Here is a 57217-nt window from a genome sequence, read left to right on the forward strand (position 1 = left end):
TCCAGTTTCTTGTGGCGGGGGTACCCCCATCTGGTGATGAAGGTGCCAGATATGGGGCACCTGCTGATGCTACTGCAGGATGTACATCACCGAGGTGCTTGAGAGCGAGATGTTGTTGGTGGGCACGAAGTGCATGGTGATGCGAAAGGTATAGGTCACTTTCGTTTGGACAGGGTTGCCGACGGCGTCGGTGCCGTTCGGGTAGGTTGTGTCGACGACCATGGCTCCGCCAGCCAGATTGGGCCAGCCCAGATTCGAGACGTAGGTGTTGACCTTGGCGGCTGTCGTCTCGCAGGAGACGCCGGCCGAGGTCTGGCAGGAAGCTCCACGAACGATGGCGTAGCGGGTGCCTTCGCGAGCGGACTCCGAGATCATGTCGTAGGAGTAGAAGAGCAGGCAGAGCTCGAGGAAGCAGAAGAGCAGGCCGCAGAGGGTTGGCAGGGTGAGCGCGAACTCGATGAGAGCGCTGCCGTCTTCCGAGTGTTGGCCGGGGGAAAGGACTCTTTGCAGATACCCGAGGACGTTCATTGCTCCACCTCCGCGACCGAGGAGCTGGTGATGGGAAACGAAGTCGGGAGACCTGGGCAGTGAATGGGTGGCGTGATCGTGATGCTGGTCGTGACCTGGACGAACTGGATGGGGTGATTGGTACCACCGGCGCAGGCTGACGTGGCGTTCGCCTGCGCGTTTGTGCCGGTGTATTGGGTTCCGGTGATGTTGTTGGAACAGGCGTAATACACAAGAGGGGTCACGGCAAGGCGGGTGCCGAAGTCGGAGGCATCCGCTTGCGCGGCCGTGACAATGCCCGATGTGTTGGAAGCGAAGGTGGAGCTTTGCATGGCGTAGGCCGTGCCGACACGGGCCGCGTTTGAGATCTCGATGGAGTCGTAGACCATGAGTCCGATCTCGGCAGTGCCGAGCAAGAGTGGGACCCCAAGGATGGCAACGAGGACCACCAGTTCAACGAGGGCATTGCCGCTTTCGTTCCGGAGGAGCCGGGCCGGGTGGGAGTTCCTTTGGGTGATCTGAGGTGGATCGGTCCGAGAGCTCATTGCACAAGCTTCGGAGAGGCACCGTAGCTCAAACTACCTTCGTTCGTGGTCGCACTGGCGGTCAGCGATCCGCCACCGTTCATCGTGAGCGAACTTGCGACGAGGCCGCCCTTAAAGGTGGAACTGCTGCCGTTCCCGAGGGAGACCGCTGCGGAAGGCGCGTAGATCGCTCCATTCATGTAGGCTGAGGCACCTCCTTGAATGGACATGGCGGCGGTGTCGGTGGCGTCCTGATCGATGACGATTCCGTTGTAGTTGCCGACGGTGGGAGCGGTGCCGCCGCCGTTTTCGGCGTTGCCTCCGGCTACGAGGTTGATGTTCGCGCCGTTATCGATGACCAGATTGGCGGTACCGGTGAGATAGAAGAAGACGCCGTTGCCGCCGAGGTTGGACTGGCTTCCGGAGCCGCTGAGGAAGTGCAGGCTGCCGGTGGTGATGACGTAGGTTCCAGGGTTGAGGGTCGGGAGAGACCCGTTGGCGCCGATCGTGAGGGACTTATAGCAGATGACTCCACTGGCGCTGGAGGGACCGGCTGTGAAGGAGGAGCTGCTGCCGCCGGGATCGGAGAGACAGCTTGCAGGGGAATAGGTGGGTGCCGTGGGCATGGTGGGATTGCACTGGCTGGAGATGGGCTGAACGATGGTCATCGAGGAGGAGATGCTTCCGCCGTTATTGACATTGGAGCCGCTCGTCCAGCTTGACGAGACGAGACCGAGGGTGAGACCGCTGAGGACGGAACCGCCGACCACGCCGACGGCGTCTGAGGAGTTGGAGTCATCGACGACGCCGCATCCGGAGGCATTGAGGCTTGCGCCGTTGCTCATGTTGAGAGTCTCGCCGTTGGTGCCTTCGAGGCAGACGCAGGTCTGGCTGGTCTTATTGCCGCCGGCGATCGCGGTCGCGGAGACGGTCATGTTGGCGAATTTGCTGGAGAAGGCTCCGAGGAAGACGGTTGAGACGGGCTTTGAGACGGTGGCCTGAACGTAGGCGGAGCCGGTGAAGTCTCCGCTCTGGGGAGCGTTTGTGAGCGTGACCGTGGCGGGATTCTTCGCAAGTGTGGTGTCGAAGCCATTGAGCTTCGCCATCGCATTGGCTGCGGCTTGTTCATTGGAGGAGACGTTGTAGGCCATCTCTTCGGCAGCGGCGTAGGCGGCTGCGTCGGCGGCAGATTGTGCCATGCGCTTTTGACGGAAGAGATTTCCCACGTCGAGGGCGAATGCAAAGAAGCCAATGGCGACTAGGCCCATAAAAGCGGCGACCAGCACCAGCGCCTGACCATCCTCTTCCTTGAGGAGCCTCAACTTTGTCCCCTTTCCATTCCTTGAAGATGGCGTCCTTCGAAGGGGCGCTCGATCTAACAAGACCGCTCTTGAAACTCCTGGGAAAAGAGAGTCCGATCTGATTGTAGGTTCAGCGCTTTATCCAGGCACTACAACTATGGTGCGAGACACTGGCGGCGGGTATGTATCTCCAAGACAGTTTGCCGAAGGTCGACTACGGATTAGGCGGCATCCACAGACAAAAGTTCCCTTCGCGAACGATCGCGAGTGGAACGTGCAACAAGGCGCGAAGCAGATCCTCCGCTTCGCGAAGGATGACAAGCCTAGTGGGCTGGCTTGGGGTTAGGCTTCGATGAGGGTTTCGGCTTGGAGAATGTGGGGTGCGTGACCGTAGCGCTTTTGTACGTACTCGTCAAGGATGACCTGGAACTCTTCTACGATGCGGTCGCCCTTCAGAGTTGTGAACAACTTTCCATCAACGTAGACCGGGGCCTTGGGTTCTTCGAAGGTACCGGGGAGCGAGATGCCGATATTGGCGTGCTTGGATTCGCCGGGGCCGTTGACGATGCAGCCCATGACGGCGAGCTTGAGCTCTTCGACGCCAGGGTACTGCTGTTTCCACTCGGGCATAGAGGCGACGAGGTAAGACTGAATACGCTCCGCCAACTCTTGAAAATATGTGGAGGTGGTGCGGCCACAGCCGGGGCAGCTTGTGACCTGGGGCATGAAGCTGCGGATGCCGAGGGACTGTAGGATCTGCTGGCCGCAACGGACTTCTTCGGAGCGGTCGCCGCCGGGGGTGGGAGTGAGGCTGACGCGGATGGTGTCGCCGATGCCGGCGAGCAGGAGCGGGGAGAGACCGGCGGTGCTGGCGACGATTCCCTTCATGCCCATACCGGCTTCGGTCAGGCCAAGGTGCAGGGCGTGGTCGGTGCGGCGGGCAAGCTCGGTGTAGACGTCGACCAGGTCGCGAACGCCCGAAACCTTGGCGGAGAGGATGATCTGGTCGCGGCGAAGGCCGTAGCGCTCGGCGGCGGCCGCGTTGTCGAGGGCGGAGACGACCATGGCTTCCATCATGACGTCGCGGGCGGGCAGCGGGTCAGAGAGCTTGGAGTTGTCGTCCATCATCTTGGTAAGGAGGGCCTGATCGAGCGAGCCCCAGTTGACGCCGATGCGGACAGGCTTCTGGTGCTTGACCGCGACTTCGACCATGGTGCGGAAGTTGTCGTCGTCCTTGCGGCCGATGGAGCAATTGCCCGGGTTGATGCGGTACTTGGCGAGTGCTTCGGCGGTGGCTGGGTATTTGGTGAGAAGCTGGTGGCCGTTGTAGTGGAAGTCGCCGATGATGGGAGTGTTCCAACCCTTTTTCTGGATGCCTTCGACGATGTACGGGACAGCCTTCGCCGCGTCATCGTTGTTCACCGTGACTCGGACAAGCTCGGAGCCAGCGCGCGCGAGCGCGGCGATCTGCTGGATAGAGGACTCGATGTCGGCGGTGTCGGTGTTGGTCATCGACTGGACGACGACGGGAGCGGAGGAGCCGGTGAGGATGCCGCCTATGTTGACTGTTGGTGTTTGTCTGCGGTGAATAGGCGGCATAATTTGGCTCTTGCTCCACTCGTAAGTTTACCACCGGGCAGGCAAGAATCAGAGCTTCGAGGCACACTCGCAGGATTTGCAGAAGGTGTGATTGAGGCGATGGGCGGCGATCATGAGGCCGCTGCCGCAGAAGGTGATAGCTACTTCGACGGCGTGGGAGGGGAGACTGTTACCAAACCAGGCGGCTCCGCCGATGCAGGAGAGTCCGAGCGACATCATGAGGAGCACGGACCGCCGGCGGTGCTTGCGGAAGCCGATGAACAAGGCGGTAACTCCGAAGAGAGCGACCAGAAGGGCGAGGCTGCGGTGCGCTCTCTCTTCAGCTGAAAGGAAGTGCGCGAAGACTGCCGAGAAGGAGATCAGAACAGGCGTGAGAAGGCAATGGACGACGCAGAGCGCAGATGTCCATACGCCGAATCTGTCTGCCCATTGGCGGGAGCCTGCGAGTGAAGGGGTGAAGTCTGAACGCATCTCTTCGGGTTATGGGTTGTCGATCTGGGGTGGCAAACGCAGATTCCCTGCAGGAACGACAAACAATCTCAGAACGAAGTTAGCCGACTTGTTTGGATTGGTGCTTGAGGACGGCTGAGACGTTTTCTTCGACCCAGTTGGTGAGTGTGCGGACATGGAGGGCGGCTTGTGTGCCGAAGGGGGTGAGCGAGTACTCGACCTTCGGGGGAATGGTGGGGTAGACGGTGCGAGAGAGGAGGCCGTCGGCTTCGAGGGTCTGGAGGGTCTGGGCTAGCATCTTTTCGCTGACGCCGCCGATGGTGCGGGCGAGTTCCGAAAAGCGGTGGGTGCCGTCTAGCAGAACGAGGAGGATGAGGGTTCCCCAGCGGGAGGTGACGTGGTCGAGGACGATGCGGGAGGGGCAGCTTGCATCGTATACATTGCCCCTGCGGCGACGCTGGCGGGCGGCGAGGACTCTCGATCCGGTTTCCATGTAAGTAGCTTACATCAAGGTACGTACTTACGAAAAGTTAGCTCGTGGAGTAGAGTTCTTCCTGTGGCCGCGCATGCGGCTGGATGTTGAGAAGGAATCGAGGAGATTGACGATGATCGTAGTGACGGGAGCAACGGGGAAACTGGGAAGTCTCGTGGTAAAGGCGCTGCTGGAGAGGGTTCCGGCAAGTGAGATTGTGGCGGGTGCGCGGAGCGTGGAGAAGGCTGCCGATTTGAAGGCTCTGGGCGTGGAGGTTCGCGAAGCGGACTATGCCCGGCCTGAGACACTGGCCGCGGCGTTTGCCGGAGCGGAGAAGGTGTTGTTGATCAGCAGCAATGTGTTGGGCGAGGAGCGGGTGGCGCAGCATAAGGCGGCTATCAACGCGGCGGTGAAGGCTGGCGTGAAGTTGATCGCGTACACGAGCGTGCTGGGTGCGGACACGTCCAAGCTGATTGTGGCGAAGGACCACCTCGCGACGGAGAAAGCGATCGCTGCGTCGGGGCTGAAGTATGTGTTTCTGCGGAACGGATGGTATCTGGAGAACTACACGGAGAACCTGGGGCCGGCGCTGGCGCATGGGGCGATTCTCGGCTCGGCGAAGGATGGACGGTTCTCGGCGGCGGCCCGGGCGGACTATGCGGCCGCTGCGGCAGTGGTGTTGACCGAGGTCGCGCATGCGAACAAGGTCTATGAGTTGGCCGGGGATTCTTCGTTCAGCCTGAGCGAACTGGCGGCGGAGGTGTCGGAGGCGTCAAGCAAAACGGTGGTGTACAAGGACCTGCCGGAAGAGGCGTATGCCGGAGCGTTGATCGGGTTCGGGCTGCCTGCGCCGATCGCTGAGATGCTGGCACAGGCGGATATTTGTGCGGCAGAAGGAGAGTTGGAGAGTGAGTCGCGGGAGTTAAGTGGGCTGCTGGGAAGACCGACGACTTCGTTGGCCGATGCGGTGGCTGCGGCGGTGAAGTAACGGCGGGCGCTGAAAGACCAGAGCGCGATACACTGGAGACACACCGAAGTTGCGTCATGGAATCTGTGCGGCGCTTGCGGTGTGTCCCACTTTTTTTCAAGTGGCCCGGTAGCTCAGTTGCATAGAGCAGCGCACTCCTAACGCGAAGGTCGCAGGTTGGACTCCTGCCCGGGCCACCAGACCCCCCTAAACGAAATCCAGAAAATCCGCTGGTGCCACGCGCGCGCCGGGAAACACGCGCTCCATATCTTTCGATCCGAGGGTTTTATAGGCTGCCTCGCCCAGTACGCGGCGGAAGTCGGTTGTGACGGCTAGATCGCGGCCCTCATTCAACTGGCCGTCAGATAGTCCCGGCCACTTGCCGTAGACCTTACCGCCCTTTACCTGGCCGCCGAGCACGAACATCACGTTGGCGTGCCCGTGGTCGGTGCCGCCGGTGCCATTCTGGCGGGCGGTGCGGCCAAACTCTGACATGGTGACTAGCGTGATGTTCTGCGCGTCTGCTCCCATGTCCATCCAGAAGGCTGAGATGGCTTCGGAGAACTCTTTCAACCGGCCTGCGAGCTGCCCGGTTGCGGCTCCCTGGTTCTGGTGGGTGTCCCAGCCGCCAATATCGGAAAAGGCCGCTTCGACGCCGAGGTTCGCCTTCATCAACTGGGCAATCTGCTTCATGCTGTTGCCGAAGCCGCCATTGGGATAGACGACTCCTGCCGCTGGCTGATACTTTGCCGGGTCGGCGGACTTGAGCATCTTTACCGCCTCGAAGGTCTCCTGGCCGGTGCCGTGGAGGACGGCGTCGGTGCTTTCGTCGTACATGGCTTGGAATGCGTTCGATAGGGCGCTGGTCTGCTGGCCTTTGCCGGCGACAGAAAAGTTGGCGACGTTCGCCACGGCGACCGCTGGAACTTTGCCGGCGAGCGCCCGGGGAACCTGGGTGCCCAGGGCTACCGCGCGGAACGGGGAAGGCTTGCCCGACAATTTCTCGTCGCCCAGGGCGCGGTTGAGCCAGCCGTCTTCGGTCGACTTGATGCCGGGGGTGCCGCTCTCCATGAAGTCCTGGGCATCGAAGTGCGAGCGCGACGGATCCGTCGATCCTGCGGCATGAATTACCGCCAGATGCCCCTGGTCATAGAGCGGCTTGAAGGACGCCAGCGCGGGATGCAGGCCAAAGAAGCCGTCCAGGTCCAGAACTTCGTTCTGTTTGATCGCGATCGACGGCCGCATCGAGTAGTAGTTCTTCTCGCGGTATGGCACGACGACATTTAGTCCATCCGCCGCTCCGCGCTGAAAGAGAACCACCAGCTTCTTCTTGTTTGCAGCAGCTGTGGTCACCTCCGCCATCACGCTGCGGTGCAGGAAGGCGGGAATCACGGAGGTGCCGATAAGGGCGAGCGCCCCGTCCTTCATAAACCCGCGCCGCGAAACCGTGCGCCTGGCCAGATCTCGCCCGCGCAGGTCACAGCCCCAATCGCTCGAATCGCTCAAAATCGCCATGGCAGACTCCACATCGCAGCAGGCTTGGACCGAACGCCCGCAGCATCTCTACTCAGTCAAACGCCGATCTGCGGGTTAAGTTGCACTAAAACGCTGCCAGCTCCGCAATCGCTTTATAGACATCATCCGCCTGTGGCAGAATCACATCCTCCAAGGCGGGCTGATAGGCCACAAAGGTGTCCATTGCGGCTACACGGCGGACGGGAGCGTCGAGGTCGTGGAAGAGCTCTTCGCCGATCCGGGCCGCGATCTCTGCGCCGTAACCCCAGCTCTGCATGTCCTCGTGGGCGACGATTACGCGGTTTGTTTTCTTCACGGACTCGGCGATCGTCTCCCAATCGTAGGGGCTGAGTGTTCGCAGGTCGATCAGCTCGACGCTGATGCCCTTTTCGCGCTCGATCTTTACCGCAGCCTGCAGCGCCCTTGGAACAACCGCTCCGTAGGTGACGACCGTGAGGTCTTTTCCGGGCTTCACGATCTTTGCTTTGCCGAACGGGATCGCGTACTCCGGGCCGGGATACATCGCGCGGCCGAAGGTCTCGCGGTAGAGGCGCTTGTGTTCGAGGAAGAGGACGGGGTCGTCGCAGCGGATGGCGGTCCGCAGCAGGCCGACGGCGTCGAGGGCGTTCGAGGGCATGACGACTCGCACGCCGGGAGTGTGGGTGAAGATGCTCTCGCCGGACTGGGAGTGGTAGATGGAGCCGCCGGTAAGATAGCCGCCGATGGGTACGCGGATCAGGACCGGGCAGCTGTACTCGCCGTTTGAGCGCCAACGGATCACGGAGAGTTCGTTCCGCATCTGGTGGACGGCAGGCCAGATGTAGTCGAAGAACTGGATCTCAACGACGGGCTTCATGCCGCGGACGGCCATGCCGATCGCGCGGCCAACGATGTTGGCCTCGGCCAGGGGGGAGTTCCAGCAGCGGTCGTTGCCGAACTCGTTCTGGAGGCCGGAGGTGAGCTTGAAGACGCCGCCCTTACCCTTGATCTTCCCTGCCCGGAGCGCCGCGTCGCGGGTCGCGTCGGCGACGTCTTCGCCGAAGACAACGATGCGCTCGTCGCGTCGCATCTCGTCCTTGAGGCAGGCGTTGATGAGGTCGGCCATGGTGCGTTCGGCGTCGTCGGGGGTGCGCTGGGGCTCGGTTGCGAAGCGCCCGTCGGTGACGCTCAGGTCTTCGGAGTAGACATGCTTTTCAATCGCTTCGCGGGTTGCGACCGGCAGCGGGGCGCGGACGGCGCGGTCTGCCGCGCGCTGGACTTCTTCGTCCACCTGGCGCTCGAGGCGGTCGATCTCGGCTTCATTGAGGATGCCCTCGCGTAGAAGGTACATCTGCATCCGGGCGATCGGGTCCTTCAGCGAGTCGGCTTCGACCTCTTCGGCGGAGCGGTACTGGCGCTCATCGTCCGAGAGCGAGTGGGAGTACGGACGCACCACGTGGCCATGCACCAGCGCGGGGCCGTGGCCTGCGCGGCAGTAGGCGACTGCCTCCACCATCGCTTTGTAGCTGGCGATGGCGTCGGTGCCGTCGATCTCCGCGAAGTGGAAGTTGGGGAAGTTCGCGACCAGCTTCGAGATGTTTCCGCCGGGGGTGTTGGCCTCTACGGGCGTGGAGATGGCGTAGCCGTTGTCTTCGACGACGAAGACGATGGGCAGTCTGGCGTTTGAGGCAGTGTTCAGCGACTCCCAGAACTCGCCCTGGCTGGTGGAGCCTTCGCCGATGGAGACGTAGACGACCTCGTCGGCTTCGAACTTAACCTCTTTGAACTGCCGGTAGTCGATGCCTGAGGAGATGGCTGGCTTCGCTAGGGCTTCGGGATGATTGCGGAAGTAGCGGCCTGCTTCGGCGCAGCCTACCGCGTGAAGGCACTGGGTCGCCGTGGCGGAGGATTGCGTCACGATATTCAGCTTCTTGATGCCCCAGTGCGAGGGCATCTGGCGGCCGCCGCTGGCGGGGTCGTCGGCGGCTCCGACAGCCTGGAGGAGTTGCTCTTCGACGGTATTGCCGAGGGTGAGGCAGATGGCGCGGTCGCGATAGTAGGGGAAAAACCAGTCGTAGCCTGGCTTCATCGCCATTCCGGCGGCGACCAGCAGGGCTTCGTGCCCCGCGCAGGAGATCTGGAAGAAGATCTTCTGCTGCCGCTTGAGGACGATCTCGCGGTCGTCGGTCCGGCGTGAGAGGTACATGAGCCGGTAGAACTCAATCAATTGTTCGCGATCTAACAGGGTATCGTCCGCTTCCTGCACAGACGTGGACGAGCCGTTAAGGCTCGGTAAAGTTTTGCGACCCATGCCATTTTCCTCAGAGCGATTGACGATCCGAACCACACCCGATTGTACCGATTTCTTCGTGGATTCACACTTTGCCACAGGGTCCATTCGGGGGCTCGCCGAAAAAGACGGAGACAGGACGAAAAGCGTACCTCAGCGGCTAAAGCCGCATTGCAAGTAAATTGATTTCGGCATGGCTGACGCCGTGCCCTTAAGCAAAACCTCGTATTTCAACGAGCTTCCAGGGCGGGCAAATCGGCCGGGTATTTCAACAAGCTCCTGGAGGGCAAATCGGCCCCTGTTGAGCGGCAACAACGTTGTGGCAAAGCAAAAGGATGGCTGCAGGAGCTGCGCAACCATCCCTTGGATGATACCGACAGCGGAGAGGCTTATCCGTGGCGGAGTTTGTGCGCGACTTTCAGTCCGAAGCGCACCGGGACGATCGCCTTCGCCTTGAGGCCATCGAGCTGCAGATTCTTGGTCGGAGGGGTCGGATGCAATCCGGCCTTGCGCTCGAAGTAATTGAAGGCGCGGGTGAGGCCGATCTGCTTGTCAAGGGCTGTCTCATAGACCAGGCTGTAGGAGATCGAGCGAACCGCGCGCGTCTGAACCCAGTGCGGAGAGTTCTGCGGCTGGTGGAATCCGACTCCGGCCTTCAGCGGGAAGAAATGATCCTGATCTGGGTTCAGCTTGGACATGTCCAACTGGCCGATGCTGACCCGGCCACGGGAGTAGAACTCTTCGAGCTCCGGTTCTGTGACCTGATCGGGCGGGTAGGCGTGGTAGTCCTTGTCTCCTTCAATCTGCGCGAAGAACGCAACTTCAGGGTCGAAGTGAAGCGCCGTCGTCGCGGCAGCAGAGGTGATGAAGACGCTCGACTGGATCCTGCGAATCGGCTGGTTGCCGAGTCCGCCCGGCAGTGCGCGAAGCTGCTGAATGAGGCTGTTCATCAGGGTCCGGAAACGTACGTCGTAGTTCTCCGGCCGCTTCAGCAGGATGCGGGTAGGCTTCTCATCGAGCCTGCGGATCGCCTCAACCGGCCTCAGCACGATCTGCTCGGTATCAAAGAACGCGGCATCTGCCTTGGGGCTGGTGCCGGTCACGAAGTAGTCGTTCGCGGAGGCGGTGGTGTAGCGATCCGCCAGGTCGCAGATGGCCTCGAACTGGAAGAGATCGAGCTTGTGCAGGTTGTGCTGGAAACCGAAGGGCGTGTTGTTGTACAGGGCCGAGTAAGAAGCTGGGTCAATCTCCAGGCGAGCATCGTTCGATGTGAGCGTCTCTACCGAAGGTAGAGCGGATGTCGACTGGGAGGGCTTAGAGAGTTCGGACAGGACGTGAGCGGCCAAGACAACCTCCGGCAAGCGCGTATGCGGATTTCTACAATATGGTTGCAAGTTAGCAGACCCTGCGTGCCAGATCACTCAATAAGGCCATCGACACAGGACGAGAGTAACCAGGTTTGGAGGTTACGGTAATCGGCAAGTTTTCGCTTTCGCAGACGGGAGAATTGCCCGTCCGAGCGGCGAAAACTATGGTTTCGCGACTCTATAACCGAACGCGACTTCGGGAAATAACGCGTACCCGAAGAGTGAGTGGCTGCTTATCGCTTCCCCTGGTCCTTCATCTTGTGCGCAAGCTGCTCAATCTGCTCCGCTTTGCGCACAACATCGAGCGACAGGATGTTTTTGTTCGTCTTGTCGACCGCCGCTTTGAGTTCGTTGGCCATGGTTACCAGGCGCTGCGCCTCGTCATCCAGAAGTTTCTGCTTCAGAGTCCGGCTGTCTTCTTTCGCGGGGTCACTTTCAGCGGCAGCCTGTGGCTGAGCCTGGGTTTGGGTTTGGGGCTGGGCCGGAGGTGCGTTCCGCTGCTGGCCCCACCCGAGAGAGGTCGCCATCAGTACCACCGCTGCTATAGCTCCCCCAGTTCCCCGCATTGCAATTTCCCTCTTGTCGAACCGTACCGGCGTTATGGGTCTAATTCCTCATCTTGTTCTTCACGCTGCGTGCCAGCTTCTCAATCTCGTCCATCTGGCGCAGCATCTCGGGTGTCAGATTTTCGCTCCCGGAGCTCGCGATCAATGCCTTGAGTTGGTTGGTCAGCGTAAGCAGGCGCTCCGTATCGCCAACCAGACGCCGCTGGCGCTCGGTATTCTGCATCCGGGCGTAGCTTTCCGGCAGGTGCGCCTCCATGTCGTCGTCCAGAGGGTTTCGCGCTGACCGGTTGGACCCGGATCCCAAGGTCGAAGAGCTACCCGCCCCCGTCTGCATCTGTCCCCACCCCACGGGTCGCGCAGGAGACAGAATCGCCAGCAGCGCCGCAGTTGTCAGGATCGCGCTATATTGACGACTCTGTCGTCTTTTGGTCACGACTTGCTCCAATCCCGCATCCGGGCGTCTTCGGCGAAACTCGCATCCAAATAGACTTGGGCGATGGGTGCCGATGCGCATCCGCGTGGGTGTTGCCTGGTCCGCATCTGTACTGCTTCAACCCTGCCGTACCGACGGCCAATACTTATAGAAAGAGTTAGGGAAATCATGCTCCCAGCCATCCTCCTTATGCAAGCAGCTTCGCCAGCCAGCGCGGCGATTCACGAAGAGCGGACCCTTGAGGGACTCGAGCGCGGCTGGCACAACGAGATCCTGGACTTCGTCCAGTTCGATCTCCCGCGGCTGTTCGTCGTACTGCTGATCGCCTTTGTCCTGATGCGGCTGGTGAAATTCTTCGTCAACCGGATGCTTCGGCTTGCCGACCGGCAGGTGGGCAACACGCAGCGCGCGTCGCAGCTTCGCACCATGGCTGCCGTCCTGCGGGCGACATCCTACAGCATCATCGGATTCATTGTCCTGCTGCATGTGCTGTCGGTGTTTAACATCAACCTGACGCCTCTGCTGGCCTCCGCGGGCGTGCTGGGTGTGGGTATTGGTCTCGGGGCGCAGTCCATTTTTAAGGACATGATCAACGGGATTCTGATTCTGGTGGAAGACCAGTTCAACGTGGGCGATGTGGTGAAGATTGCCGCGCTGAGCGGAACGGTGGAAGATATGAGCCTGCGCCGGACGTCTCTTCGGGATGGCGACGGTACGCTGCATATTATTCCCAACAGCCAGATCGCGACCGTCTCGAACCTGTCGCGAGACTTCTCCGTGGGGGCGATCAATTTGAACGTCGACGCCAGCGCTGATCCGGATAAGGTGCTGCGGGTGTTGCGGCGTGTCGCGATGGAGGTGCGGAACGATGTGGCCTTCAAACAGGTGGTGATTGCAGACCCGGATGTTCCGGGACTCGACCAGATCAAGGGCCGCGAGGTGGTCTATCCGATTACGATCAAGTGCCGCGCGAACCAGCAGTGGGGCGTGCTACGGGAGATTCGGAGGAAGATTATCAAGTCTTTTGAGAGCGAGGGGATTCCGCTGGGGACCGATCCGGCGAACATGCTGATTATGCAGCACGCGGATCCGACGGCTCCGCCGGCGCAGCAGCCGCTGGTTGGTTCGTAGGCACGCGACGCAGGCTAGATCGCGGTAGAGAGGGCCGCGATCAGCCCGTCTGCGTCGCTCACTGGTGGAAGACAGCTTGTTCCCGTGCAGACCAGGGCGAAGCTACTCGCTGTGAAAGGAAGATTCGGGATGGTCTCAGCGAGTGCGGGCGGAAGTGACGCTAGCTGATCGGGGCGAAGCCTGATCACAGCCTTGTTGACGACGAAGCGTGCCTGCGCTACGCCTTCAAGCTCATCGGCCAACGCATCTTCGCCGATGATGCAAATCTGAATGGGCGGCTGGATCATGCGTTGGAGAGCAAGAGCATAGCCAGCCGCGTAGAGGCCGAGATGCTCGACCATGCCGGCGAAGCTTTCGAGCGTGAGCTTGGCTTTCTTTTCGTAATCTTTGCTGCCGTTGAGTGCGGCCATCCGCAGAAGTAGAGATGCGGCGACGGGATTACCTGCGGGCGTGGGGGAGTCCTGTAGCGGCTTGCGGCGGGTGCCGAGGACGCCGAGGCGATGCTCTCCTTGGGGCAGAGATTCGGTATCGAAGAAGCCGTTGCCTTGCGTGTCGTAGAAACGAGCGACAGTACTGGCGGCGATCTGTTCGGCGGCGGCGTAGTACTTCAGCTCGCCGTTGGTCTCCCAGGCGTCGAGCGCGGCGTGGCCGATGAAGACGTAGTCTTCAAGGCCGCCAGCTAGGCGGGATGCGCGAGCGAGACCGTCGGCGTAGGCGACGACGTGTGCCATCGATCCGTCGCTGCTCCAGGCTGAATCGAGTACGCGGTCGAGCGACTTCAGCGCGAAGGCTCGTGCCTCCGGGATGCGGAGAACGCGCGATGCCTCGAGGTACGACGAGATGCACATGCCGTTCCAGGCGGTGTAGATCGTCTTGTCGATGAAGGGCGTTGGGCGCGACAGTCGCGCTGCATAGAGCCTGCGCTTGGCGCTTGCAAGCAGTTGTGCCGCTTCAGGCTCGGTGACGCGTGCAGACTTCGCTACCGTAGCGAGAGGCTGGAGGATCTGCAGGACGTTCTTCTGCGGGTTGTGGTGCATGTCACCGAGCTCACCGATATCGAACCACGGCGCGGCGATGGCGAGCTCTTCCCTGCTCAGGACTGCAGCGGCTTCTGCGCGTGTCCAGGTGAAGTAGTCGCCGTCATCGTCGAGCGAGAAGTCGGCGTCCTGCGAGGCGTAGAAGCCGCCACGGTCCTGATCGCTGAGCCACTCGTCGATCCACTGCATCGTCTCGAAGGCGACGCGGGCGCACTCGGTGGCTCCGAAGCTCTGGTAAGCATGGACATAGTTTTTCAGCAGCTCGCTGTTGTCGTAGGCCATCTTCTCGAAGTGCGGAACGACCCAGCGTTCATCGACGCTGTAGCGATGGAAGCCTCCGGCGAGGTGATCATAGATGCCGCCTTTGGCCATCTTCTCGAGCGTGATCAGCGCGGCGTCTCTTGTTCCGGCGATGGCGTTCGTGCGCGATGCGGCATCGAGGAGCATGTCGATCGCGCCGGGGTGGGGAAACTTGGGCTGGCCGCCGAAGCCGCCGTTGCGGGCATCGAACTGCTTCAACGTCGCTGCGATCAGCTTGGCGTGCAGCTCTGCGCCGGGGTTTGGAGCAGCCTCATTGAAGGTTTCGTTTTCTTCGATGGCGACCATGACGCTTTCGGCGGACTCGTCCACTTCGTTGCGGCGCTTCTGGAAGGCCTCGGCCATGGTCAGGAGCACGCGCTGCATCGAGGGGCGGCCGTGCTGGTCTTTCGGAGGGAAGTAGGTGCCACCGAAGTAGGGCAAGCCTTGCGGCGTGAGAAAGGCCGTGAGCGGCCAGCCGCCCTGTCCGCTGATGGAGGCGACGGCAGCCTGATAACGAGTGTCCACATCGGGGCGCTCGTCGCGGTCCACCTTGACGGCAATGTAGTGGTCGTTGATGATGCGGGCGGTCAGGGGATCTTCGTAGCTCTCGCGATCCATGACGTGGCACCAGTGACACCATACTGCGCCGATGTCGAGGAGGATGGGCTTGTCTTCGGCCTGGGCTCTCGCGAATGCTTCGGGGCCCCACTCCTGCCAGTCGACGGGTTGGTGCATCGCGGACCTTAGATACGCTGAGGCCGCTTTGGCCAGGCCGTTCACCTGCTCACTGCTCATTCCATCTCCACTTCGATTGCTCTCTTTATGCTACGACGCGACGAAGGGCGGCAGTCGTGGCGGGAAAAGGGAAAGCGTACCTCAAGGGCTAAAGCCCGGTTGTGAATAAGGCACTTACGGCAGGGCTGAAGCCGTGCCCTTAAGCAAGGCCGGATATTCAACGATTTCCGAAAATCAAAGACGGCAGCATACGGATAACCCATCGACCGGGAAGCTCAAATGGCAGCGAGAAGGCCCGGACCGAGGTCCGGGCCTTCCTGGGGTCTTCCGATGATTGAGTCTTACTGCGGAGGCGGCGGCGGAGTTGCTGAGATCGGCTTCGGAGCTTCAGGAGCCTTCGGGGCCGTCAGGCCTGGGATCACCGGTGCCTGGGTGACGGTGCCGCTTGCCGCGGACTCGATGCTGATGCCATAGTGGTCGAGGGTGGTCGAGAGCAGCTGCTGCAGGGCTGCGCGGTCCTTCGCATAGGCGGCGGTCGCTGAGAGTAGGTTGTTTTCGGCGGTCGCCAGGTTACGCCCCTGCTGCAGAACGTTCGCAGTGGTCGAAGCGCCTAGCTTGTACTTCTTGGTCTCGGCGTCCAAGCTCTGGTTCGCGTAGTCGTGAGCGGCTTGCGCGGCGCTCACCTGGGCACGGTCGTTGGTCAACGCATACTGCGCGTTGATGACCTGGATGCGAATCTGCGTGTAAATCTGCTGCAGGCGCATCTGCGACTGGCGGTACTCCATCTGCGAGCGGGCCTGGTCGGCCTGGGCAGTGCGGTTGCGCAGCGGGATGGTGATGTTTACACCAACGCCCTTATCCGGAGCGCTGCTGTTGAAGAGGTCCTTAAGCACGGTCCCGTAACCTACCGATGGGAAGCTGCCGGCGTCATACGCCTTACCTGTGTTGAAGTTGATCGCGCTGGGATTTTGAGCGCCGCCAAGTCCGCTGGCTCCGTAGAAGGCATACGCATCGACCGTGGGCAGGAGGCCGTTCTTCTCCGCCTTGATGGTGATCTCGTTGTTCTTCATGTTGAGGATCGCCTGCTCGATCTGCGGATTGTTCACGTAAGCCTGCTTGACCAGGTCTTCAACCGGGGTGTCTTCTTCCGGCAGGCGGTCGAGGCCGACGCGGTCGGTTGGGATGACAGGCGCGGCCGAGAGCGCAGGATCGTTCAGGGTGCGAGCGATGGCCTGCTTCATGATGAGCTGCTGATACTCAAGGTTCGTCTGCGAGACGATGAGGGCCTGCTTGTCGCTGGCGACGGTGCTGTCGGAGTTCACGACGTCGAGCGGAGCCAGGGTGCCGATCTCAAGCTGCTTGCGGTTGTCCGAGGTGAGTTGGGTGGACTGGGCTAGCGCGCGCTCTTTGGCCTGCTCGTCCTCATAGGCGCTGACCAAGCCCCAATAGATGTTCTCCACCTGGTTGACGGTGTAGAGGACCTGCTGACGGAAAGCGGAGTCAGTAATGCGGCGGTCGTTCTTCGCCTGCAGGATGAAGCGTCCGTTGACGCCCCAGCCGAAGCCCTGCAGCAGGTGCTGGGTCGCAGTCGCGCGAAAGCTGGTGGTGATGTCAGGGCTGTAGTCGGAGAAAGGGTTATCGGTGGTGACGCGCGAGTTGTTAAAGGTCACGCCCAGCTGGGTGCCGGTCAGGAAGCCCTGTGTGTAGCCGAAGTTGTAGGTCGAGGTGTTGGTCTTCAGCGAGGTGAGACCGCCGCTGAACAGTGTGTTCGACTGCGGCTGGTTGACCGTCTCGTACTCGAGCTGGCTGGTCACGACGGGGTCAAGATTCTCGGGTAGAGGGCCGCCGCCGTTGGTGCTGAGGACGAGGCCCGAAGCTCCTGTGCCGCCGCCGCCGGCGGAGCTCGACGTGCCGCCTGGGCCGCCGCCGCCGGTGATGGTGGAGGTCGTGCCTCCAAGGGTGTTCGCGACGATGCCGGTGGAGACGCCGCGCAGCGTGGAGCCGGCGCGGGCGCGGAGGAGGTCGGTGTCCGCGATGTCGAGGTTGATGCGGGCGATGGCGATGTCGTAGTTGTTCTCGAGCGCGAGCGCGATGGCGTCCGACAGGCTGAGATAGATCTTGCCATCCTTCAGCAGCGAATCAAGCTGCGAGGAGTTCGCAAGCCGCGGCATGGGAACTGTGATCGCCGTATACGGAGCGATCGGGTTCGTGAAGTGGCTCTTCGGCTTGGTGTAGTCGCGGGCCGTGCTGCGAAGGAACAAGGGCTCGGTGAGCTTGGGCTCGGGAGCCTGAGGCAGACCCTCAGCTGTAATCCCGGCGGAGGAGGAACTCGCTGGCGGGGTGGCAGGCGGAGTCGCCTGCTGGGTGAAGCCCTGCTGCGGTGTCGAACCCATCAACACCAGACCGATCGTCGCTGCCGCTTTCAAATCAATACGTTTCAATTGCGCTCTCCAACTTTCTTTCGCCGAACGAATTCGCCCGGAACCCGCGGCGGTAACGACTCAAACTAGAAGCCTGCGGCCCTGGGAGCCAGTTCCGTAACTCAAGACAAAGATTCATCCTGCGACGCCTCTGGTGGTGATCCGCCTTCGCGGCTGGGCGTGTTTCGATACAAACTTAGGCAGTGCTTTGTAGATGCTTGGCCGCGTATCCGCGACTCCAAAATTGAGATGTTTGACCAGCTTGGTGACAGTACGCAAGGGAATCCGGCTTCGTTCCGTGAGAGGAGATTCTTTCCAATTAACTGGGATTTGCCTCGCGAGGAAGTATACCAAGCGCGATCCGTAAACGCTTCTGAAAGAACGGTATCCCGGCGGGGATCGATCTGCGCCGAGGGGCCGGAGGGTACACTGCTGGAATGGTGAAGCGTCCTCCCCTCGCCGTCCTTGCTGTCGTCGCTGGAGTTTATTTCGCAGTCGGATCTGGCGGAGCGTCGATGGCGCAGACATCAGCTGAGCAGCAAAGGACGATTCCTCCGGCAGAGAATCTTCCGTCGCTGGGATTGAATGCGCCAGCGTTGCGGGGCGGCAACCGGTACTCCAACTGCGCCAATACTCCGGTAAATGAGGCGGCCTGCCATCTGGACACGGTGGTCTTCGACCAGCCGGCGGGGGCGGATGGAAAGATCTCTCAGGCGGGGCACCGGATCGACGTCAGCGCCTTCGGGCCAGGGTTGAGCCTGGGAAATATGGGCGGATGGAGGGTGGACAAGGTCGATGTGGAGTTCCTGAACGTGGCGAACCGGGGGATATCGCAGGCCCACAGCCTCTTCCTGTACAAGCATGCTGCGGGCGACACGATGGGGAGCTACAACTATGTCTATTCGGATGGTGGATCGACCGCGCTTTCGGACGAGAGCATCAAGGGTGACGCGCTCGATATGGGCGAGACGACGGGGTACTTTCATGGCATGATCGCTGCGACGAGCGGGACGAGCGATACGGTACCTGGGCTGAAGTTCATCTCCGGGAACAACTGGACGACGGATGGAGCGCCGCTGCTGGACATAACGCAGGGTAAGGTCTCAGGGCATATCGCCGGTGCGGGGCCGGCGGTGGCCGGAAGTACGCTGGGCATCCTTAAGGTGGATAACGAGATTCCGCTGAGCACTGCGTGGGGTGTCTGCGAGAGCGAGATTCCTAACAATCATCTTGTGCAGAAGACTGCGCCGTTTACCTGCAATGTCAGGCTGCGGGCGGGGAGCTTCACTGCGAGTGGGACGGTCTGCGTGAGCGGGCCAAACTATCCTGAGCAGGCGCGGATCACTGCTGCCTCGGCCGCAAGCGGCGACCATCAGAGCATCACGATTGAGGCGCGCAATCCGAACAGCGCAGGGGCGAACATCTTCCAGGGCGGAGTCTGCGGGCAGTACATCAGCTTCGACGCCAACTTTGCTCTTACGGGCTATCGAACCTCCTACTATGCCTTCGGAGCGGTCGATCCGCACCAACTGATCTACGGATACAACTTCAAGGGGCAGGTGATCGCCGACCTGCCGATGGCGAGTGAGGCGGAGCGGTTCGGCGTGGAGGGGCGCGACGGCTATCACCTTTATCCTGGCTGCGAAGTGATCATCAATCGGTCGTTGAAGGCCGATCCGGTGTGCGAGGTGAACGAGGTTCCGTGGGCGGTGGGCGATCTGGTTGAAGCGCCGCATAATGCCGTCGTGAATACGGTGGGGCGGTTTACGGATCTGACCCAGAACACTCCTGCGAATGGATCGCTCAGCTCTGGCGACCTACTGGAGATTCACGGGATGGGAGCGGTGGGCAACAACTTTATCGCTCACCGGACGGTGAACCTGAACGACTACAAGATCTTCGACCGGTTTGGCGGGATGCTGGGAGCTCCGGAGATGCACCGGGTCGAGGGCTACTTCAGCACCGGGTTTTCGTTCGGGGATGCTCCGGGCGCCTTGATTCGGATCTATGGCAACCCCGATCACTCGAATGACCCGATGACGCTGTTCGCTCTGCCGGGAGGGGAGATTACCTGGAATCCGGCTACTTCTACCCTCCGAGTTCCGCGGATCGAGGCGCGGAATCTCGGGGATAGTTCAGCCGGTGCGGCGGCTGCGCTGCGTGGAAGGAGCGACATGATTGGCGGATCGCCTTTGGCGCTTGGCTCGTGCGCCACCGGCATCGTCAGCATTCCTGGTGCGTCGCGGAGTATGGTTCCGGTGTCCGTGGCCGAGACAACTGGGGCTCCGGGGTTCAACGCGCAGGGTGGATTCCAGGTGAGCGCGCAGGTGACCGCGCCGGGGCAGGTGACGGTGAGCGTCTGCGCGGTGATCGCGGGCACCCCAAAAGCATCTCAGTACATCGTTGCCCTGGAATAGGCCATCTAATCAATGACACATTGGAAACTTACTCTTAGCTACGACGGCACGCCTTACAGCGGCTGGCAGGTGCAGCCTACCCTCCCAACAGTGCAAGGGCGTCTGGCGTCGGCAATCCAGCACGTAACCGGTGAGGTGGTTCTGCCTCAGGGTTCTGGACGGACCGATGCCGGGGTGCATGCGCTGGGGCAGGTGGCAAGTTTCTCGCTGACTGTACCGATTCCTGCGGAGAATCTGCGGCGCGCTCTGAATCGGGCGCTGCCGCCGAGCATTCGGGTGCTCTCGGTCGAGGAGGTGCAGCCGGAGTTTCACGCGCGGCACAGCGCCGCGGGCAAGACCTATGAGTACCGGATCTTTCCGCGAGTCCCTGATGGGGTGGACGACCGAATCTGCTCGCCCATGATCGCTCCCTTTGTATGGGACTGCCCTTGGAAGCTCGACCTTGGACTACTGCAGGCGGCGGCAGGCAGCGTAGTTGGCGAGCATGACTTCACGAGCTTCGCTGCGAGCGACCCGGACCTTGCGACGCGCAGCCAGGCGGACGCTGAGTCTCTGGAGCCGCACTCAGAGCAGCGATCGAATGTCCGGCGGATCGAGCGTTCCGGCTGGGAGGAGCGCGACGGCCTGTACGTGTATACCGTCAGGGGTTCCGGCTTCCTGCACCACATGGTGCGGAATCTCGTCGGGACGTTTGTCGACATCGGGGCGGAGAGGCTACCGGTTGACGCCATTTCGGGCATCTTGGCGGCGCTTGACCGTTCGGCGGCTGGGCCTACCGCCCCCGCGCGCGGACTTTTTCTGGTAGAGGTTGAGTATTGATGCACCTCTCCACGTCCCATCTCGCGCCGGCTTCGGCGAACCAGCGAATCGCACGGCTGGCGACGCTCACGGCCGTGCATCGGGCGTTTCATTGGCTGCACCTGCATCAGCCGCAGCTTCGAATGTGGCAGTTGGAGATGCTTGCGATTCCGGCGCCGACCTTTGAAGAGGCGGCGCGGGCGGCATGGTTTGAGGAACGCTTTCGGGCGCTTGGATTGAGCAATGTGCATCTCGACGACGCAGGGAATGTTTTAGGAGAGATTAGGGCGCCTGAAGCGAGCTCGGGCCCCTGCGTTCTCTTGTCCGCGCATCTCGACACGGTGTTTCCTGCTGAACTTGTGGGGAAGGATTATGCGGCGCTGCTGATTGAAGACGGGTCGCGGATATTCTGTCCGGGCGTGTGTGACAACGCCGCTGGGTTGACCGGGCTGCTGGCCATCGCCGCGGCACTGCGGTATGCAAGTATCGCGCCGCCAGTGCCTCTGCTGTTCGCGGCGAATGTTGGCGAAGAGGGTCAGGGCGATCTGTTGGGGATGCGCCATATCTTTCATCATGGGGCGTACCGTGGACGGATCGCCGCGGCGATTGCGCTCGAGGGCGCTGGCTCTACTTCAGTGGTGACGAAGGCGTTGGCGAGCCGGAGGTTCCGATTGACGATCCACGGACCGGGTGGGCACTCGTGGACGGATGCAGGACGGCCGAACCCGATCTTCGTCATGGGGCGTGCGCTTTCGCGTGTGGATGATCTGGTTCTTCCTCCGACTCCACGAACGACGGTGAACGTGGGTCACATTATGGGCGGGACGTCGGTGAACTCGATCCCAGAGAGTGCGACCGCGCTGATCGATCTGCGTTCGACGAGTGCCGACCGTCTGCGCGACACGGAGGCGGCGATCCGCGTCGCCTTTGAAGAGACTGTGGTGATCGCTTGTGCTAAAGAGCTGCGGCTGGAGATTGAAGTGATTGGCGATCGGCCCGGCGGCGCGCTAAACGAGAACGATCCGCTGCTGGGCACGATCCGCGCGGTGGATCGACACCTGACGCTGCGGACCGAACAACGGCTGGGGTCGACCGACGCCAATATTCCTTTATCGATGGGGATTCCGGCGGTAGCGATCGGGGCTGGCGGCAAGGGCGGGGGCATTCACACGCTGCAGGAGTGGTACGACCCTACGGGACGTGAGACGGCGCTGCGGCGCGTGCTGTTAACGGTGCTAGACACTCTGGATCTGGCAACTGGGTCAGAGACGGAGCCGGCCGCTTGATGCCGCCGCCTTTGTAAAGTGTCGCGGGTCCTTCGCTTCGCTCAGAAGGACGACAGGAGCTAAAAACAGCAAAAAGGCGCTCCCTGACAGGAGCGCCTTTTCGGTAGCGGAGTACGCGTTGACTACGGGATGTAGTAACGGAAGCCGGTGAAGACCATGTTGTTGGTGGCCTTCGGGTTGACGGCGGTTCCGGTGGAGCTCAGACCGGTCCAGGCTTCGCGGGTCAGGTAGCTGTAGACCATCGAGTACTGGATGCGTCCCTTGGTGGGTGAGCTAAAGATGCGGTAGGTAAATCCGGCCGAGCCTTCGAGTACAGCGCGGGTGTGGCCCGTGCAGCTGCTGGTGCTGGGCGAATAACCGTTCGTCGCCGAGGGTGAAGTTTCGGTAGAGCAGGCGGTGTCCTTTTCACCCTGGATCGGAGCGTAGCCCACGTAGACCGGAGTGGTAGGAGCCGCTGCCGTGAAGCCGGTATAGACGGTGCGCTGGAGGTACTCACCACCGGCGTAGCCGAAGACGTCGAGTTTCTTGGAGGGGTGCGTCTCGATGGAGAACAGGCCCTGCGAGTTGCGTAGCGGCTCAAGCGTTCCGTTGGGCTTGACGGTCACGTCGCCGAGGTTCGAGGTGCCGTAACGGCCGGTACCCGTACCCTGGAGGATGTGAACTCCGAGATCGGCATACTTGGTCGCCGAGACACGGGCGTTGGCGAAGAAGCCGCCGCCGATGACGGTGTCGTTGGTGGCGCTGCCGGAGGGAACAGCGGTCGCGGTCGCGGTGGTAGCGAAAGCCAGCGTCGGGTAGTAACGATCACGGAAGAAGCGGGCGAGGCCGCCGACTTCGAAGTGACCGAACTTGGGATCAACGCTGTACTTCACGATGACGTCCGGAGCGACGTTGTTGGAGTAGTTCTGGGCGGTGCTGCCGTTGCCGGTGGAGTTGTAGAGACCACCGGTGTTACCGGCGCTGCCGAAGAAGAAGTTCGACGGAGCGTTGGTGGTACCGGCGAGTACGATCTGCGACTCTTCAACGCCGAGGGCGACGTTGTGGATCTTCGCGAAGTTGTAAGCGAAGCGGGCAGCGTACTGACGAGTGAAGGTGAAGCCTACGTGGTACTGAGGGTCGATGGTCTGGGGCAGATTCTCTGCTCCGGGAGCTTCGACGATGCCCTTCTTGACTTCAGTAGCAAGCGACCACATCTGACCGGCCTGGAAGGTGAAGCCGGTGTTGGTGGCTGCCATGGCCCAGGCTTCGCGCTGACGGGCGGTGTAGCTGTTGGTCTGGTTATCGTTCGAGGTGGTACCGGCGGAGAGGAAGTCGAACTCGTAGTAGCCACCCATCTTACCCCAGGAGGTAGGAGCGGTTACGGCCACAGCGAGACGGGACTGGCGGCCGGTCGCGTTGAACTCGCTGGTGAACGCCTGTGCGCTGTTCATGTAAGGCGTCGAGTTGAAGGGGGTGTTAATGTCGGAGTTGATGGCGCGGGTGCGGTACACGGTTTCGGCCGCGAGGAAGCCACCTGGCTGGATCAGGATGCCCTTGTAGTGAACTGCGGTGGGCGACTCGATCTTCTCGGTCAGGTCCTTCTTAGTGTCGCTGATGGTGAGCGCGAGACCGGTGTTGGAGTTCTTGAGGTCGGTGACGGTGCCCTGGAGGCTGGCGACGGCGTCGGCGTTGGCCTGGACGGAAGCGCCTACGCTCTGGGCCTGGGTGGTGGCAGCGGCAGCCGTAGCCTGGGCATCACTTGCAGACTGCTGAGCGGCTGCGAGGGCGGCATCCTTGGCCGCGCTCTGCGACTTCAGGTTGTCGATCTCTGCCTGCTGGTTCTGCATCTGCTCACGGAGTTCGCGAATCTGACGTTCGGTCGCGGTCTCTTTAGGAGCCTTCGCCACGGCCTTCTTCTTCTTTGCCGTGGTGGAGGTGTGAGTCGGGGTTGTGGTCTGCGCCGGAACGCGTATGGCGGAAAGCACCATAATCGCTGCCAGTGTCACCTGTAGTTGCTTGGTCATGGAACCTCTCATAATCATGTTCAGAAGATGGCCCACAGGCACGATCGAGCCACCTTGGGGGTCTGTTCATCGCTGTTTTCGCAATGTTCTGTGTGACCATCATCCCAAGGTTGCGTTACAGGACTGCGAATTTCGGTCACAAATGGGATGAATTGGGGCATTCGCGTGCGATCTTCGGTAACCTTTGGACCGCGTTATCGCTTACGCGGACGAGGAGACAGAGCGATCGCTCTCCGGACTGCTGTCCAAGAGCGACGCGATTGATTTACCGTTCTTGTCATGCCAAGGATGAATGCCGGGAGCCCAAAGGGGCCCTTCTCTTCAATACTTATCGCACTTACGAAACGCCGGATGGCGCTGCTGTGGATCGGTGCGCTGGCAGGCGCCTCGCCGATGTGGTCGCAGAGTATGGGGCTGCACCTGATCCCTATGCCGGTATCCGTGTCGAATATCTCTTCGCAGTCGCTGAGTGCGGGGATTCAGATTACGTGCTCGGCGCCGTGTGCGGCTGAGGACGAGTTCGCGATTGCGGACTTGAAGGCGAGTCTGGCGGAGCACGGCGTCACGGTGAATGAGACGGCGGCAGTGCATGTGCTGGTGACGCGGTTTGGACCACCGATATCGAAGGCGATCTATCAGGATTCACTGCCGACTGAGGAACGGATGGCGCATGGCGATTCGCCGATCGAGTTTCCGGAGCCGATGAAGGCCGAGGGATACGTCATCATTCCTGACGGCAAGGGACTGGCGGTGACGGCGGAGAGCGCCGAGGGCATCTTTTACGCGCTGCAGACGGTGAAGCAGATGGTCGATGCCGCTCCGGGGCGAGCGGCGGTACTACATACGGCGACGATCCGCGACTGGCCGGCGATGAAGTATCGCGGGCTGGACGACGATCTTTCGCGCGGGCCGGTGACCACCCTGGAGTTTCAGAAGAAACTGATCCGGACCCTGGCGGCTTACAAGGTGAATCTGTACTCGCCTTACTTCGAGCATACGGCGGGATATGCGGCGAATCCGCTGTGGGGGCCTCCGGGAGGGACGGTGACGGCGGCGGACGCGGCGGCTCTGGTGGCGTATGCGAAGCCATACCACGTGATGATCGTGCCGGAGCAGGAGGCGTTTGGGCATCTGCACCACAACCTGACGTGGGAGCAGTATCAGACGCTGGCGGAGACGCCGCACGGGGCAGTGCTCGCACCAGGGCAGGCGGGATCGCTCGCGCTGACGACGCAGATGCTGACGGAGTTGGCGGGGCAGTATCCAGGGCCTTTCCTGCATATCGGGGCGGATGAGACGGTCGACCTGGGACTGGGGCAGACGAAGGAAGAGGTGGATTCGCGCGGCCTGGCACCGGTGTATCTCGACTTTATGCAGCGGATTGCGACGGCGGTAGAGCCGCTGCACCGGCGGCTGCTGTTCTGGGGAGATATCGCGCAGGATGCACCGGACCTGCTGAAGCAGCTTCCCGATAAGTTCAAGCAGCAGACGATTGCGATCGCGTGGGTGTACAGCCCGGAGCCGAAGGGGTACGACCGGTTTCTGAATCCTTTCAAGAACGCGGGGTTTGAGACATGGGTTGCGCCGAGCGTGAACAACTATCGCAAGGTGTATCCAAACAACAATCTGGCGCTGTTGAACATTCAGGAGTTCGCGCGGGATGGGCAGCGGCTGGGATCGACGGGGCTGCTGAACACGATCTGGAACGACGATGGCGAGGGACTGTTCAACCAGGACTGGTATGGGATTCTGTTTGGCGCGGCGGCGGCGTGGCAAAAGGGGGAGTCTTCGATCTCCCAGTTCCAGAACAGCTACGCGCAGGTCTTCCATAACGACGCGACTGGCAAGCTGAATCAGGCGCAGAAGGAACTAATGGCCGGCCACGCCGTATTGAAAGATCAGGCGAAGGTGGGGGATGCGAGCAACAGCATCTTCTGGCTCGATCCGCTGTCGAAGGATGGGTTGAAGATCGGGGCGCAGGTTAGGCCGTACACGCATGAACTTCGGCTTCATGCCGAGGCGGCTTTGACGCTAATTGCGGAGGCGCGGGCGGCCGCGGGAGCGAAGGCTGTGGCTGAGCACGCTGCGCCGACCACTGCGGTTTATGAGTCGGAGATTTACGGGGCGGCCAGTTCGAATCTTGAGGAGCCGGATGCCGTAGATGCGATGGAGCTGGGAGCGAGGCGGATGGATTTGATCGGGCTGAACTTCCAGTTGGCCGATGAGCTGGTGGAGGGATATCAGCGGGCTTATGCGGCGCAGGGTTCGACCGACAAGAAAGTGCGGGCAGCGGTGGGGCGAGAGCTCTCGGACATCAATGGCGTGAATGGGCGGATCGAGGATATGCGCGACCGGTACTCCCTGCTGCGGGACATGTTCGCGGCGGAGTGGCTGCGGTCGAACCGGCCTTATGCTCTCCGCCCCGTGCTCGAGCACTACGACTACACAGTCGGCCTCTTGCTAACCCGGAGCGACCGGTTTCGGAGTGCGCTGCGACAGTGGAACGATAGCCATACACTGCCGTCGGCGGCGGAGTTGGGCATCCCTTCCGCGCTGGTTACGGTTCCTGTCGGGACAAAGTAACTTCAGTACAACTTCTGTCGCAACGAACACATTACACTTGTCGAAATTTGATCTAGAATGTTCGTTTATGGCTAAAACGATCACGGCAAGGACGCTTCACACGCCGGATGGCGTCATTGACTATCCCCAGATACGTATTGGGGAGGATGGAATGGTCCTATCCATCGAGGCAGGTGAGGCGAACGCCGATGAGACGGTGCTGACCGCGAGCTTTTTGGACGTTCATATCCACGGAGCGGTTAGCCATGATGTGATGGAGACCTCGGCGAGCGGATTTGCCGAGATGGAACGATTTCTGGCTACGCGGGGCGTGGGACATTACCTGCCGACGACAGTGACGGCTCCGATCGACGAGACGTTGCGGGCGATGGAGCGGATCGCAGATCATATCGAGTCCGCGGACGAACGCGGAGGCGAAGGCCGGGCGACTCCGATTGGGATTCACCTGGAAGGGCCGTTTCTCTCTCACAGTAAACGCGGGGTGCATCATGCTCCAGATCTGCAGAAGCCGGACATTGGACTCTTCGACCGGTTTCATGAGGCGGCGCGAGGGCATATCCGTCTGATGACGGTTGCGCCAGAGGTTCCTGGTGCGCTGGAGTTGATCGCCCATGCGACGTCGCGAGGCGTGCGGGTGAGCATGGGACACACGAATGCACTGGCAGCCGAGGCACATGCCGGGATTGCGGCGGGAGCTTCGAGCGCGACGCATACATTCAATGCTATGCGGGCGATGGACCATCGCGAGCCGGGCGTGGTGAGCGTCGTGCTGACCGATGAGGAAACGTTTGCGGAGCTGATCTGCGACGGGATCCATGTGGCTCCGGAGATGGTGAAGTTGTTCGCCCGATGCAAGAGCGCAGACAAGGTAATCCTGGTGACCGACGGGATGTCGGCCGCGGGGATGCCGGATGGAACGTTCCGGCTGGGCAACTTCGATGTGCAGGTGAAGGATGGTCATGCGACGGCGCGCGGGGTGCTTGCGGGGTCGGTGATTACGCTGGACCGGGCGGTGGCGAACTTCGCAAAGTTCACGGGACGGACCGTGGCGAGTGTCGCGCGCGCCGCTTCTCATAACCCGGCGAAGATGCTGGGGCTGGAAGAGAGATTCGCGTTGGGCGTGGGGCAGCCGGCTAATTTCAACCGGTTCGGGTTGGATGGAGGACTGGCAGAGACGATTCTTTGCGGGAAGAGGGTGGCGCTTCGAGAGGCAGTCGGAAGGGCTTAGATTCTAGGCTCTCCTCACCGTCGCCGGTGCGTGTTCAACCGGCTGAATCTATGGCGTGAATTGCACTCCTACGAGGCGCTCTGTCTCTGTCCAGAGACGCTTTGCGAGGGCGAGGTCTTTGGCTAAGGGAGCGATCTTTGCGGGAACGGGATCGCCTCTAAGCTCTTGGAAACCATCTGGGCCATAGTAGCCGCCGGCCATGACATCGGTTGCGGTCGCGGCGAGGAGGGTGGGCAGCGCGCCGTGGGCGGCATCCTGCGATGCAAACGGTTTGAGGACTGTCATCGCGATGCGCATGGCTAGAGGAAGAACGCCGGCTGGGCCGCTGGTCTGAAGATTCGTGATCGCGTAGCCGGGGTGGGCGCCGGTGCTGAGGATCGGCGAGCCGGAGGCAGTGAGGCGGCGCTGGAGCTCCTGCTGAAAGATGAGGTCGGCGAGTTTGGACTGCGAGTAAGCACCGAACATGGGGCTGTAGGCGCGCTCGGACTGGAGATTGTCGAACTCGATCTTCGCCTGGTTTGCGACGCCGCTGGAGATGGTGACGATGCGCGTGCCGGACCGGCGCTTCAGGTGCCGATAAAGGAGCGCGGTGAGCAGGAAGGGGCCGAGATAGTTGGTGGCGAACTGGCGTTCGTAGCCGTCTATGGTTAGCTCGCGCTGCGGAACGGCCATGACTCCAGCGTTGTTGATGAGCAGATCGAGGGATTCGCCGGGGAACTCAGAGGAGATGCGTGCGGCGAAGGCGCGGATGCTGGCGAGTGAGGCGAGGTCGAGAACTGCGGGGGTTAGCTTTGCTGCGGGGATTTGCTGGAGGATGCGGGTGATGGCTTCGTTGGCTTTGTCGAGGGAGCGGGCGGGGAGGATAACTTCTGCCCCTTTGCGAGCGAGTTCGAGGGCGGCTTCGTAGCCGATGCCGGAGTTTGCGCCGGTGATGAGGACGCGACGGCCTCGTTGGGAAGGGACGTCATTCGCGGTGAATTTCGTTGTCGATTTCGTAGCCATGAAGGCAGTATGCTTCTATTAGTATCCAATGGCAATAAGGCACCTTTTTAGCTTGTACTTACCTGGGGGTAACTCATGGCGAAAAGCAAGAAGAATCGGATCGACTGGGCTGAGGCGAATGCGGCGTGCGAGGCGCTGACGGAGCAGCAGGACTCGTTGACACGGGACATTGTGACGCGGCTGGCGGAGAAGTGGACGCTGTGGGCGCTGGCTGAGCTCGCAGAGGCGGAGGGGCCGCTGCGGTTTTCGCGGCTCATGGAGCGGGTGGAGGGAGTGAGCCAAAAGTCGCTGACGAAGGTGCTGCGGCAGTTGGAGCGGGACGGGCTGGTGACGCGCACGGTGTTTGCGGAGGTGCCTCCGCGGGTGGAGTACGCGATCACGGATCTGGCGCTGGAGATGCTGGAGTTGGTGCATCCGCTGTGGCGATGGACGACGATAAATATCGCGAAGTTCGAAGCGGCTCATGCGGGGTATGACCGGGGGCATGGGAGATAGCCGGGGGCTTCAATGCCCTTGATGGGTTCTGTTAAAGAGAGACGCATCAGGCTCGGGTGAGGGTGGAGAAATGCGGGGGTCTCCACTTCGCTACGCTCCGGTCGAGATGACGTGTTCTCGCACACGAGTAGAGCTAGCGGTCACCAGCTAAGGTATGGCGACGGTGAAGGACGAGACCCTCACCGCGCCGTCTAGAGATTGGGTGGCGTAGTTGAAGATGGCGTAGCGGTAGCCCATGAAGTAGTGCCAGTCGCGGGTGAAGGCGAAGGGCTTGCCGAGTGGAGTGAAGGTCTTGCCGTCAAGGCTATAGGCGAAGGTTCCGGTGCGGTCCGGGCCAGATCGGAAGTTCGATGTCGTGTCGGCTGAGGCTCGGAGCCAGATCTTGTGGGCAGTTATGGGGGCGCTGGCGACTTCGGTTCCCGTGGCGGTCGTCTTCCAATGTTCGTCCATGGTGAGGTTGTCTTCCATGGCGACGCGGAGGGAGCCGTTGTCGCGGACGATGCCGATCCAGGCGGTGGAGTCGCGGAAGAGGGCGAGACCGGCGCGATCGCCATCTTTCATGTGGGAGAGATCGAGCTCGATGGTAGCGTTGGAGACCGGGCCGAGGATGCGGTGGGTAAGGGTGTTGCGGGCAGCGTAAATGTCGTTGGTGACGGTTGCGGTCTGGAGCTTGAGGCCGTTGTGGAGGGACCACTTTGCGTTGTCGGGGTTGTGGTTCCACTCCCACTCCGGGCTGAGGGTGGTGCCGCGGAAGTGGTCGGTGCCGGTGTGGGAGGTCTTGTCCTGCGGGGACAGTGGATAGGGCAGCGCTGTGGGCCAGGTGTTGTCGGTGAGATTGAGGGAGGGCCAGCCGTCGGCGTCCCATGTGAGGGGGGCGAGGACGGGGATGCGGCCGTTGGGGTAGGCATCGACGAAGGCCATGTAGTACCAGTCGCCCTTCTGAGTTTCAACGATGCCGCCCTGGTGGGGGCCGCCTCCGTATGGGATGGGGGCTTTCGCGTTGATGACGAGCTTCTGCATCGTGTAGGGGCCGAAGGGGCCGGTGGTGGATTTGAGGACATACTCGTCATTGGGCGGACGGGTGGTGAAGATGTAATAGCTGCCGTTGATCTTGTAGAAGCGCGAGCCTTCGATGTAGTCGACACCGATGGGAGCGGTGAAGACCTCCTGCGATTTCACCTCGCGGGTTCCGTCGGGCGAGAGCTGGGCGACGTGGAGGGTCTTTGCTCCGTAGGCGACGTACATCGTGTCGTCGTCATCGACGAGTAGACCGGCGTCGTAGTAGCACTGGGGAAGGACGGCGTGGCGCTTCCATGGGCCTTCGGCGGCGGTGGCGGTGTAGATGTAGGTCTGCTTGAATTCAATGCAGCCGCCCCAGTAGAAGGTCTTGTTGCTGTTGCGGTAGCCGAGGAAGGATGCCCAGGAGCCTTTGACGTAGGCGTTGCCGCCGTTGAGGTCGTAGGCGGGGGAGAAGTCGAGTACCGGGATGGAGTGGCCGACGTACTTCCAGTTGACGAGGTCTTTCGAGCTGAGGATGGGCGCTCCGGGGGAGTACTGCATGTTGGAGGCGGAGTAGTAGAAGGTGTCTCCGACGCGGAGGATGTCGAGGTCGGCGAGGTCTTCGTAGAGGACGGGGTTCTGGAAGACGGGGTTCTGGAAGGCGGGCTTCTGAGCGGTGACTGGGCGAAGACCGAAGGACGCGATCAGTGTGAAAGCGAGAAGGCAGAGGTTGGATTTGGTCATCGGTGGCCCCTTCATTCGCGGAGATTTGTCGAGCTTCTTATCTTGCCATGTGAGATGGGCGGGAGCGGTCGAGCTTCGCTCGATGTTCCACTCATAGCGGTGAAGCTGCGACGAATGGGGCACCCGGATTTGTGGCTTCGTCGAAATGACGTTTTCTTTTTTCGGTATTTAGGGCTATGGGTGCACTCAGCAGCGGATGGTTTTGCGCTTTTGGCCTTGCTTGCCTAAGGCTTCCATTTTTGCGATGTACGCGGTAGCCAGGGGGACTTCGCAGGCGGTGTCGCCCATGTCCACCGAGACCTGGCCGATGCGGGCGGCGGTGGCTTTGGCGAGTGGCAGCAGGGGCGTGACGTAGCTGCCTACAGAGATGACGAAGCCGTTCATGGTTTAGCGGTGGCGTCCTTCGACGGTGAGTATCTTCCTTTCGACGAGGGCGAGGAGGCGTTCTATCTCGGCGAGGTCGAGGGCGTCGTCAGGCGTGACGACGAGCATGCCGGCCCAGGTACGCCAACCGGAGGAGGCGATGAAGTCACGCTTGGAGGTGATCCACTCGGTGGCCATGTGGTGGGCGTGCGGACTTTCGACGGCGACCCAGGGGACGGTGTGCTCGGCGATTATGGACATGCCGTGGGAGTTTTCGGCCCAGCGCTGGAGCTCGCGGCGCGACATGAGGCGACCGTCGGCGAGGATGCCTGCGAGGTACATGGCGTCCATATTGCCGGTGTCGTATAGGTCGAGCGCCAGGGCCTGGAGTTCGGCAGGGTTCTTCTTCAGTGGCTTGCTGATCGATTTGGCCAGTGTCTTGAGGTCGGCGTTGCTGACACCGTAGGTGCGTTCGAGGGGTATGCCGTGGCGGGCGTAAGTCTTGCGGTAGGTTTCGCTGCCTAGGGATTTTAGGTCGTCGAGGACGGATTGGGCCGTGGGCATGGGATGCCTCTCAACAGGGGAGTTTGGAGCTTACTGAAGACTCTGGAATAGAACGAAAGCCGTACCCCAGCGGCTAAAGCCGCATTGCGAGGAGAGCGGTTACGGCACGACTGAAGCCGTGCCCTTAAGCAAAACCGGGTATTCCAGTGAGTTTTTCGAAGCCCGGTCTAGCAGCAGGTTCTTCGGGGCCTGGTTGAACAGCAGATCCTCCGCTGCGCAAAAGATGACAAGGTTTAGGAGGAAGGATGACAGGACATAAGGCCTAATTGCGGATGGCGGTGATCTGTAGGTACTCGTTTCTTACGAGGGTGTGGGACTCGGGGTTCGGGGATACGTTAGCGCTGGACCAGAGGGCGGTGAGATCGGCGGCGAGGGCTTCCTGGCCGGTGGAATCGAGGCGAGCGAAGGCCATCTGGGTCGGGCCGAAGTATTTGCGAAAGAAGTCGACTGCACCGGCGGGGCTGACGGCCATGTCGAAGTCAATGGGGATGAGTTGGGTTTCGATGTTGGTGAAGAAGGGCGCGAGACGTTCGCGGACGGTGGCGTCGTCGCCCCAAAGCGAGGCCGGGGCGATGCCGGGTGGCGAGGGGACGTGCATGCTGCCGACCTTGAACATTCTGCCGGAGAAGCTGGCGGGGTTCCAATTGGCCATGGCGAGGAGGCCGCCTGGTTTGAGGACGCGGGCGCACTCGGAAGCAACAAGTGCGGGGCGCGGGGCGAACATGGCTCCGAACATGGTGGTGACAGCGTCGAAGGAGGCGTCGGCGTAGGGGAGAGCTTCCGCGTCTCCCTCGTCGAAGGTGATCGCGAGGCCCTCGGCGGCGGCGCGTTCACGGGCCTGGATGAGAAGGTTGGTAGCGATATCGACGCCGGTGACGATGGCTCCGGAACGAGCAAGCGGGATCGCGGAGTTTCCGGTGCCGCAGGCGATATCGAGAACGCGGGCACCGGGAGCGATGCCAAGCCGTGCGATGAAATCATCGGCTGAGCCAGAGATGGTCTTGGCGACGACACCGAAGTCACCGGCCATCCAGGTAGCGCGCATGGATCGTTTGAGGGCGGAGATATCTGGAACGGCGGTTGCGCTCATGGCGGTTCTTCTCCGGGATTCGAGGAATGGGAGAAGGGTGCTTGATCAGGGGCGGAACGTCAAGCCGTGTCATACAGCCGGCATAAGAATCTTTTTGGAAACTTTGCTGAATCCTTAGACCGACCGGTCTACTCATATGAGCATGGCTGCCATAAGGAGCCACTTCACAAAGGAGATCACGATGTCTAACAAAGGTACTGCCCTCATTACCGGAGCTTCCACGGGAATTGGCACCGTCTATGCCGATCGCCTCGCAAAGCGTGGTTACGACCTCATCCTTGTCGCGCGCAGCAAAGACAAGCTCGACGAAGTCGCACAACAGATCCAGTCCAGCACCGGCCGCAAGGCAGAGGTACTGCAGGCCGATCTCGCTGTTCCAGCGGACGTGAAGCGAGTCGCTGAGCGTCTTGCCACGGACGACTCCATCACCGCGTTTGTGAACAACGCCGGCATCGCCTCGGCCAGCAAGCTGCTGGATTCGGACCTGGACTATCTCGACCAGATTGTTCAGATCAACGTCACGGCTTTCACCCGCCTTGCCATTGCGGCTGCGTCAAGCTTCGTGAAGAAGTCGAGCGGCCTCATCATCAACATCGGTTCGGTAGTGGCGCTCGCGCCCGAGCTGTTGAACGGCGTCTACAGCGGCAGCAAAGCGTTTGTGCAGAACTTCAGCATCTCGCTCAAGAACGAGCTTGCGGACAAAGGCGTGAAGGTCCAGGTGGTACTGCCCGGCGCGACCGCCACTCCGCTTTGGGGCAAGGCTGGCGTCAACGTGCACACCGACCTTCCTGCCGAGTGGGTCATGACCACAGAAGACATGGTCGATGCGTCGCTTGCCGGCCTGGACCAGGGCGAGTTTGCGACGATTCCCGCTCTGCCTGAAGCGTCCCTCTTTGAGACCTACGAGAAGTCGCGGCTGGCCCTTGCGCCCTTCCTTTCACAGAAGAACCCTGCTCCGCGTTACGGCGTTGGAGAAAAGAAGTAAACGCAACCGATACGATAAGGGACGTTGACCTATCTGGGCCAACGTCCTTCCACGGAAAGAGAGACGCTATGCCGTCCCAAACCGATATTGAAACAAAGGGCGTGTCGCACGCGAAGTCGAGCCCTACATCGACGCACGATCACCTCGTTGATGTAGGGCTCGCTCTCATGCGCAAGCAGGGGTACGGGGCCACCGGACTCCAGGAGATCCTGCAGGCTGCGGGTGTCCCGAAGGGCTCCTTCTATCACCACTTTGCGAGCAAGGAGGAGTTCACTGCAGCAGTCATTGAACGCTACTTCACGCGCGCTAGCGAGTTTGCTCAAAAGCATCTTCTTGAAGAAAAGGATCATCCGCCGCTTGGAAGGCTCCGGCGCTACTTTGAAGCGTTGGTCAAGACGGCGGGCCAGTCGGCGCCGCTGCCCGGCTGTCTCCTCGGGGATCTGAGCCTTGAGGTCGCCGACGCGAGCCCGCTCCTTCAACGGCATCTCAGCGACAGTTTCACGGGATGGCAGGCTGGCGTCGGGATGGTCCTACGTGAAGCGGTCGAGAGGGGCGAGTTGCCGAAGTCCACAAAGGTCGAATCCCTGGCAGGTTTCATTCTCAATAGCTGGGAGGGCGCTTTGCTTCGTTCTCAGGCGGACAAGAGCGATGCTCCTCTGAAGGACTTTCTGCACTTCGTGTTCGATGACTTGCTGGTGGCGTGACCCGTTTTGAGCTGTGGCCGTAAATCGGAAAGCTTCGTCCTTCGAAGTATTGGGCGTATGGGGTGAAGGCTTGTAATCTATACGACTGATGTCTGAAGAACACAAGCAAAGCGGGGCCTATGCCGGGGCGAAGATCGGGATCGACTTTGGGACGACGAATAGCTCCGTCGCAATCTATACGGGTGATGGCCGAACGGAGTTGGTCTCCTTCCCTTCGCTGAAAGGGCTTACGGAGAGCTACCGGTCGGTGCTTTACCTGGAGCAGATGAAGGCGGCGGGGCGGACGCAGTTGAAGAGCTTTACTGGGCCGCAGGCGATCGAGCACTATCTGCAGGCGGAGTCGCCGGGGCGCTTGATTCAGTCATTGAAGTCTTATCTTCCGAGTAAGTCGCTCACAGGTACCGAGGTCTTTGGACGGCGATACACGCTGGAAGAGTTGATCGCCCGCATTCTGACCGACCTGCGGCTGGCTACAGAGCGGCATATCGGTGGGCCGGTGCGGAGTGCGACGGTGGGGCGGCCCGTGCGATTCGTAGCGGCGGAGACGGCGGAGGATGATGCGTTTGCGACGTCGCGGCTGGAGACGGCGTTCAAAGCGGCAGGGTTCGAGTCGGTGAAGTTTGAGTATGAGCCGGTGGCGGCGGCTTATGCGTATGAGTCTTCGCTGACGGACGATGAGTTGATTCTGATTGGCGACTTTGGCGGCGGCACAAGCGATTTTTCTCTGCTGCATGTGGGGCCGGGGGTACGGGCTAAGGGACGGAGCAAGGACGATCTTCTCGGGAACGCCGGACTTGGACTGGCCGGCGATGCGTTCGACGCGCGGATTGTGCGAAAGCTGGTGTCGCCGGCGCTGGGGTCGGACTCGTTTGAGAAAACCTTCGCCCACGCTTCAGATCGGCCGGCACCGATCATTCCGGCGGTACCGGCGTGGATCTACGCGAACCTGGAGCGGTGGCACTATCTTTCGTTCCTGAAGACGCGGAACGTGACCGAGATGCTGAAGGCAGCGCGGGCGCGGGCGCAGGAGCCGGAGAAGGTGGCGGCACTGATCACGTTGATCGATGAAGATCTGGGGTATCAGTTGCACCAGGCGGTGCAGCGGTTGAAGGTGGATTTATCCTCAGCGGAGACGGCGGAGTTTCGGTTTCGCGATGGGAGTCTGGAGATCGTCGATCGGGTTTCGCGAACGGATTTTGAGGGTTGGATCGGGGATGACCTGGCGGCGATCGAGGCGACTGTGGATGGGTTGTTGCGGGATACGGGGATCGCTCCGGAGAAGGTGAATCGCGTGTTTTTGACCGGTGGAACCAGCTTTGTGCCGGCGGTTCGCGAGATCTTCGATCGGCGGTTCGGCCGGGAGCGGGTGCGGACGGGGAATGAGTTCACTTCGGTGGCAATGGGGCTGGCGCTGAGTGGGACGTCGTAGAAGCGGGTTCGTGCTTCGCACGAATGTCCCACCCATGCGGTAAACCCGCATGGATGGGGCACCCGACTCTGCGGTGATGCAGGAGTTGTAGATGGCACAGGTTCCTCACAGCTTATGCAGAGGGGTTTCGCTTTTTCGCCGCATAGCCCGATGCGACAATAAAGGGGCCCGCATGAAGCGATCTCTTGCCAAATCTTTGTCCGTTGTCGCGCAAGGGCTGGTGCTCGTCTCCGCGTTTGCGATTCCGGGGTGCGGGTATCACACGGCGGGGTCGGCGACGCATCTGCCGGCGGGGACGCGGACCATCGATGTACCGATCTTCACGACCCGAGTGCAGAACTATTCGACTGAGGTGGAGTTCACCAGGGCAGTGATTCGGGAGCTGAATACTCGGACGAAGTATAGGGTACTGACCGGAGCGAACGACGATGCCGACGCGCATCTGAGCGGGACGATCCTGACGCAGTCGATTGCGCCGCTGACCTATGACTCGTCGAGCGGGCAGACGGCGAGTTACCTTGTGACAATTACGGCAAAGGTGGTTTTGACGGCTCGGGATGGGCGGATTCTTTACCAGAACGACGCGCTTCCCTTCCGCGAACAGTACCAGTCGACGCAGGATTTGAACGGGTTCATCCAGGAGGATGGGCCGGCGGTTCGGCGGCTCTCTCAGGACTTTGCGCGGACGATTGTGAGCAACATGCTGGAGAGCTTCTGATGGCGGGGATGAAGAGCTTCGCGTCGGTCGAGCGCTTCCTCGGGGAGATTGCGACGCCGTCTCTGCGACCCGGGTATGTGCTGGCGGGTGACGAAATCTTTCTCTACGACCGCTGCCGCAAAGGCGTTCTGGAAGCGCTGGTGCCGGGCGATATGCGGGACTTCTGCCTGCATGATTTGGATCTGGCGGAGATTTCGATCTTCGAGATTCTCGACAGGGCGCAGACGCCATCGCTGATGGCCCCGTTCCAGGTGATCTTCGTGCGCGGGTTGAAGAACCTATATACGCGGGGGGCGAAAAAAGAAGAGTTTGCGGCGATTGATGGGTACTTCCGCAGCCCGAACCCGCAGGCTGTGGTCATCTTTGTGGCGGACCATCTGAGGATTCCGACCGACCTGCGCAAGATGGACATGCAGGACAAGGACCGGTTCGAGCGCATCCGCGAGACGCTGGGCGACTGGTGCGGCATGGTCGAACTTGCCCGCGTCGAGGAGTCGGATGCGATCCGCTGGGTAACGGAGTCGGCGGCAACGCGCGGGGTAAAGTTCGATGCGGACGCGGCGCGGCAACTGGTGGATGCGCTGGGCGCGGACATGATGCTGATCGCAAGCGAGTTCGAAAAGCTGCTGCTTTATGTGTCGGCCCCAATGGGGCAGGCAGATGGGATTGCGCGGAACCATGTGACTCTGGGCGATGTAGAGACGATGGTTCTGGCAGCGAAGCAGCGGTCGCTCTATGAGCTAACGGATGCGATCTCGCAGCGCGACCGGACGCGGGCTCTGGCGCTGCTGCATGGCCTGCTGAACGCTTCCGACGGTGGCGAGGATGCGGCCATCGGGCACCTGTACATGCTGGCGCGGACGTTTCGGCAGATGCTGATTATCTCGGAGAAAAACGTGCGCGACTCGCGGGCGATCTGGCAGGTGCTGTGGCAGGGCTTCCGGATGCCCCCGTTCGCGGCGGAGGATCTGATCCGGCAGGCGCGGCGGTACAAGTCGCGGCGGGAGCTGACGCGGGCGATTCGGCTGGTGGCGAAGGCCGACCTGGAATTGAGAAGCTCTCCGGCGAACAAGCTGCTGGTGCTGGAGCGTCTGGTGCTGGATCTGGCGACGGAGCCGGTGGCGCTGCACGAGGCGTTGAGCCAGCAGTTTGCTATGGAGCTGTGATCCTCAGCTGAGTTCGCTGGACTGGATGGTACAGTTAAGAAGTATGCGTAGTGTCTGGTCTGTTCCTGACCAGCGCTCGATTCAGAAGTCGAAAAGGTAACGATTCATTCCATGGTCTACTTCCTCGTTTTCATTCATATTGTCGTTTGTCTCTTTCTGATTGGCGTAGTTCTGCTGCAGCAGGGTAAGTCCGCCGACCTGGCCGGCGCGTTTGGCGGGCAGGGTTCGCAGACGGCGTTTGGGCCTCGCGGCGCGGCGAACCTGCTGACGAAGCTGACGACCTATGCGGCGATCCTCTTCATGCTGCTCTCGATCGCGCTGACCATCCTGCTTTCGCGCGCCAGCGGCGATCACTCCGTTCTCTCTGGAACGCCGACGACGCAGAGCGCTCCGAAGAAGTAGACTTCTTCCGGCTGCGAATGGGCTTGATTGCAGGTCAGGTTAAGATTGGGTCATGATTCACGAGATTCTTGCTGTCGGCCCGTTGCAGTGCAACTGCTCCATCCTTGGGGATGAGGTGTCGAAAGAGGCGATCGTCGTCGATCCCGGCTCAGACATCCCACGCATCCTGAAGGTCCTCGAACGGCATGAACTGACGGTCAAGCGGATCGTAGTGACGCATGCGCATATCGATCACATCGCCGGGGCGCTGGAGCTGAAGCGGCTGACCGGCGCTCCGATTCTCTACAACCAATTAGATCTGCCACTGGTCGCGATGATGAGCGTCCAGGCTGGCTGGCTCGGAATCGCTACACCCCAGGTTGCCGAACCGGATGACAGCCCGAAAGACGGGGATGTCGTGGCTGCAGGAAGTCTTGCGGGGACGGTGATCCTGACTCCCGGACACACCGAAGGCAGTCTGTGCCTATACCTTCCTCACGAAGAACTCCTGATTGCTGGGGACACTTTGTTTGCAGGTTCCGTGGGACGGACGGATCTTCCGGGCGGCAACACGCGGCGACTGTTGGACTCGATTCGCGACCGTCTGCTGCCCCTGCCGGATGCAACGAAGGTAATTCCGGGGCATGGAGAGTCGACCACGATCGGGCGCGAAAGAAACTCGAATCCATTCCTGCAACATCTTTAGTTTGAGTTGCTTCCAGCGGCTTCTCAAGTAGAACTTTAGCTATTTCCCCGAATGTTTACTGCCATGGTTCCGCTGCACCGTGAATGGTGCAAGGGACTCGCTGAGACGACCGATCCCCTCGGAAAAGTCGCGTTCCGTCGTGAGCAGGCTCACGACGATCAGTCGGTGATCGACCATGCCGTAGAAAGAACCGGGATGGACGATGACACCGTGCTCTTCGAGCAGACGGAGTGCGGGATCGGCCTCCCGGAGCTTGAGTACAGCGGCCCAACCGGCTTCGAGATGTAAGAGTTCCACCGGGCTGGCGGCCAGAGTCGCGAGATTGGCGGCGACGCGGGAGCGGATCTGGCTCTGGAGATGGTGGCGGCTGGCAAGCCAGGTGGGCAGGGAGAACTGCGCCGGGGCGTTCATCGAGAGGAAGGTGTCGGAGATGACCTCCAGACGAGCCAGCGCTTCGGAGACGACGGGACCAGGGCCGAAGGTGGCCAGCCACGCGACCTTCATCTGCGGGAGGGCGGCGATCTTGCTGATCCCGCTGAGGACGAAGGTCAGTGCGGGATGAGGGCCGGTCGCGAAGGTCTTTGCTGGTTCTGCTGGGGCTATCGGGTAGTCGAGGAAGACTTCGTCGACGATGAGGGCGAGATTATGGCGAGCGCAGAGGTCTTCAAGGCGTTCGCGCTCAGGCTGGTGCGTCCAGTGGCCGGTGGGGTTGTTGGGATGGACGACGAGGATGGCGCGGATGCGCGGGGTGATGCGGCGTTCGAGTTCGGCGAAGTCGATCCACCACCCGAAGTCGTAGAAGAGCGGGTAGGGCCGTAGGTTGATGTCGTCGAGGGTGGCGAGGAAGTCGAAGAGCGGATAGCTGGGTTGGGCGACAAGGACTTCGTCGCCGGGGTCGCAGAGGAGGCGGAAGAGGAACGAATAGGCCTCGCTGGTGCTGGTGGTGAGCAGGATCGCGTTCGGGTCCACGGGAGCGCTGTGGCGGGCGTAGTAGTCGGCGACGGACGCCCGGGCCGAGCGGAGACCTCGGGGATCAGGGTCGTAGGTGAGCGCGAGCGGGTTGGCCAGGGGTTCGAGGAGGGATTCAGCGTCGTAGTCGAAGCCGCAAGCGGTGGGGTTTGAGACCGTGAGGTCGAGAAGTTCCCTGCCCTGTTTTCTAGCTGCAAGACCGGCAAGAGAAAGATCGCCGGGGCTCAGGTCCCAGGCGGTTCGGCGCGAGAATCTCTGGTGAGGGTCGGACACCTGTTCATGCTATACGGCAGACGGTTCATGGTGCTCGGTTAGAATCGGGAGCAAATATGGGACAGATTGAAGCGGTGCTTTTCGACTATGGAATGGTGATCTCTGCGCCTCCGCAGGCTGCGGCGTGGGAGCGTTTGAAGGCGATCTCGGGGCTGGATGAGGCAGCATTTCATGCCGGGTACTGGGCTTATCGCCATGCGTATGACCGCGGGACGCATACCGGCGAGGAGTACTGGCGGCTGGCAGCGGAGCACGCTGGCGGGAGCGTCGATGAGGGCCAGGTGGCGGCGTTACTCGCTGCCGATGTCGATCTGTGGGGTGATCTGAACCAGCCGATGGTGGATTGGATCTGGCGACTGCAAGAGGCGGGCGTGAAGACCGGCGTTCTATCGAATATGGGCGATGCGATGGAGGCGGGGCTTTCGGCGAAGTACCCGTGGCTGGCTAAGTTCGACCATCGAGTGTGGTCGTACACGCTGAAGCTGGCCAAGCCGGAGGCGGAGATCTATCGGCACGCGGTGGAGGGGCTTGGCGTGGCGGCTGACCGCGTGCTTTTCGTGGATGACAAGGCCGAGAACATTGCGGCTGCGGAAGCTGCCGGGCTGCAGGGGATCGTCTATGGCGATCATGCCGTGTTTGAGCGGGAGTTGCGCGAGCGCGGGTGGGGGAGTTTGCTGGACGTTTGATCGATACAACCGCTCAAAGCGTTGACAGCCAAAGCGGTGGCAGAAAGCTTCGAGCGGCGTGGGTAATGCAGGCAGCGGCGGGGCCCGTCGGCTGCGCGGCTCGCAAAGTGCGCGAGCCGCTTCGCTCAGGACGACGGCCTTTCTTACTAGGCGGTAACTGCGGCGGTGGTGCGGACAGGAATCTGTTCGACGATCTCAATGCCGAAGCCTTGGAGCGCGGGCACATGAGTCGGCGTGTTGGTCAGGAGTTGGATGCGGTGGATGCCGAGATCAGAGAGGATCTGGCCACCTAGGCCCACCTGACGCAGGGTGCGATGGCTTTTATCTTCGCCGCGTTCGCGGTTACGCGCGTCGCGGTGGAGTGCAATGCGAGGTGAGGCGGTGGAGCGGTCGATGCTGAAGCCCTTGGTGCCGTTGTGCAGGTAGACGAGGGCGCCCCGGCCAGCTTCGACGATCATGCGGAGTGAGGCGTCGATGACCGAGCGGCAGTCGCAGGTGGTGGCGCCGAAGACGTCGCCGGAGAGGCAGTGGGTGTGGACTCGGACGGGAATGAAGGCGTCTTTGGCTGCATCGCCGGTTACGTCTCCGTAGACCAAGGCGATATGGGACTCGCCGCCGTCGACTTCGTTCTCGTAGGCGATCATGCGGAAGTCGCCGTAGGCGGTGGGCATGACGCCTTCGGCGACGCGGTGGATGTAGCGTTCATGCTGTAGCCGGTAGCGGATGAGGTCGGCTACGGTCAGCATCTTGAGGTTGTGGAGCTCGCAGAACTTGATGAGGTCGGGGACGCGGGCCATGGTGCCGTCGTCGTTCATGATCTCGCAGATGACGCCGGCGGTGACGAGGCCAGCCATGCGGGCGAGGTCGACGGAGGCCTCGGTCTGGCCGGCGCGGACGAGGACGCCGCCCTTGCGGGCGCGGAGCGGGAAGACGTGGCCGGGGCGGGCTAGATCGGCAGCGGTGGAGCTTGGGCTTATAGCCACCGCGATCGTATGTGCCCGGTCGGCAGCCGAAATTCCTGTCGATACGCCTTCGCGGGCTTCGATGCTCTCGGTGAAGGCGGTGCCGAAGCGGGAGGTGTTCTCGCTGGTCATGGGGCCGAGGCGGAGGTAGTCCGCGCGCTCTTCGGTCAGAGTGAGGCAGATCAAGCCGCGGCCGAATTTGGCCATGAAGTTGACGGCTTCGGGGGTGCAGAACTCGGCGGCGATGGTGAGGTCGCCCTCGTTTTCACGGTCTTCGTCATCGACGACGACGACCATGCGACCGGCTCGGATGTCTGCTACGGCTTCTTCGACTGTGGCGAACATTCTCTCTCCCGCATCCATCTTATGCTTTGGCAGAGGTTTGATTCGAAGGAGCGTTTACTGGACGCAAAAACGCCGCCCTTGCTGGGCGGCGTCTCGATCAAACCTGAATGGCAGACTACAAAGTTGACTCGATCTCGAAACCCCATGCCTCGAGGAGCGCTTCGGGGATGTACTTGGAGTTCTTGTTTCTCCGGGCCCATTCACGAAGACGCGTCGACCGGATGTACTGGTCGGGGGTGAGTTTGAACTCTTTGACTACCTGTTCAAACGAAGTGACGGTGGGAACAACGGGCCCGATCGGCTCCGGCTTGCCCCAGTTCGGATTTCCACGGCGCTTTGCCATCTTTTCTCTTTTCCTCACAGGCGGGAGGAGAAACAAAAGCTGCTTCAGGACGTAATCCCGCTATCATCATTCTAGGGCACTTAGGTGGAAAAAGCAACTGTAAAAGTGACGATTGGAGCGCCTACGGGCGATGAAAAGCCGATGAATCGGCGGGCGTGCTCTAATGGGTGCAAATTTACGTTCACCACACAGGAGATAGAGATGCGCCGACTCGCGATTGCGGTTCTATTGGCAGGTTCCATGGGGGCACAGGCGCAGAGGCCATCGGCGGCGGCCTGTTCGGCGCTGAAGACGGCGCACCTTGCCGATACGACGATCAGTTTCGCCGATGTGATTCCTGCGGGGCAGTTTCCGGTGCCGGCGGAGGCTCCAGAGGCGATGAAACAGGGAGCGAAGCTGCTGCCCACGCTGTGCCGGGTGGTGGCGGAGATCAAGCCGACACCGGACTCCGACATCAAGATGGAGCTGTGGATGCCCGCAGAGAACTGGAACGGGCGGTTCCACGGCGAGGGGAATGGTGGGTTCGCGGGAGAGATCTCATACCAGAACATGGCCGTGTCCGTGCTGAACGGATATGCGAGCGCTGGAACGGATACGGGGCATGCCGCGAACTTTCTAGATGCGAGCTGGGCCAGCGGGCATCCGGAGAAGATTGCGGACTTCGGATATAGGGCGATCCACCTGATGACGGAGCGCTCGAAGGAGATGGTGGCGGCGTACTACGGGACGGCGGCGAAGAAGTCGTACTTTGCGGCGTGTTCTGATGGCGGACGCGAGGCGCTGATGGAGGCGCAGCGCTTCCCTGCCGACTATGACGGGATATTGGCGGGCGCTCCGGCGTACAACTGGACGGCGCTGGTGACGACGGGGCTGAAGAATTCGCAGGCGCTTCTGGCGAAGCCGGAGAGCTATATTCCGGAGTCGAAGCTTAAGGCGATCAGTAACGCGGTGCTGGCGGCTTGCGATACGAATGGTGGCGATGGGGTGTCGGATGGGATTCTGACCGAGCCGGGAAAGTGCGGGTTCAAGCCGGAGACGCTCCTCTGCAAAGCGGGGGACTCGGATAGCTGTCTGACCGCGCCGCAGGTGAAGACGCTAGAGACGATCTACGCGGCGACGGTGGTGAAAGACGGGACGCGGATCTACCAAGGGTATGTACCGGGTGGCGAGGCAGATGCTGGGGGATGGGGGCCGTGGATCGTGGGGAGCAAGCCGGGGCAGAGCCTGATGAATGGCTTTGCGCGTGGATTCTTCGGGGAGATGGTATATCCGGGAAAGCCTTTCGACATGAAGACGGCTTCGATTGATCAGGCTTATGCGGATGCTACGCAGAAGATGGCGAAGGACTTGAATGCTACCGATGCGAATCTGAAGCCGTTCTTCGCCCGGGGCGGAAAGCTGGTGGTGTATCACGGGTGGAGCGATGCGGCGATCACGCCGCTGGGGACAATCGATTACTACGACAAAGTTCTGGCGACGTCCGGCAAGGATGCATCGGTGAAGCTTTACATGGTGCCAGGGATGGGCCACTGCGCGGGCGGGCCGGGGGCCGACAGCTTCGGCCAGTTCGGATGGCTGCCGAACTATGGGCCGGACGATCCGAAGAAGGATGCGTATCTGGCGTTGCAGCAATGGGTGGAGGGTGGAAGCGCTCCGGGGGAGATTGTGGCGACCAAATATTCAGGGGGGATGGAAAGCAGCGAGGTGGCGATGACGCGGAAGATTTGTCCCTACCCGGAGGTGGCGAAGTATAAGGGGGCGGGAGATACAAAGGTGGCGGAGAGCTTTGTTTGTTCGGCGAAGTAGACCGGTTGTTACGATAGCGGGTGCGAGCGCCGGAAGAAGCGTACCTCAGCGGCTGAAGCCGCGAATCAGGGCAGTTCTTTTGGCACGGCTGAAGCCGTGCCCATAAGCAAGACATGGGACTTGGGGGCGTTAGAGGCTAGGCAGGGTTCGTCAGGTCGACGTTGGCGTTGACCCCTTCGACGCGGTTCTTGCCGTTTTCGCGGGCTTGGCGGAGGGCGGTTTCGGCGGCGGCGATCAGGGCATCAGGGCGGGAGTGTTCGGTGGGGACCATGGCGGCCCAGCCAACGGATACGGTGACGCGCTCGAAGGGGCTGAGTTCGTGTGGCCACTCTTGGGCAGCGATCTCGGCACGGAATTCTTCGGCGATGCGCTCGACCGCCTCGCCGGATGCGCCGGGGAGGAGAACGGTGAACCTGCCGCCATCGTAGCGGGAGATGAGGTCGTAGGCGCGGTGGGGCTGGTCGGTCATGCGGGCAGCGACGAGGCGAAGGCATTCGTCGCCGGCCTGGGGGCCGTAGTGCTGGTTGAAGAGATCGAAGTCGTCGACATCGACCATGAGAAGGGCGACGTGCTTCGGATCGCGGGTGGCGCGCTGCCACTCGCGGTCGAGGACAAGGTCGAAGCGCTTGCGATTGGGGACGCCGGTGAGGCGGTCGAGGCTCTTGAGCTTGTCGAGTTCACCGTGGGCGTCGGCGAGGCGGTCCTCAATGTAATGCTTGCCGGCAAGAGTGACGCTGAGGGGAAGGATCACGAGGACGGCCAGGGCGAAGTAGGTCTGGGGCGCGGCTGCGGGGCCATGGAACTGAAGCACCCAGATAGCGACGGCGACGGTGCTGAGGGCGGTGGCTATTACAGCGGCGCGAAGCCCGAGCCGGAAGGCGATGATGACAAGGATCGCGACCGGAACCAGAAGCAGGAGCGGTGAGGAGCCAGCCTGGAAGACGAGCCAGGTGCTGCTGCCGGATATGGCGAAGAGCGCGAGGGTCTGCGGCAGAGCACGCAGGCGGAAAAGTTTGTAGGTCTCGCTGTTGAGCAGGACAAGGACGAGGGAGGTCGCGAGGGCGACGCCGAGGGCTTCGGCAAGGGCGACGATGCGAACGCGGGCCCAAAAGTTCAGGGAGGTCGCGGTGACACTGCCAACGGTTCCTGGAGCCTGACAGGCCACGGTAAGGGCCATCAGCAGAGGGCCGAGGATCATCGCATAGAAGAGAAATGCGGGGAGAAGACGGCGCTCCTGCAGCCACTGCTTGAGGTTTCGGAAGGGCGGCAAAGTAAAGGCGGCTATGCCGACTTCAGCGAGGTTGCCAAATATCTCAAGGGCCGTGAGATGGGGGCTGCTGGGGATTGCCTTTTCACCTTGTGACAGAGCGGCGGCATAGCCGAGGACGATCCAGGGCCAGAGCTTGCGGCGAGTCATCAACAGGAGGGCGAGGACGACACCGTTCTGGGGGGTGCAGATGGCCCATCCGTTGACGGAGGGCATGGCAAAGGCGTTGAAGGCGGCGAGGCCGGTGATCAGGACAGCGGTGGCGATGGCGAGGCAGAAGCCGCCAGTGACCGGGTGCCAGTCGAAGTAGTTGCGGCAGCGAAGGGCGAAGGCGGCAAGGCGAAAGCCGCGCGATTTGTGACCGGCGCGACCTACCTGATTCGGGTGAACCGAGATGTTTTCAGACGAAGCGATGGTAGGATTCCCCCGACTCTCCAGCTCGACCAGAGTGCTCTGGGGGTCGAAGCTCTATGGGTGCCAGCTAACAGCAGGCTAAGTTTGCTCCCCCAAACGGACAATGCCCCGATAGAGGTATGCGTTCATGGTGCTGTAACTTTGCAACCCGACTGAACACCTTACACGATACGAGGACCATGCGAAACTGGATGCTGCCCCATGGACCTGGAAAGACTGCTACACGTTACCTTCGGTTTCCCTGCCTTCCGCTCCAACCAGGAAGCGGTGTGCCGCTCCGCGACCGAGGGCAGGGACGTTCTGCTTGTGATGCCGACTGGAGCGGGAAAGTCGCTTTGCTACCAGCTACCGGCGATTGCGCGGGGTGGCACGGCGTTGGTGATCTCGCCGCTGATCGCGCTGATGGACGATCAGGCCTCGAAGCTGACGGCGGCGGGGTTGAAGGTGGCGCGGATTCACTCAGGGTTGGACCGGGAACAGTCGAGGCAGGCTTGCCGGGATTATCTGGACGGGACGCTGCAGTTTCTCTTTATTGCGCCGGAGCGGATGCGGGTGCCGGGATTTCCCGAGATGCTGGCGAAACGGAAGCCGGCGCTGATCGCAATTGACGAGGCGCACTGCATCTCGGCGTGGGGGCATGACTTCAGGCCGGACTACCGGACGCTGGGGGACTATCTGCCTTCGCTGAGGCCTGCGCCAATTATTGCTCTGACGGCAACGGCAACACCGACGGTGCAAAAAGACATTGTGGCGCAGCTTCAGTTGAAGCAGCCGGAGTTGTTCATCCACGGATTCCGGCGCGACAACCTGCACGTCGAGGTAGTCGAGATGTCGAAGCCGCGGCGGAATGAGTTCACGGTGAAGCTACTCTCGAAGCCAGAGAACCGTCCGGCGATTGTGTATGCGCCCTCTCGCAAGGCGGCTGATGAGCTTTCCGGGATGCTGGGTGGCAAGGCGGCGGCGTACCACGCGGGGCTTGAGGCGAGCGTGCGAGAGCGAGTGCAGCGGCACTTTCAGTCGGGGAAGCTGGAGGTGGTGGTCGCGACGATTGCGTTTGGCATGGGCATCGACAAGGCGGACGTGAGGACGGTGGTGCACATCGCGCTGCCTGCGTCGGTGGAAGCGTACTACCAGGAGATTGGCCGCGCGGGGCGGGATGGGAAGCCGAGTAAGACGGTGCTGCTGCACTCGTTTGTGGACCGCAAGATTCATGACGGGTTTCTGGAGCGAGACTATCCACCGGTGACGGATCTGGCGCGAGTTGCGAAGGTGCTGACGAACGATTTTGAGATGCCGGATGTTCTGTGCGCAAAGCTGCGAATGAGCCGAGATATCTTCGCCAAGTGCGTCGAGAAGCTGGTTGGGCAGGGAGCGGCGCAGATCGATATGGCGGGGAATGTGCGGTACTCCCCGGCTTCGCCCGAACCGACGGCTTGGATGACCGGGTATGCGCGGCAGGTGGAGTTTCGCCAGTCGCAGATCGACCGGATGGCGCAGTTCGCGGATACACAGCAGTGCCGGATGTCGGCGCTGGTGCGCCACTTTGGCGATACGGCCGACGGGATGAAGCCGTGCGGACACTGCGACTTCTGCGCGCCGGAGATGGCTACGGCGCAGAGCTTTCGCGAGCCGGACACGGGGGAGGAACGGCATCTGCGGGCGATTCTGCAGGCGCTGGCGAGTGGGCAGCCCAAGGCTACGGGGAGGCTGTTTACGGACCTCGCGCTGGGACCGGATCGGCGGGAGTTTGATGGATATCTCGATGCGCTGTCGCGGGCGGGGCTGGTTTCGATCTCGCAGGACACGTTCACCAACGCCGAAGGCACGGTCATCCACTACAAGCGGGCTACGCTGACGGGCGAAGGGCGCGAGCATACGGGCGGGGCGCGGACTCCGCTGCATGTCATGCTGAAGGAGACTGAAGATCCTTCCGCGGGTTCAGGCAGGGCGAAGAAGGGTGGTGGGAGTTCGCGGTCTGGCGGCGTAAGGGCTGGCGGGAAGGCGGAGCGTGAGGAGGCCTCAGCCTCGTATTCGCCGGAGCAAAAGGCGGTGGAGGCACGGCTGCGGGAGTGGCGGAAGGCTGAGGCGGCGAAGACGGGTAAGCCGAGTTTCATTGTGTTTTCGGATAGCGTGCTTCATGCGCTGGTGGTGGCGCAGCCGAGGAGTATCAAGTCCCTGCTGACGGTGAGTGGGATTGGCCCGGAAAAAGCGGATAGGTATGGGGCGGCGATCGTCGCTCTAATGACCGGGGCGGAGGTTCCGGGGAATTTTGGGGAGCCGGTCGCGGCAGTCAAGGCTGCGAAGTCGGCAAAGGTGAAGGCTACGTCGAATATGTTTGCATCAGCGAGGGAGCCCCGGGCAGTCGAATCGCGGCCGGCTGAAGTCGTCGTACACCGGAAGCGGATGGCGGAGGCAGAACCTGCGGAGTCGCTGACGGCAGAGCAGCAGGCGCTCGATCATCGTCTGCGGGAGTGGCGGAAGGTGGAGTCGGAGAGGCTGGGGTTGCCGCAGTTCTTTGTGCTGGGGTCGTCGGCGCTGCGGAGTATCGTTCTGGAACGCCCGCGAAATCTGGGCGAGTTGGAGAAGATCGCAGGGCTTGGGCGGGAGAAGATTGACAAGTACGGTGCGGGTATTCTGGATGTCTGCTTGGGGTGAGGCTTCCCGGCAGAGTGAACGTGAGTACCTCAGCGGCTAAGCCGAGCTTTAGTTTGAGAGTTTGTGGCACGGCTGACGCCGTGCCCTTAAGCAAGACACTATCTGACAGCAGGTTTTCCAGGACGCCAAGATTTCCAGATGGCAGGATTTCCAGAGTGGGATCTTTGGGTGAGCTTTGAGGGTGATTGATGAGCGAATTGCGGGCGAATACGGAGTTGGATGAACTGGAGCATGCTCCGACAATTGATGAGCAAGCGGGGCATTGTTTTGGGTGCGGACCGGCAAATCCTCAAGGGCTGCAGCTTGTCTTCATCCTGGATAACGAAGCGCATACGGCGACCGCGCAGGTGAACCTGACTCGGCTGCACGAGGGCGCGCCGGGGTATATCCACGGCGGGATTATTGCGACGTTGATGGACGAGGCGATGAGCAAGCTGAACCGGCCGTTCGGGGTGCTGGCGATGACGCGGCATCTTGAGGTGGATTACCTGCGGCCTTCGCCGGTGGGCAAGGGTTTGATTTTGACCGGGAGGCATCTGCGGCGAGAAGGGCGGAAGTTCTTTCACGAGGCGGAGCTTGCGATGCCCGATGGGACTGTGTTGGCGACGGGGAAGGGATTATTTATTGCGCTCGATCCGAAGCTGGTGGAGAGGGCGAAGAGCAGGGAGTAGGGTTTAGGGTGTAGAAGATCTATTCCCCACACCCTAAACCCTACTCCCCGCCTTCAGCTCTTCTCCCAGTAGCCCTGGTCTTCGAGGAAGTACTCTTCGTCCCAGGTGTGGAGCATCGTCTTGAAGAACATCCAGCACATCTTTGCGTGGCCTAGCTTGCGAAAGCGGCGGTTGGTGGTCAGCACACGGCCGCGGACGATGCGGAAGCGGTTGCGCTTGACGCGCTTCGAGAGGAGATAGTCTTCGGCGAACAGAGCGTGCTCGTTGAAGCCGCCAAGACGCCAGAAGGCCTCGCGCTCAAAGAGCATGAACATGCCGGTAGCGAAGGGCTTCCAGCGCGCTCCGATGTACTGCATGACGTTATTGCCGGCGTAGAGCAGGTCGTCGCAGAAGCCGCCCTGGCGGCAGCCGATGCTGACCGTGGAGAGATGCAGGTCGCGGCGGCGCATGGTGCCCATGGCGCGGCGGAGGAGGGTGGCGTCGGCAAGTTCGACATCAGCGTCGAGGAAGAGCACGTATTTGGTGCAGGCTAGCTTCGCGCCTGCGTTGCGGCCGACGGAGGGCAGGCCACCGGGTATGACTTCGACGGGAAGGCGGTCGCGGAAGGAGAGCGCGGCGGAGATGGTTCCGTCGGTTGAACCCGCGTCGGCGACGAGGACACGGGTCTCGGAGATGGGTTCGTAGTCCTGCCGGGCAAGAGAGGACAGCAGTCGGGGGAGCATGGTGACTTCGTTCTTCGCCGGGATGACGATCGTCAGTTCAGGGTTCAAGCGCACCTCGAGACGCGGACGGAGATCCGCTAAAGTAAGTCTGCTCCGTGCCGCGCATTTGGTGCATAAACAGGTGTTGAATTTTTGCTCCGGTCGGAGAGCTGGAAACAGAAGGGTAACGAGCTTGCGTTTTCGGGATTTGCGGGGGATAAAACTGCTACTCTTAAGTCTCAGGATTCACCCGCGACTTTGGCCCAACACCGCCAGCGCACTGTAAGGAGAGACACCATGACAGAACCCACCAACAACGGCAACTTTTCTACTCCCTCCCTTCGCTTGAAGACCGGCCTGGCCGAGATGTTGAAGGGCGGCGTGATCATGGACGTGATGAACGTCGAACAGGCGCGGATCGCCGAAGAAGCAGGCGCGGTTGCGGTGATGGCGCTGGAGCGCGTTCCGGCGATGATTCGCGCGGAGGGCGGCGTGGCCCGCATGGCTTCACCCAAGCTGATCAAGCAGATCATGGCCGCGGTGACGGTCCCGGTAATGGCAAAGGCGCGTATCGGGCACTTTGCCGAGGCCCAGGTTTTGCAACACCTTGGAGTCGATTTTATCGACGAGTCCGAAGTATTGACCCCCGCCGATGAGGTCCACCACATCGACAAGCACGCCTTCACTACGCCGTTCGTTTGCGGCGCGAAGGACCTGGGCGAGGCGCTGCGCCGCATCGCTGAAGGCGCTGCCATGATTCGTACCAAGGGCGAGCCCGGAACTGGCGACGTCGTCCATGCGGTGCGCCACATGCGGCAGATCATCAAGGAGATCAAGGGCCTCACCGTTCTGGACGAGCAGGAGCTTTACGCCGCTGCCAAGGAGCTGCGCGCTCCTTATGAGCTGGTGCGGATGGTGGCAAAGAGTGGCAAGCTGCCGGTGCCGAACTTCTCGGCCGGCGGGATTGCAACGCCGTCGGACGCGGCGCTGATGATGCAGCTCGGCGCGGAGACAGTCTTTGTGGGCTCGGGCATCTTTATGAAGGGCCGCGCCACACCGCTTGAGGTGGACCTCTGGACCGCCGAGGACGCGCATGTCGGACTCTGCACTTCGAAGCAGGTTGGCGAGGCGCGGAATCCGGAAGATCGCGAAGAGGCTGTGTCTCGCGCGAAGGCGATTGTGCTGGCGGCAACCCACTTCAACGATCCGTCGATCGTCTCCGAAGCGTCGGAAGCGGTGCTGGGATCGATGAAGGGTCTCGCCGTTGCGGGCATCCCGGCGGAAGAGATGATGCAGGACCGCGGCTGGTAAGCAGCAAAGCGAACGAAGTGAAAAGAAGCCCGGCCCGGTCGCGAACATCGCGACCGGGCCGGGCTTCTTTGGAGACCAAGGGCTGTAGAAATGGGCTCTCGATCCGATCATTAGAGGTAAGGGGGCCGGTGGTTACCTCTGAAAACTTCCGTGTAGCCTCCCACCTTTCTCTCATTGATCCGCAAAAAACGGGGTGTTATACAAGGAATACTTAGCGAACATGTGCAAAATTGCTCACCGCGCAGGTCGCAGATCCACAGAAGTTGATCCAGGGCCCGGTTTTGAGGAATAAATCCAGGAGCTTTCTTTTCATGTCCACGCAGACGATCGATCACTCCCCAATCCAGGCGGCTCCGCCGTCCGTCGCGACCTCCGCAAGCCACATCGTCCCCTCCCCTACGTTCAAGCAAGAGTTCAACAAGCACCCGTTTCTGTTCCAGCACAACCTGGCGAACCATCCGCTGTTCACGCTGGACCGGCTGCTGACGCTGGCGTTGGAGACGCGGGAGAAGCGGCCGCAGGAGTTGTACTACGACGCCGGCCACAATGTGCCGATCGGCGCGCGCTGGAGCGAGATGGGCGACCGTCCGCCTCTTGAAGAGGCCTTTGAGCGCATCCAGGACACCGGTTCGTGGATCACGATTCACCAGGCGCAGCGCGATCCGGCTTACGCCCAGGTCTTCTATGACTGCATGCGCGAGTTTGAGGCGCAAACGGGGAAGGACTTCAAGAAGATGATGCGCGTGGAAGATGCGCTGATCTTCATCACTTCGCCCAACCGGACGACAACGTACCACATCGACCGTGAGTGCAATTTCCTGTTGCAGATCGCGGGAGCGAAGACGATCTACATGTTCGACCAGCGTGACAAGGATGTCGTACCGGAGACCGAGCTCGAGAAGTTCTGGGCTGTGGATAAGAACGCGGGCACCTACAAACCGCAGTTGCAGGAGCGGGCGACGCCTTACCGGCTGGTTCCGGGCAATGGAATCCACATTCCGATCAACGATCCGCACTGGCTGCAGAACGACAACAATGTTTCGATCTCACTGAGTGTGAACTTCACGCTGAAGGATTCGGAGCGGGCGAACATCTACCGCGCGAACTACTTCCTGCGAAAGGCCGGAATGAAGCCTGCGCCGCCGTTCACCTCACCGCTGAAAGATGGACTGAAGAACGCCATGATGATGAGCTCGTATGTTCCCGCGCGGTCGGCGATCCGGACGATTCGCAAACTGCGTGGGCAGGAGACGCGCACCAGCTAAGGCTAGTCGTATAAACGTGGCCTTCGATCTGGCAGAGAGTGCGTGAGCCTTAGCGGCTCGCGCACTTTGCTTTTAGGCACCGCCCCGCGATATTTACGGCATTTTTCCCGTTTGCTCGATCGCCTGACTTAACCTCGTTGTATGAAGACTTGGAATCGCAGGGATTTTCTCGCACTGTCCGCGGCAACCGGAGCGGCGAGCGCTCTTCCGCTAAATCTGCATGCCGCGGTCAAGCCGGTGGAAGATTTCACCTTCCTCTTTATCACCGACTGCCATCTGCAGCCGGAGTTGAACGCTGCCGGAGGGTGCCACCAGGCGTTTGCCAGGGCGCGAACGATCTCCTCCGACTTTGTCATCCAGGGTGGCGACCACGTCTTCGATGCGCTGGCCGTGAGCCGCGATCGCGCGACCAGCCTGATCGATCTGTACACGAAGACCGAGCAGGACCTTGGCATGAAGGTCCACCACACCATCGGCAATCACGACTGCTTCGGGGTGTATCCGGCGAGCGGCGCGTCGCCCACCGATCCGCTCTACGGCAAGAAATACTTCGAAGATCACTTTGGCAAACTCTATTACTCGTTCGACCACAAGGGTGTTCACTTCATCGTGCTCGATTCGATTGGCATCACCGCCGATCGCGGCTATGAGGGGCGCATTGATGCCGAGCAACTGGCGTGGCTCGCGGCGGATCTGAAGTCGATCCCGGCGGCGATGCCGGTCATCGTGTCCGTCCATATTCCGTTGGTTACAGCGTTCGACGCGTATGTCGCGCCTGCGGCTACCGCACCGGCACATCACGGGCTGAGCGTCGCCAACGCTTATGAGGTGCTTCCGCTGTTTGAGGGACACAATGTCCTTGGCGTATTGCAGGGCCACACCCATATCAACGAGACGGTGATGTGGAAGGGCGTTCCCTATATGACCAGCGGGGCGGTAAGCGGCAACTGGTGGCACGGCACCCGCCTTGGAACTCCTGAGGGGTTCACCGTCGTTGAGATCAAGGGTGGCAAGCTTGTAACCCGGTACGAGACCTACGGCTTCCAGACAGTCGCTCCCCAAAACACCTAACGGGGTAGTGCCGCGGGGCCTGGACAATCGATGGGTAGTGTCTCTCTATAATCGAGAGATGTCCTCCGCAACACCGCATCAACCTCTCACGATCGGCGTTCTCGCGCTGCAGGGAGCGTATGACGCCCACGCGAACGTTCTCACGGCGCTTGGCGCGACCCCTCGTCTGGTCCGCACACCGGAGCAGCTTTCCGGCCTCGATGGCCTGATCATGCCCGGTGGTGAGTCGACGACGATGCTGAAGTCGTTGGAGCGGGGCGGCTTCTTTGAGGCGCTGGCAGCCTTTGTCGCCGAGAAACCCACCTTCGGCACCTGCGCCGGAGCGATTCTGTTGGCGAAAGACGTGGCGAACTCCCCGCAAAAGTGCCTTGGGGCGTTGGACATTTCGGTGGAACGGAATGCGTACGGTCGGCAGAATGAATCGGCGATTCTCAGCTCGGAGACAGCTCTGCCGGGAGCACCGCTGGAGATGGTCTTCATCCGGGCGCCAAGAATCTCGCGGGTTGGTGCGGGAGTCGAGACACTGGCGAAACGCGGCGACGACCCGGTCCTGGTGAGGTCAGGAAAGCTGCTTGCCGCAACCTTCCACCCGGAGCTCTCGGGGGATGAGCGCGTGCACAGCCTGTTCCTCCAGATGGTTGAAGAGAGCCTGCAGACTTAAGCGTCATGCGCTCGATGCGCCTTTGAATCTGCAACTTACGTGTTAATCTGCCGGAAACCCTCTATGCAGCGATTAAGAAGGCCGATAGACTCTGAGAGTCGAGGCAGCGAACGGCGCAAGCCGTAAGGGATTCGACTCCTGGTATCAGCGACTCTCCCCCCAGGATTCCGCCTTGAAAAATACAAGCATTTCCAATCTGGTCCGGGATATAAGTGACCCGGCGACCGAACAGCTCTCAGAGTCTGATCGGAAAGACGATGAAACTCAGCCCACGGGCGAAGATGCCGGCACCCCGATCAGGCCTTTTGCCTACCGGACGCCGGTAGGCATACCCGATCCAGATAACCTGCATCCTATGAGAAGGCGCAGCGATCTACCGCCAGAAGAAAGGTGACTCCATTGGCTACTCACGCTTACGATTTCCAGCCCTCCGCGGCGTTCATGGAACCGATCCGCCGGAGCGAGCTGTCAGATCATTTGCTTGATCTTGAGACGATGCTGTTCGATCCTTCCGTTCGCCGGGATAGCGCTACAGTGGCCGAGTTGTTGACCGATGACTTTCGGGAGTTTGGAAGTTCGGGCAGAGTTTACACCAAACTGGACATCCTGGCAGAACTCAGCACCGAGCAGTCTGCAATGATTACCCTCAGCGAGTTCACTTGCACACTCGTCGCGCCTTCCGTGGCTCTGGTCACCTATAAGTCTCTGGCGACCTATGACAGCCGTTCCGGCTCGCAGGCGCTGCGCAGTTCCGTGTGGGTGCTCAAGCCGGTTGATACGCGCTATGGCAGCCCGCGCGAAGGTATCTGGCAGATGCAGTTTCATCAGGGAACACGTATTTAGATCGTCTTTTCGTAACGAAGTCTCGCTCAGCCCCGGTGACGGGGCTGACGCATTTAACCGAGGATGCAGACGGTATGCTGCTTGTGTGGCCTTCGCTTGCATCTACGGACTCGTTGGATCGCCCCAACTGTCGCCAGGATGGTTTCTGCCCATGGATGGATCCGCACATGGCCCGGCGCTCGACCGGCACCTGCTGCTGAATCTTTGGATAGCCGGCGGGCTGCTGGCGCTGGTTCACCTGGTGCTGCTGGTGGGATTGCTCGCTCGACGAAGAGGATCTGGTGCCCGTCAGGCGAGGACGGCGGAACTTCTGCCGCTCGGGTTCCTGGTTCTGCTGTTTGCGGGGCTGACGATCCAGGCAGAGATTCTATGGGCGGAGATTCGCTACACGGGGGCTGATCCAGCAGCTTTACAGGTCGAGGCGACCGGCATGCAGTTCGCCTGGTACTTCCGGTATCCCGGCGAAGATGCCCGGTTTGGACGAACGGAGCCGAAGCTGGTCGCGCCGGGGGAAGGAAATCCGGTGGGGATCGACCCCGCCGATGAGTCAGGGCGGGACGACTTTGTCGCAGCAGAGCTGGTGCTTCCGGCGGGCAGGCCAGTGGATCTGAGACTGCATGCGGTGGATGTGATCCACGGCTTCGCGGTTCCGGAGATGCGGCTGAAGCAGAACGCCGTGCCCGGGCAAACGGTTCATCTGCACTTTACGCCGACGACGCTGGGGACTTATGCGATTCTCTGCACGCAGTTATGCGGCAGCGGGCACTACCGGATGCAGGCGAACCTGCGAGTCGTCTCGCCGGAAGAGTACGAAAAGTGGCTGGCTGCCAGACGAAGCGAGGCGGGGCGATGAGCGAGAATCGAACGCCAGACCCGGCGCTATCGCGGATGGCAGAGCGGCGCAGTTCCATTCTGTCGCGGTATGTGTTTTCAACCGACCACCGGACGATTGGACGGCAGTATCTGTTGCTGGCGCTTGCGGCGGTAACGGTGGGAACGCTGCTGTCGCTGCTGATGCGGTTGCACCTGACGTGGCCTGAACGAGTGCTTCCGTTTCATCGGCCGATACTTCCTGAGGACTACCTTGCGCTGGTGACGTTTCATGGAACGCTGATGGTGTTCTTCGTTCTGACGACGGCACCGCAAGGCGGCTTTGGGAACCTGATCTTGCCCAGCCAGATCGGGGCGCGGGGGATGGCATTTCCGCGGCTGAACTGCGCCTCCTTTTGGCTGACGGCAGTGGCGTTGATGGTGCTGCTGTCGGCGACACTTGCGCCCGGCGGCGGCCCGATCTCAGGATGGACGGCGTATCCTCCGCTGAGTGCGGTGGCGAACGCCGGGCCAGGTCAGGGGATGGGGATGGATCTGTGGCTGACGAGTCTGACGCTGTTCGCCGTGGCGACGACGATGGCGTCGGTGAATACGCTGACCACGGTGATCCGGATGCGCTGCGATGGGATGACGTGGAACCGTCTGCCGCTGACGGTATGGGGGTGGTTCACGGCGGCACTGCTCTCTTTGCTGGCTTTCTCTGTGCTGCTGGCGGCGCTGGTGCTGTTGTTCTGCGACCGCCACGCGGGAACGAGCTTCTTTGTGCCGACGGGCGACCTAGTGAGTGGAGTCCTGCGGGACGCGACGCATGGGCCGGGGAATGGGTCGCCGCTGCTCTGGCTGCATCTGTTCTGGTTCTTCGGGCACCCGGAGGTGTACATCGCGATCC

At 61.3% G+C, this 57217-nt stretch carries 50 protein-coding genes and 1 tRNA gene (1 of these 51 only partly in view); 27 read left to right on the top strand and 24 right to left on the bottom strand.

Annotation, left to right across the window (positions count from 1 at the left end):
* Window positions 1–69: 69 nt before the first annotated feature.
* From OHL18_RS14730 to OHL18_RS14755, 6 genes are all read right to left on the bottom strand, one after another.
* Complete coding sequence (locus tag OHL18_RS14730; RefSeq protein ID WP_263375603.1) at window positions 70–528, bottom strand: TadE/TadG family type IV pilus assembly protein; 459 nt, start codon at window positions 526–528, stop codon at window positions 70–72.
* The gene (locus OHL18_RS14735; RefSeq protein WP_263375604.1) at window positions 525–1052 is read right to left on the bottom strand and encodes a TadE/TadG family type IV pilus assembly protein; all 528 of its coding nucleotides are present in this window, start codon (window positions 1050–1052) and stop codon (window positions 525–527) included. The genes OHL18_RS14730 and OHL18_RS14735 overlap by 4 nt, the downstream gene beginning before the upstream one ends.
* Window positions 1049–2353, bottom strand: coding sequence for a pilus assembly protein TadG-related protein (locus OHL18_RS14740; protein WP_263375605.1), 1305 nt, complete (start codon window positions 2351–2353; stop codon window positions 1049–1051). The genes OHL18_RS14735 and OHL18_RS14740 overlap by 4 nt, the downstream gene beginning before the upstream one ends.
* A gap of 321 nt (window positions 2354–2674) precedes the next feature.
* The gene (ispG, locus tag OHL18_RS14745) at window positions 2675–3931 is read right to left on the bottom strand and encodes a flavodoxin-dependent (E)-4-hydroxy-3-methylbut-2-enyl-diphosphate synthase (protein WP_263375606.1); all 1257 of its coding nucleotides are present in this window, start codon (window positions 3929–3931) and stop codon (window positions 2675–2677) included.
* A 48-nt stretch (window positions 3932–3979) separates the two neighbouring features.
* Window positions 3980–4402: a MerC domain-containing protein gene (locus OHL18_RS14750; RefSeq protein ID WP_263375607.1), complete on the bottom strand. Its 423-nt coding sequence runs from the start codon at window positions 4400–4402 to the stop codon at window positions 3980–3982.
* 79 nt (window positions 4403–4481) lie between these two features.
* Window positions 4482–4874 carry a winged helix-turn-helix transcriptional regulator gene (locus OHL18_RS14755; RefSeq protein ID WP_263375608.1) on the bottom strand — a complete coding sequence of 131 codons (393 nt, stop codon included), beginning with the start codon at window positions 4872–4874 and terminating at the stop codon, window positions 4482–4484.
* Window positions 4875–4986: 112 nt separating this feature from the next.
* Between OHL18_RS14755 and OHL18_RS14760 the strand changes: the two genes are divergently transcribed.
* Window positions 4987–5841 carry an SDR family oxidoreductase gene (locus tag OHL18_RS14760; RefSeq protein WP_263375609.1) on the top strand — a complete coding sequence of 285 codons (855 nt, stop codon included), beginning with the start codon at window positions 4987–4989 and terminating at the stop codon, window positions 5839–5841.
* Window positions 5842–5943: 102 nt separating this feature from the next.
* Window positions 5944–6020, top strand: a tRNA-Arg gene (locus OHL18_RS14765).
* A gap of 7 nt (window positions 6021–6027) precedes the next feature.
* Here OHL18_RS14765 and OHL18_RS14770 read toward each other — a convergent pair.
* The 5 genes from OHL18_RS14770 to OHL18_RS14790 all read right to left on the bottom strand — a co-directional run bounded on the left by OHL18_RS14770 (window position 6028) and on the right by OHL18_RS14790 (window position 11970).
* Window positions 6028–7335, bottom strand: coding sequence for a DUF1501 domain-containing protein (locus tag OHL18_RS14770; RefSeq protein ID WP_263375610.1), 1308 nt, complete (start codon window positions 7333–7335; stop codon window positions 6028–6030).
* Between the two features lie 85 nt (window positions 7336–7420).
* A complete protein-coding gene (locus OHL18_RS14775) occupies window positions 7421–9625 on the bottom strand; it encodes an alpha-ketoacid dehydrogenase subunit alpha/beta (protein ID WP_263375611.1) in 2205 nt (734 codons plus the stop codon).
* A 368-nt stretch (window positions 9626–9993) separates the two neighbouring features.
* The gene (locus OHL18_RS14780; protein WP_263375612.1) at window positions 9994–10950 is read right to left on the bottom strand and encodes a cupin-like domain-containing protein; all 957 of its coding nucleotides are present in this window, start codon (window positions 10948–10950) and stop codon (window positions 9994–9996) included.
* A gap of 254 nt (window positions 10951–11204) precedes the next feature.
* A complete protein-coding gene (locus tag OHL18_RS14785; protein ID WP_263375613.1) occupies window positions 11205–11498 on the bottom strand; it encodes a hypothetical protein in 294 nt (97 codons plus the stop codon).
* 79 nt (window positions 11499–11577) lie between these two features.
* Window positions 11578–11970 (bottom strand): hypothetical protein, encoded by a 393-nt coding sequence (locus OHL18_RS14790; protein ID WP_263375614.1) that lies wholly within the window; start codon window positions 11968–11970, stop codon window positions 11578–11580.
* A 168-nt stretch (window positions 11971–12138) separates the two neighbouring features.
* Between OHL18_RS14790 and OHL18_RS14795 the strand changes: the two genes are divergently transcribed.
* Window positions 12139–13101, top strand: coding sequence for a mechanosensitive ion channel family protein (locus OHL18_RS14795; protein WP_263375615.1), 963 nt, complete (start codon window positions 12139–12141; stop codon window positions 13099–13101).
* A gap of 14 nt (window positions 13102–13115) precedes the next feature.
* Here the strand turns inward: OHL18_RS14795 and OHL18_RS14800 are convergent, their stop codons facing one another.
* Entirely contained in the window at window positions 13116–15233 is a 2118-nt protein-coding gene (locus tag OHL18_RS14800) for a thioredoxin domain-containing protein (RefSeq protein ID WP_263375616.1), read from the bottom strand.
* A gap of 281 nt (window positions 15234–15514) precedes the next feature.
* Window positions 15515–17566, bottom strand: a complete 2052-nt coding sequence (locus OHL18_RS14805; protein ID WP_317890504.1) for a TolC family protein — start codon at window positions 17564–17566, stop codon at window positions 15515–15517.
* Window positions 17567–18030: 464 nt separating this feature from the next.
* Here OHL18_RS14805 and OHL18_RS14810 point away from each other — a divergent pair, with 464 nt between their 5' ends.
* Genes OHL18_RS14810 through OHL18_RS14820 form a run of 3 tightly spaced genes read left to right on the top strand, consistent with a single transcriptional unit; the run spans window position 18031 to window position 22094 of the window.
* Window positions 18031–20010 carry a hypothetical protein gene (locus OHL18_RS14810; protein ID WP_263375618.1) on the top strand — a complete coding sequence of 660 codons (1980 nt, stop codon included), beginning with the start codon at window positions 18031–18033 and terminating at the stop codon, window positions 20008–20010.
* A 12-nt stretch (window positions 20011–20022) separates the two neighbouring features.
* Window positions 20023–20829, top strand: coding sequence for a tRNA pseudouridine(38-40) synthase TruA (truA, locus tag OHL18_RS14815; protein ID WP_263375619.1), 807 nt, complete (start codon window positions 20023–20025; stop codon window positions 20827–20829).
* Window positions 20829–22094, top strand: a complete 1266-nt coding sequence (locus OHL18_RS14820; RefSeq protein WP_263375620.1) for a M20/M25/M40 family metallo-hydrolase — start codon at window positions 20829–20831, stop codon at window positions 22092–22094. Before truA ends, OHL18_RS14820 begins: the two co-directional genes overlap by 1 nt.
* A gap of 122 nt (window positions 22095–22216) precedes the next feature.
* Here OHL18_RS14820 and OHL18_RS14825 read toward each other — a convergent pair whose 3' ends face one another.
* Complete coding sequence (locus OHL18_RS14825) at window positions 22217–24097, bottom strand: hypothetical protein (protein ID WP_263375621.1); 1881 nt, start codon at window positions 24095–24097, stop codon at window positions 22217–22219.
* Between the two features lie 351 nt (window positions 24098–24448).
* Here OHL18_RS14825 and OHL18_RS14830 point away from each other — a divergent pair, with 351 nt between their 5' ends.
* Both OHL18_RS14830 and nagA read left to right on the top strand, forming a co-directional pair.
* Window positions 24449–26680 (top strand): beta-N-acetylhexosaminidase, encoded by a 2232-nt coding sequence (locus tag OHL18_RS14830; protein WP_263375622.1) that lies wholly within the window; start codon window positions 24449–24451, stop codon window positions 26678–26680.
* Between the two features lie 67 nt (window positions 26681–26747).
* Window positions 26748–27908, top strand: a complete 1161-nt coding sequence (nagA, locus tag OHL18_RS14835; protein WP_263375623.1) for an N-acetylglucosamine-6-phosphate deacetylase — start codon at window positions 26748–26750, stop codon at window positions 27906–27908.
* Between the two features lie 48 nt (window positions 27909–27956).
* On the opposite strand, the gene OHL18_RS14840 is transcribed toward nagA, so the two are convergent.
* Window positions 27957–28910: an oxidoreductase gene (locus tag OHL18_RS14840; protein ID WP_263375624.1), complete on the bottom strand. Its 954-nt coding sequence runs from the start codon at window positions 28908–28910 to the stop codon at window positions 27957–27959.
* 75 nt (window positions 28911–28985) lie between these two features.
* Here OHL18_RS14840 and OHL18_RS14845 point away from each other — a divergent pair, with 75 nt between their 5' ends.
* Window positions 28986–29405: a winged helix-turn-helix transcriptional regulator gene (locus tag OHL18_RS14845; protein ID WP_263375625.1), complete on the top strand. Its 420-nt coding sequence runs from the start codon at window positions 28986–28988 to the stop codon at window positions 29403–29405.
* 147 nt (window positions 29406–29552) lie between these two features.
* On the opposite strand, the gene OHL18_RS14850 is transcribed toward OHL18_RS14845, so the two are convergent.
* From OHL18_RS14850 to OHL18_RS14865, 4 genes are all read right to left on the bottom strand, one after another.
* The gene (locus tag OHL18_RS14850; protein WP_263375626.1) at window positions 29553–31148 is read right to left on the bottom strand and encodes a glycoside hydrolase family 43 protein; all 1596 of its coding nucleotides are present in this window, start codon (window positions 31146–31148) and stop codon (window positions 29553–29555) included.
* A gap of 186 nt (window positions 31149–31334) precedes the next feature.
* Window positions 31335–31532 carry a hypothetical protein gene (locus tag OHL18_RS14855; RefSeq protein WP_263375627.1) on the bottom strand — a complete coding sequence of 66 codons (198 nt, stop codon included), beginning with the start codon at window positions 31530–31532 and terminating at the stop codon, window positions 31335–31337.
* Between the two features lie 3 nt (window positions 31533–31535).
* Window positions 31536–32075, bottom strand: coding sequence for a DNA alkylation repair protein (locus OHL18_RS14860; protein ID WP_263375628.1), 540 nt, complete (start codon window positions 32073–32075; stop codon window positions 31536–31538).
* A 262-nt stretch (window positions 32076–32337) separates the two neighbouring features.
* Entirely contained in the window at window positions 32338–33165 is an 828-nt protein-coding gene (locus OHL18_RS14865; protein WP_263375629.1) for a class I SAM-dependent methyltransferase, read from the bottom strand.
* Window positions 33166–33346: 181 nt separating this feature from the next.
* On the opposite strand from OHL18_RS14865, the gene OHL18_RS14870 reads away from it, so the two are divergent.
* From OHL18_RS14870 to OHL18_RS14900, 7 genes are all read left to right on the top strand, one after another.
* The gene (locus OHL18_RS14870; RefSeq protein WP_263375630.1) at window positions 33347–34150 is read left to right on the top strand and encodes an SDR family NAD(P)-dependent oxidoreductase; all 804 of its coding nucleotides are present in this window, start codon (window positions 33347–33349) and stop codon (window positions 34148–34150) included.
* Between the two features lie 68 nt (window positions 34151–34218).
* Window positions 34219–34854 carry a TetR/AcrR family transcriptional regulator gene (locus OHL18_RS14875; protein WP_263375631.1) on the top strand — a complete coding sequence of 212 codons (636 nt, stop codon included), beginning with the start codon at window positions 34219–34221 and terminating at the stop codon, window positions 34852–34854.
* 88 nt (window positions 34855–34942) lie between these two features.
* On the top strand, window positions 34943–36283 hold the full coding sequence (locus OHL18_RS14880; RefSeq protein ID WP_263375632.1) for an Hsp70 family protein: 1341 nt from the start codon (window positions 34943–34945) through the stop codon (window positions 36281–36283).
* A 172-nt stretch (window positions 36284–36455) separates the two neighbouring features.
* Entirely contained in the window at window positions 36456–37001 is a 546-nt protein-coding gene (gene lptE, locus OHL18_RS14885) for an LPS assembly lipoprotein LptE (RefSeq protein WP_263375633.1), read from the top strand.
* Entirely contained in the window at window positions 37001–38167 is a 1167-nt protein-coding gene (gene holA / locus OHL18_RS14890; protein WP_263375634.1) for a DNA polymerase III subunit delta, read from the top strand. The genes lptE and holA overlap by 1 nt, the downstream gene beginning before the upstream one ends.
* 111 nt (window positions 38168–38278) lie before the next feature.
* Window positions 38279–38569: a preprotein translocase subunit SecG gene (secG, locus tag OHL18_RS14895; protein ID WP_263375635.1), complete on the top strand. Its 291-nt coding sequence runs from the start codon at window positions 38279–38281 to the stop codon at window positions 38567–38569.
* A gap of 52 nt (window positions 38570–38621) precedes the next feature.
* Window positions 38622–39254 (top strand): MBL fold metallo-hydrolase, encoded by a 633-nt coding sequence (locus tag OHL18_RS14900; RefSeq protein WP_263375636.1) that lies wholly within the window; start codon window positions 38622–38624, stop codon window positions 39252–39254.
* A 39-nt stretch (window positions 39255–39293) separates the two neighbouring features.
* Here OHL18_RS14900 and OHL18_RS14905 read toward each other — a convergent pair whose 3' ends face one another.
* Entirely contained in the window at window positions 39294–40496 is a 1203-nt protein-coding gene (locus tag OHL18_RS14905) for a pyridoxal phosphate-dependent aminotransferase (RefSeq protein ID WP_263375637.1), read from the bottom strand.
* A 56-nt stretch (window positions 40497–40552) separates the two neighbouring features.
* Between OHL18_RS14905 and OHL18_RS14910 the strand changes: the two genes are divergently transcribed.
* On the top strand, window positions 40553–41182 hold the full coding sequence (locus OHL18_RS14910; protein WP_263375638.1) for an HAD family hydrolase: 630 nt from the start codon (window positions 40553–40555) through the stop codon (window positions 41180–41182).
* Between the two features lie 146 nt (window positions 41183–41328).
* On the opposite strand, the gene ribB is transcribed toward OHL18_RS14910, so the two are convergent.
* Entirely contained in the window at window positions 41329–42489 is a 1161-nt protein-coding gene (gene ribB / locus OHL18_RS14915; RefSeq protein WP_263375639.1) for a 3,4-dihydroxy-2-butanone-4-phosphate synthase, read from the bottom strand.
* 115 nt (window positions 42490–42604) lie between these two features.
* Window positions 42605–42832 (bottom strand): hypothetical protein, encoded by a 228-nt coding sequence (locus OHL18_RS14920; protein WP_020713518.1) that lies wholly within the window; start codon window positions 42830–42832, stop codon window positions 42605–42607.
* A gap of 201 nt (window positions 42833–43033) precedes the next feature.
* On the opposite strand from OHL18_RS14920, the gene OHL18_RS14925 reads away from it, so the two are divergent.
* Window positions 43034–44638 (top strand): tannase/feruloyl esterase family alpha/beta hydrolase, encoded by a 1605-nt coding sequence (locus OHL18_RS14925; protein ID WP_263375640.1) that lies wholly within the window; start codon window positions 43034–43036, stop codon window positions 44636–44638.
* A 136-nt stretch (window positions 44639–44774) separates the two neighbouring features.
* Here the strand turns inward: OHL18_RS14925 and OHL18_RS14930 are convergent, their stop codons facing one another.
* A complete protein-coding gene (locus OHL18_RS14930) occupies window positions 44775–46121 on the bottom strand; it encodes a sensor domain-containing diguanylate cyclase (protein WP_263375641.1) in 1347 nt (448 codons plus the stop codon).
* A gap of 399 nt (window positions 46122–46520) precedes the next feature.
* On the opposite strand from OHL18_RS14930, the gene OHL18_RS14935 reads away from it, so the two are divergent.
* Both OHL18_RS14935 and OHL18_RS14940 read left to right on the top strand, forming a co-directional pair.
* Entirely contained in the window at window positions 46521–48974 is a 2454-nt protein-coding gene (locus OHL18_RS14935) for a RecQ family ATP-dependent DNA helicase (protein WP_263375642.1), read from the top strand.
* A gap of 188 nt (window positions 48975–49162) precedes the next feature.
* Entirely contained in the window at window positions 49163–49645 is a 483-nt protein-coding gene (locus tag OHL18_RS14940; RefSeq protein ID WP_263375643.1) for a PaaI family thioesterase, read from the top strand.
* 53 nt (window positions 49646–49698) lie between these two features.
* Here OHL18_RS14940 and OHL18_RS14945 read toward each other — a convergent pair whose 3' ends face one another.
* Complete coding sequence (locus OHL18_RS14945; RefSeq protein ID WP_263375644.1) at window positions 49699–50415, bottom strand: glycosyltransferase; 717 nt, start codon at window positions 50413–50415, stop codon at window positions 49699–49701.
* Between the two features lie 228 nt (window positions 50416–50643).
* On the opposite strand from OHL18_RS14945, the gene pdxS reads away from it, so the two are divergent.
* The 7 genes from pdxS to OHL18_RS14980 form a co-directional block, all read left to right on the top strand.
* Window positions 50644–51657, top strand: a complete 1014-nt coding sequence (gene pdxS, locus OHL18_RS14950; protein WP_263375645.1) for a pyridoxal 5'-phosphate synthase lyase subunit PdxS — start codon at window positions 50644–50646, stop codon at window positions 51655–51657.
* 311 nt (window positions 51658–51968) lie between these two features.
* Window positions 51969–52922, top strand: coding sequence for a hypothetical protein (locus tag OHL18_RS14955; protein WP_263375646.1), 954 nt, complete (start codon window positions 51969–51971; stop codon window positions 52920–52922).
* A 141-nt stretch (window positions 52923–53063) separates the two neighbouring features.
* Entirely contained in the window at window positions 53064–53993 is a 930-nt protein-coding gene (locus OHL18_RS14960; RefSeq protein ID WP_263375647.1) for a metallophosphoesterase, read from the top strand.
* Between the two features lie 58 nt (window positions 53994–54051).
* A complete protein-coding gene (gene pdxT / locus OHL18_RS14965) occupies window positions 54052–54654 on the top strand; it encodes a pyridoxal 5'-phosphate synthase glutaminase subunit PdxT (protein ID WP_263375648.1) in 603 nt (200 codons plus the stop codon).
* A gap of 399 nt (window positions 54655–55053) precedes the next feature.
* A complete protein-coding gene (locus OHL18_RS14970; RefSeq protein ID WP_263375649.1) occupies window positions 55054–55497 on the top strand; it encodes a nuclear transport factor 2 family protein in 444 nt (147 codons plus the stop codon).
* 151 nt (window positions 55498–55648) lie between these two features.
* Complete coding sequence (locus tag OHL18_RS14975; protein WP_263375650.1) at window positions 55649–56350, top strand: cupredoxin domain-containing protein; 702 nt, start codon at window positions 55649–55651, stop codon at window positions 56348–56350.
* Window positions 56347–57217 carry the 5' portion of a cytochrome c oxidase subunit I gene (locus OHL18_RS14980; RefSeq protein ID WP_263375651.1) on the top strand. 923 nt of this gene lie beyond the right edge of the window, so 871 of the gene's 1794 nt are visible here — the first part of the coding sequence; its start codon is at window positions 56347–56349; the stop codon falls past the right edge of the window. Before OHL18_RS14975 ends, OHL18_RS14980 begins: the two co-directional genes overlap by 4 nt.

It is taken from the genome of Granulicella aggregans (assembly GCF_025685565.1).
Lineage (GTDB): Bacteria > Acidobacteriota > Terriglobia > Terriglobales > Acidobacteriaceae > Edaphobacter > Edaphobacter aggregans_B.

Coding starts and splice junctions, on each gene's coding strand:
- OHL18_RS14730 (WP_263375603.1), bottom strand. CDS start 528: ATGAACGTCCTCGGGTATCTGCAAAGAGTCCTTTCCCCCGGCCAACAC.
- OHL18_RS14735 (WP_263375604.1), bottom strand. CDS start 1,052: ATGAGCTCTCGGACCGATCCACCTCAGATCACCCAAAGGAACTCCCAC.
- ispG (WP_263375606.1), bottom strand. CDS start 3,931: ATGCCGCCTATTCACCGCAGACAAACACCAACAGTCAACATAGGCGGC.
- OHL18_RS14750 (WP_263375607.1), bottom strand. CDS start 4,402: ATGCGTTCAGACTTCACCCCTTCACTCGCAGGCTCCCGCCAATGGGCA.
- OHL18_RS14755 (WP_263375608.1), bottom strand. CDS start 4,874: ATGGAAACCGGATCGAGAGTCCTCGCCGCCCGCCAGCGTCGCCGCAGG.
- OHL18_RS14760 (WP_263375609.1), top strand. CDS start 4,987: ATGATCGTAGTGACGGGAGCAACGGGGAAACTGGGAAGTCTCGTGGTA.
- OHL18_RS14770 (WP_263375610.1), bottom strand. CDS start 7,335: ATGGCGATTTTGAGCGATTCGAGCGATTGGGGCTGTGACCTGCGCGGG.
- OHL18_RS14775 (WP_263375611.1), bottom strand. CDS start 9,625: ATGGGTCGCAAAACTTTACCGAGCCTTAACGGCTCGTCCACGTCTGTG.
- OHL18_RS14785 (WP_263375613.1), bottom strand. CDS start 11,498: ATGGCGACCTCTCTCGGGTGGGGCCAGCAGCGGAACGCACCTCCGGCC.
- OHL18_RS14795 (WP_263375615.1), top strand. CDS start 12,139: ATGCTCCCAGCCATCCTCCTTATGCAAGCAGCTTCGCCAGCCAGCGCG.
- OHL18_RS14800 (WP_263375616.1), bottom strand. CDS start 15,233: ATGAGCAGTGAGCAGGTGAACGGCCTGGCCAAAGCGGCCTCAGCGTAT.
- OHL18_RS14805 (WP_317890504.1), bottom strand. CDS start 17,566: ATGGGTTCGACACCGCAGCAGGGCTTCACCCAGCAGGCGACTCCGCCT.
- OHL18_RS14810 (WP_263375618.1), top strand. CDS start 18,031: ATGGTGAAGCGTCCTCCCCTCGCCGTCCTTGCTGTCGTCGCTGGAGTT.
- truA (WP_263375619.1), top strand. CDS start 20,023: ATGACACATTGGAAACTTACTCTTAGCTACGACGGCACGCCTTACAGC.
- OHL18_RS14820 (WP_263375620.1), top strand. CDS start 20,829: ATGCACCTCTCCACGTCCCATCTCGCGCCGGCTTCGGCGAACCAGCGA.
- OHL18_RS14825 (WP_263375621.1), bottom strand. CDS start 24,097: ATGACCAAGCAACTACAGGTGACACTGGCAGCGATTATGGTGCTTTCC.
- OHL18_RS14830 (WP_263375622.1), top strand. CDS start 24,449: ATGGCGCTGCTGTGGATCGGTGCGCTGGCAGGCGCCTCGCCGATGTGG.
- nagA (WP_263375623.1), top strand. CDS start 26,748: ATGGCTAAAACGATCACGGCAAGGACGCTTCACACGCCGGATGGCGTC.
- OHL18_RS14840 (WP_263375624.1), bottom strand. CDS start 28,910: ATGGCTACGAAATCGACAACGAAATTCACCGCGAATGACGTCCCTTCC.
- OHL18_RS14845 (WP_263375625.1), top strand. CDS start 28,986: ATGGCGAAAAGCAAGAAGAATCGGATCGACTGGGCTGAGGCGAATGCG.
- OHL18_RS14850 (WP_263375626.1), bottom strand. CDS start 31,148: ATGACCAAATCCAACCTCTGCCTTCTCGCTTTCACACTGATCGCGTCC.
- OHL18_RS14855 (WP_263375627.1), bottom strand. CDS start 31,532: ATGAACGGCTTCGTCATCTCTGTAGGCAGCTACGTCACGCCCCTGCTG.
- OHL18_RS14860 (WP_263375628.1), bottom strand. CDS start 32,075: ATGCCCACGGCCCAATCCGTCCTCGACGACCTAAAATCCCTAGGCAGC.
- OHL18_RS14865 (WP_263375629.1), bottom strand. CDS start 33,165: ATGAGCGCAACCGCCGTTCCAGATATCTCCGCCCTCAAACGATCCATG.
- OHL18_RS14870 (WP_263375630.1), top strand. CDS start 33,347: ATGTCTAACAAAGGTACTGCCCTCATTACCGGAGCTTCCACGGGAATT.
- OHL18_RS14875 (WP_263375631.1), top strand. CDS start 34,219: ATGCCGTCCCAAACCGATATTGAAACAAAGGGCGTGTCGCACGCGAAG.
- OHL18_RS14880 (WP_263375632.1), top strand. CDS start 34,943: ATGTCTGAAGAACACAAGCAAAGCGGGGCCTATGCCGGGGCGAAGATC.
- lptE (WP_263375633.1), top strand. CDS start 36,456: ATGAAGCGATCTCTTGCCAAATCTTTGTCCGTTGTCGCGCAAGGGCTG.
- holA (WP_263375634.1), top strand. CDS start 37,001: ATGGCGGGGATGAAGAGCTTCGCGTCGGTCGAGCGCTTCCTCGGGGAG.
- secG (WP_263375635.1), top strand. CDS start 38,279: ATGGTCTACTTCCTCGTTTTCATTCATATTGTCGTTTGTCTCTTTCTG.
- OHL18_RS14900 (WP_263375636.1), top strand. CDS start 38,622: ATGATTCACGAGATTCTTGCTGTCGGCCCGTTGCAGTGCAACTGCTCC.
- OHL18_RS14910 (WP_263375638.1), top strand. CDS start 40,553: ATGGGACAGATTGAAGCGGTGCTTTTCGACTATGGAATGGTGATCTCT.
- ribB (WP_263375639.1), bottom strand. CDS start 42,489: ATGTTCGCCACAGTCGAAGAAGCCGTAGCAGACATCCGAGCCGGTCGC.
- OHL18_RS14920 (WP_020713518.1), bottom strand. CDS start 42,832: ATGGCAAAGCGCCGTGGAAATCCGAACTGGGGCAAGCCGGAGCCGATC.
- OHL18_RS14925 (WP_263375640.1), top strand. CDS start 43,034: ATGCGCCGACTCGCGATTGCGGTTCTATTGGCAGGTTCCATGGGGGCA.
- OHL18_RS14930 (WP_263375641.1), bottom strand. CDS start 46,121: ATGCCCTCCGTCAACGGATGGGCCATCTGCACCCCCCAGAACGGTGTC.
- OHL18_RS14935 (WP_263375642.1), top strand. CDS start 46,521: ATGGACCTGGAAAGACTGCTACACGTTACCTTCGGTTTCCCTGCCTTC.
- OHL18_RS14940 (WP_263375643.1), top strand. CDS start 49,163: ATGAGCGAATTGCGGGCGAATACGGAGTTGGATGAACTGGAGCATGCT.
- pdxS (WP_263375645.1), top strand. CDS start 50,644: ATGACAGAACCCACCAACAACGGCAACTTTTCTACTCCCTCCCTTCGC.
- OHL18_RS14955 (WP_263375646.1), top strand. CDS start 51,969: ATGTCCACGCAGACGATCGATCACTCCCCAATCCAGGCGGCTCCGCCG.
- OHL18_RS14960 (WP_263375647.1), top strand. CDS start 53,064: ATGAAGACTTGGAATCGCAGGGATTTTCTCGCACTGTCCGCGGCAACC.
- pdxT (WP_263375648.1), top strand. CDS start 54,052: ATGTCCTCCGCAACACCGCATCAACCTCTCACGATCGGCGTTCTCGCG.
- OHL18_RS14975 (WP_263375650.1), top strand. CDS start 55,649: ATGGATGGATCCGCACATGGCCCGGCGCTCGACCGGCACCTGCTGCTG.